This is a genomic window from Paenibacillus sp. FSL R7-0179 (assembly GCF_038002265.1).
Taxonomy (GTDB): domain Bacteria; phylum Bacillota; class Bacilli; order Paenibacillales; family Paenibacillaceae; genus Paenibacillus_AQ.
The window spans coordinates 997,914-1,055,584 of sequence record NZ_JBBOCC010000002.1; the positions used below are offsets into that span (position 1 = coordinate 997,914).

Sequence of the window (57,671 nt, forward strand, 5' to 3'; positions counted from 1 at the left end):
GCTGGGCACGACGCATGATGCTTCCGGACGAATTACCGGTTATGATCCCGCAGGTCCGCTGTCCATGGCAACGGCTGAGGAATCCACCGGGATTCTAGCCTGGCAGCTCTATACGGCGGGTGTCCCCTGGAATGAAGCGGTGACGAGCGTGAATGCCATCTCCAAGGAGGCCATGAATGAGCTTCGCCGCCGCCGTACGGCTGTGCCCATGCCGGGATTATTGCCATTTCTGGAGCAGTGTGCCGCCGCTTCCCTGAAGCTTGGCGTTGTAACCTCAGACAATCTGTCCGCTACCCGTGAGCATCTGGAATGGCTTGGCATCTCGGAATACTTCGGGGCAGTGGTTACCCGCGACCGGGTAAAATACGGCAAGCCTGCACCGGAGATGGCCGAGAAGGCCTGCCGGGAGCTCGGGCTGCTGCCCGAAGAGGCGGTTATTATCGGTGACAGCAATGCGGATATGCAGCTGGGCCGGGGGGCGGGACTGCGGCTTGCGGTTGGAATCTCACCGGACAGAAGGGCAGACCATCTGCTGGATGCGGATATTGTGGTATCCGGTTATCCCGCGCTACGCTTAACGATCTGAATGCATGACGAATAGGTACAGAGAGGACAGGTGTAGATCATGGAACAATTACAGCTACTGGCTTCCTGGATTCAAAAAAGCAAAAATATCGTCTTTTTCGGCGGTGCCGGAACATCGACGGAGAGCGGTATCCCGGACTTCCGTTCGGCAGCAGGTCTGTACCAGACCCAGCACAACTCTCCTTACCCGCCTGAGGTGATGCTTAGCCGCAGCTTTTTTATGTCCTCGCCGGACATTTTTTTTGATTTCTACCGCAGCAAGATGATTCATCCCGAAGCGAAGCCGAACGGGGCCCACCGGCTGCTTGCGGAGCTGGAGGAGAGCGGCAGGCTGAAGGCGGTCATTACACAAAATATAGACGGCCTTCATCAGATTGCCGGCAGCCGCAGGGTTCTGGAGCTGCACGGCTCTATCCACCGTAATCACTGCATGGGCTGCCAGCGCTATTACGGCCTGGAGGAATGGCTGGAGCAGGAAGGCTCTGTGCCGCGCTGTGAGGACTGCGGGGGCATCATCAAGCCGGATGTGGTGCTCTATGAGGAAGCGCTCGATCAAGAAGTGCTGATTGAAGCCGTGGATGCCATTGCAGCGGCGGATCTGCTGCTCATCGGCGGTACCTCGCTTACCGTTCAGCCTGCTGCAAGCCTGGTCACTTACTTCAGGGGGCAGCATACTGTATTGCTTAACGGTGAGCCTACACCATATGACGATCAGGCAGATCTGATTATTACAGAGCGGATCGGAGAAGTGCTGGGTAGAGTCCAGAGACTGCTGGGCTAATGCCCAGTCTTTTTTTGCAGAACAAGATTACTTACGAAGCCGTGTGTTTAAAGAAGAATATTCACACAAGAGTTATGAGAGGCAGGGATATAACATGGTATATGTGGCTAGTGATGAACGGTATGAAGGCATGCGTTACAACCGCACCGGCAGGTCCGGCCTCAAGCTTCCGGCCATCTCACTGGGCTTGTGGCATAATTTCGGCGGCATCGATGCCTATGAGAACGGCCGTGCAATGATTACCCGCGCTTTTGATCTCGGCGTGACCCATTTCGACCTGGCGAATAACTACGGGCCTCCGGCCGGATCGGCGGAAGAGCTGTTCGGCAAGGTGCTTGCCCGGGATCTCGCGCCGTACCGTGACGAGCTGGTAATCTCGACCAAGGCGGGATATACGATGTGGCCCGGCCCATACGGCGACTGGGGTTCACGTAAATATATCCTGTCAAGTCTGGACCAGAGCCTGAAGCGGCTGGGGCTGGACTATGTGGATATCTTCTATTCCCACCGCCCGGACCCGGACACACCTATGGAAGAAACGATGGGAGCGCTGGATCATGCGGTACGTTCAGGTAAGGCACTGTATATCGGCTTGTCCAACTACTCGGCGGAGCAGACCCGGCAGGCGATTGCCATTCTGAAGGAGCTGGGCACCCCGCTGCTGATTCACCAGCCGAGGTATTCCATGCTGGACCGCTGGATTGAAGGCGGGCTTCAGGAGGTGCTGGAGGAGCATGGGGTGGGCAGTATTGCCTTCACTCCGCTGGCACAGGGTCTGCTGACGAATAAATATCTGAACGGCATCCCTGAAGACTCGCGGGCAGCCGGGCCTTCAGCTGCGCTGAATGAGAGCCGGATTACGCCGGAGGTGCTGCGCAGAATCCATGCGCTGAACCAGATGGCGGTAGCGCGCGGCCAGAGTCTGGCCCAGTTTGCCCTGCTCTGGACGCTGCGCGGCGGCCGGGTCACCTCGGCGCTGATCGGCGCCAGCCGGGTCAGCCAGATCGAGGAGAATATCGCCGCGCTGTCCCATAGCGACTTCACGCAGGAAGAGCTGGACCGGATCGAAACGATCCTTAAGACAGAGGAGTGAAGCGTAAGACGTTCAGCCATAACTAACAACGCAAGCAGCCCGCTTCCTGTTCTGGAGACGGGCTGTTGGTTTAGTAGAGCATCAGCTTTATATTAGTGAAAATCGCTTTGGTCAATCGCTTACGGTGGGTTTGCAGTGCCCCGATTACCTTGCCTGCTCGTCGGCGATAGGTTTAAATGTATTTTGTACAACTAAAACGTCTGTTTTACTTCTTCTTCTCACCCTAGTTGTATTTCGTACAATTAAAATCCCTGCTTTCCCTGGTTTCCGCCCTTTGGGGCAGATTTAGTTGTACAGACTACAATTAGAAGAAGAAGGACTTCCGTTTCACTATTTCTAGTTGCACAGAATAAACTTATCTCTGTTTTTTCGCTACGAACGCAGCTTCATCCCTTACCGATATTGGGCTGATCCTTGATCCAGCACCCGTTACCGATTTCTGCTCTTACATTCAAGTAGTGGATTGTATTTCCTGCAATAGAAAACGCGTAGATGACCATAAAATGAGATTCTATTGTATTTCATACAGTAGAATGTTGTGTTTTGGGTGATAAAATGGCTTTTGTCAACATTCCATTGTACGGAATACAATAGATACTATTTCGAAGCCTTTTTTTCAGCATTCCATTGTACAAAATGCAGTTACTATCGTTCCAGCTTCTCGTTAAGGTCCGGTAATGGTCATATTCACCATATTAAATCTGATGTGCTGTACTAGTCAGTAGGGCTATTTCTCCCCAGGGTTCACTGTAGCCTGGCGGTAAGCGGTGGGAGATTGGCGGTAGAAGCGCTTAAACTGCCGGGAGAAATACAGGGCATCGGTCAGTCCGACTGATGCTGCTACCTGCTCCACGGACAGCTCGGGGCGTTCACGCAGCAGCTGGCGCGACTTCTCCACCCGCAGCTTGAGCAGGTAGGTGACCGGAGAGAGCCCCGTCTCCTGCTTGAAGATGCGGGAGAGATAAGCGCGGTTATACCCCAGACTGCCGCACATCTGTTCAATCGAGACCGGATGGGCATACTGAGAAGCCATGTAGTGAATCATCTGCTTCACCGTCCGCTTGATCTGTGATTCCGCACCCGGCAGCCGGGTGGAGGAGACCAGCAGCTCCGCTGCCTCCCCTGCGATGAGGTATAGATATCCCAGAGAGGTCAGGGCGGCGCTCTCCTTATTGGCATAGAAGGCGGACATCATCCCGGCAAGCGCTCCGGGAATTACGCTGCCGCCAGCGGTAGACAGCACCGGGGCGAGCGGCGTGAAGCCCGCCTGCTGCGCAAGCTGTCCGGCATCCCCGCCGGTGAAGGCAGCCCAGCGGTAGCGCCAGGGCTCCTGCTGATCCGAGATGTAGCTGACCAGCTGGCCCGGGTGGATCAGGAAGCAGTCTCCGGCTCCCAGCTCATACGTGTGCTGCTCTGTCCGGAAGACCCCGGAGCCTGATTCAATATAATGGAGCAGATAGTAATCGTAGATCTTGGGGCCCGCCTGATGCAGCGGGAGGGTCTGGCTCTCTCCCGCAAAGAGTACATGCAGCAGCTGCTCATCGTAATATACAGGATTTGATCCTACTGAATAGGTATGTTGCACGGCAAGCCGCCTTTCTGGAGCAGAACGCTTCCATAGCTAAGTGTATAGGGAGCGCCCGTTCACTTTTCTTCTTACCGAGTATAGTCTCTTCAGAGACGAAAGTCACATTTGTCCATATATTGCACACATGATTGCATTATCAGGGCAAGTCTGATTTTATTATAATGTAAGCATGAAGGACGCAAGCTATAATCCACAGTCCCAGCACAAGCAGCGAAAGGATGGAGTGTCAATAATGAGCATACAGGAACTGAACAGCACATTTATCAAAAAGTACGGGGAGAGCGGGGAAGCCGCGCGGGTATTCTACGCACCGGGCCGCGTGAATCTGATTGGAGAGCATCTGGATTACAACGGAGGTTATGTTTTCCCGGCAGCCCTGGACTTCGGAACCACCCTGATCGTGCGCCCGCGTACAGACGGCAAGGTTCAATTCGCATCCACGAATTTCCCTTATGAAGCTTCCATCGACTTCAGCGACATCGGCGCAGCCAAGACCGGCGAATGGGTGGACTATCCGGTCGGCGTAATGGTGGAGCTGGCTAAGAAGGGTCACCCGGTATCCGGGGGCTACGATCTTTTGTTCCATGGTGAGATTCCTAACGGCTCGGGCTTGTCCTCTTCCGCTTCGATCGAGGTAGTGACCGGCTTCGCCTTCCTGACGCTGCTTGGCGGTGACACCGATACGGTGGAGATCGCCCTGCTGTCCCAGCGCGCGGAGAACCAGTATGTCGGCGTGAACTCCGGGATCATGGACCAGTTCGCTGTGGCCAACGGCAAGCGCGACCAGGCCATCCTGCTCATGTGCGATACGCTGGAATACAGCCTCGTACCTTTCGTGACGGGCAGCTATAAGCTGGTCATCGGCAACACGAACAAGAAGCGCGGTCTGGTGGACTCGAAGTATAATGAGCGCCGCAGCCAATGTGAGGAGGCGCTCGCTATTCTGAAGCAGGAGGTTCCCTCCCTGTCCTATCTGGCTGAGGTGAAGCCTGAGCAGTTCGAGCTTCTGCAGGACAAAATTACGGATGAAACTGTAAAGCGCCGGGCCCGCCATGTAGTGGAGGAGAATCAGCGTGTGCTTGACTCGGTGGAGGTGCTGAAGAACAATGATCTGAAGCAGTTCGGCCTGTACATGAATGACTCCCATGTCTCCCTCCGCGACCTCTATGAAGTCAGCTGCGAGGAGCTGGACGTGATGGTGGAAGAAGCGCAGCGCATTCCGGGCACACTGGGCTCACGGATGACCGGCGCAGGATTCGGGGGATGTACAGTATCGCTGGTACATGAGGATGATGTGCAGCGGTTCATCACGGAAGTTGGAGAAGCCTACAAGAACAGAACCGGCCTGACCGGCGAATTCTATGTATGCGGCATCGGCAACGGCGTGGAAGAATTGAAAGGAGTGAAATAAGATGGCGATTCTGGTAACGGGCGGCGCAGGATACATCGGTTCACACACAGTAGCAGAGCTGCTGGACCGCGGGGAAGAGGTTGTGGTGATTGACAATCTGCTGACAGGGCACCGCGAGGCGCTACTGGGCGGCAAGCTGTATGAGGGCGACCTGCGCGACAAGGCGCTGCTGGCGAAGCTGTTCTCCGAGAATGAGATCGAAGCGGTAATTCACTTCGCAGCCAGCTCCCTGGTGGGCGAGAGCATGAAGGACCCGGTTAAATACTACGACAACAATGTTTATGGAACGCAGTGTCTTCTCGAAGCCATGCAGCAGGCCGGTGTGGATAAAATCGTCTTCTCCTCCACAGCCGCCACCTACGGCGAACCGGAAAAGGTGCCTATCGAAGAGACCGACCGCACGGAGCCTGCGAATGTCTACGGCGAGACCAAGCTGACCATGGAACGCATGATGGCCTGGTTCGACAAAGTGCTCGGCATCAAATACGTAGCGCTACGCTACTTCAATGCAGCAGGCGCACACGCCAGCGGCAAAATCGGTGAAGACCACCGTCCGGAGAGCCACCTGATTCCGCTGGTGCTCCAGGCTGCACTGAAGCAGCGCGAGAATATCGCAGTGTTCGGGGAAGACTACCCGACAGAGGACGGAACCTGCGTACGCGACTACATCCATGTCAGCGATCTGGCGGATGCGCATGTCCGTGCAGTCACTTATCTGCGCAGCGGCAGTGCGAGCAACATCTTCAACCTTGGCAACGGCCTGGGCTTCTCTGTGAAGCAGGTGATTGAGACCGCGAAGAAGGTGACTGGCCTGGACATTCCAGTTGTGGTTCAGGAGCGCCGCGCGGGAGATCCGGCAGTGCTCGTCGCTTCTTCTGACAAAGCCCGGAAGGTTCTGGGCTGGGACCCGCAGCATGCTGACCTTGAAGACATCATTCAGAGCGCCTGGAGCTGGCACTCCGCTAATCCGCAAGGGTATGGGGAGTAAGCAGCGGAGCTGATTATTGCCGAAGCTGAAATACACAGAATGCCAGAGCGCCGCATAAGGCACCATAGAAGGAGAAATGAAATGCAGAACGATAATAGTATGGCTGCTGCCGCTGAAAAGGCGCTGTATGCCATTGAACAGCTGGTTCTGTTTGCCGGACACACGGGACTGATCCAGCCCGCAGATGTGGATTACAGCCGCAATGAACTCCTGGACCAGTTCGGCTTCAGTGAGCCGTATCCCGGTGAGTTCACTGAAGCTCCGCTGGACAGCCCGCAGAGTCCGCTGGACCAGCTGATTGATTACGGGTTCAGTCTCGGGCTGATCCCGGAGAATACGGATACGTACCGCGACCTGCTGGATGCGAAGATTATGGGCCTGCTCATGGCCCGTCCGTCCGAGGTGAATGCGGAGTTCGCCGCGCTCCGGGCGGAGCAGGGCATTCAGGCGGCAACGGACCGCTTTTATAAGCTGAGCATTGATTCCAACTATATCCGTATGGACCGGGTAGCGAAGAATGTGTATTGGCTCCAGGAGTCACCGTACGGGGATATTGAGATGACGATCAACCTCTCCAAGCCGGAGAAAAGTCCGAAGGAAATCGCCATGGCCCGGCTGCTTCCGCCTCCGGTCTATCCGAAGTGCCAGCTCTGCCGCGAGAATGTCGGCTATGCCGGCCGGGTCAATCACCCGCCGCGTCAGAACCTGCGCGTGATCCCGCTCTCGATGAACAGCGAGAAGTGGTTCTTCCAGTACTCGCCTTATGTCTACTATAACGAGCACTGCATCGTGTTCCACCACGATCATGTGCCGATGAAGCTGACGAAGGATACGCTGAAGCGTCTGCTTAGCTTCACGGAAGCCTTCCCGCATTATTTCATCGGCTCGAATGCCGACCTGCCGATTGTCGGCGGCTCCATTCTGACGCATGACCACTTCCAAGGCGGACGGCATACGTTCCCTATCCAGAAGGCACCCAAAGAGGATACCTTCACACATGCCTCATATCCCGGTGTCAGCTTAAGCACCGTGAAGTGGCCGATGTCCGTGCTGCGGATGCATGCAGAAGATCCGGCGGTGCTGCTGGAGGCAGGCAACCATATCTACGAGTCTTGGAAGACGTATAGCGATCCGGCTGCCGACGTGCTGGCGTTCAGTGAAGAGGAGGGCGAGAGTGTTCCGCATAACACTGTTACCCCTATCGTGCGCCGCGCAGAGGACGGCGGCTATGAGATGGATCTGGTGCTGCGCAACAACCGGACCAGCGAGGAATATCCCGAAGGGATTTTCCACCCGCACCGGGAGATGCACCATATCAAGAAGGAGAACATCGGCCTGATTGAGGTGATGGGCCTGGCGATTCTGCCGGGACGGCTCAAGGAAGAGCTTGACGCCATCGCCGGCATACTGGCGGGCGACACGGCGCTTCTCGGAGATGTCCAGAGCCAGGGCCAGGAGCATCCGCTGGCGCTGCACACTGCCTGGATTACCGAACTGGTAAGCCGCTTCGGCACCTCCCTCAGCCGCGAAGCAGCGGTGAAGACCATCCAGAATGAGGTGGGTACGAAGTTCACTCACATTCTGGAGCATGCCGGAGTCTACAAACGCACGCCGGAAGGGCAGGCGGCCTTCCGCCGGTTCCTGAACAGCAGCGGCTTTAACTGAGACCGAACTTAAGTAATGTTTGCAAAATGTACTGTCCCTGCCGGATCCGGCGGGGGCATTTTTCATTGGGAAATGATGATATGCGCCTCGATTTGAATGCGCCAGGCAGGAGGACTATAATAGACAGGTGCTTCACATTCACATACTCATGGAGGTTTACCCATATGCGCAAGTTTGAATTTTATAACCCTACCAAGCTTATTTTCGGACAGGGGACATTGCAGGCACTCCGTACCGAGGTGCCGAAATACGGTAAGAACGTACTGCTGATGTACGGCGGCGGAAGTATTAAACGCAGCGGCCTGTACGATAACGTCATTGCCGAGCTGGCTGCGGTTGGTGCCGTAGTAACCGAGCTTGCGGGAGTGGAGCCGAATCCGCGTCTCTCAACGGTACATAAGGGTGTAGCGTTGTGCCGTGAGCATCACATTGACCTGATTCTTGCCGTCGGCGGCGGCAGCGTGCTGGATTGTGCCAAGGCTGTGGCGGTCGGAGCGAAATATGAAGGGGATATGTGGGACTTCGTAGAACGCAAGGCAGCTCCTCAAGGAGCGCTTCCGCTGGGAACCGTGCTGACGATGGCAGCTACCGGCTCGGAAATGAACAACGGCTCGGTGATCACCAACGAAGTGACCCAGGAGAAAATGGGCTGGGGCAGCATCCATGCCTATCCGGCCTTCTCGATCCTTGACCCGGAGAACACCTTCACCCTGCCGCGCGACCAGACGGTGTACGGTATGGTGGACATCATGTCCCATACGCTGGAGCATTATTTCCATACAGACAGCAATACGCCTTTGCAGGACGGCTTCCTGGAGAGTCTGCTTCGCACCGTGATTGAGACGGCTCCTAAGCTGATTGAGGATCTGAACAATTACGAGCTGCGCGAGACCATTATGTACTGCGGGACGATGGCGCTGAACGGAATGGTCAGCATGGGCTTTGCCGGTGACTGGGCTACGCACAACATTGAGCATGCCGTATCCGCTGTGTACGATATTCCCCACGGCGGTGGCCTGGCGATTCTCTTCCCGCAGTGGATGAGATATAACCTCAGCACGAATCCTGCCCGCTTCCGCCAGCTGGCAGTGAACGTGTTCGGTATCGACCCTTCAGGCAAGACCGATGAGCAGACCGGCCTCGAAGGCATTGAAGCGCTCCGCAGCTTCTGGGATTCCATTGGTGCTCCGAAGACGCTCGGTGATTACGATATCGACGACAGCGAAATTGGCAGTATGGCCGACAAGGCGGTCCGCTTCGGCCCGTTCGGCAACTTCCGCAAGCTGGAGCGTCAGGATGTTGTTGAAATTTATAAGATGGCTTTGTAAGTTAGCCTTCGATAGTACAGCCGCCTTCCATTTATGGGGGCGGCTTCTTTTATCTGTTAATTTTTCCGCTCCCGGCATACATTAATGAGAGCAATCTCCAACTTTGTGAAACCAAGGGCAGGTTTGTTGCGTTTAACCTAGTATGACAGTCCGGAAGTAATGACGGGAGGAGACTAACATGCAAACGCTGTATTTGGGCTGTTTGGTGCTGGGCATTCTTTTTGCTGTAGTCAGTGTAGTGGTAGGCGACCTGATTGGGAGTGCACTGGACGGGATTTTTGACATCGTATCCTTTGATTTCCTGAATCCTACCCTGTTGGCAGGAGGAATCACTGTATTTGGCGGAGCAGGCATGCTGCTTAATCGCTACAGCGGACTGGAAGATGGTGTGATTCTTGCCTTGTCCCTGCTGGTTGCGGCATTCATGGGCGTTGTTATGCATTTGGTTGTCGTGAAGCCCATGAGGAACAGCGAGATGTCGAACGGCTTCTCCATGAGTGAACTGCCGGGGAGAATCGGTGAGGTTACCGTCCCGGTCCCCGGCGTAGGCTACGGTGAGATTATGGTGAAGTTCGGTGCAGGCAACAGCCTGCATACGGCGGCCAGCTTCGAGCAGCGTGCACTGCCGGCTGGAATCAAGGTTGTTGTAGTTGAGGTACGTGAAGGTGTAGCGCTTGTGTCTGAATTCGAAGAGAGAAAAGGAGTGGACTTATGATGCTAGAAAATATTCCAGAATCCCTATTTATACCTGCGATAGTAATCGCTGTACTGCTTGTCCTCGGACTCGCCTTCTGGGCCCGTTACAAGACGGTTGGCCCGGATGAAGGCATGATCGTCACCGGTTCCTTCTTAGGCAACAATCATATATCGGATGACGGCTCCGGCCGCAAAATCAAAATCGTCCGCGGCGGCGGTGCGTTCATTCTCCCCGTCTTCCAGAAGGCGGAGTTCATGTCCCTGCTCTCCCATAAGCTCGATGTGACCACCCCGGAGGTCTATACGGAGCAAGGCGTGCCGGTCATTGCCGACGGGGTCGCCATCATCAAGGTAGGCAGCTCTACGGAAGATGTGGCAACGGCCGCCGAGCAGTTCATGGGCAAGCCGATTGAATCCCTGAAGAGTGAAGCGCAGGAAGTGCTGGAAGGACATCTGCGGGCGATCCTCGGTACGATGACCGTAGAAGAGGTCTACCGTAACCGCGACCGTTTCGCCCAGGAGGTTCAGGGCGTGGCCGCCCGTGACCTTAAGAAGATGGGACTCCAGATTGTCTCGTTCACCATCAAGGATGTACGCGATAAGCACGGATACCTGGAAGCGCTGGGTAAACCGCGGATTGCCGCAGTGAAGCGGGATGCGGAGATTGCCGAAGCGGAAGCTGTCCGCGATGCGCGGATTCAGAAGGCCAACGCCGAAGAACAGGGGCAGAAGGCAGAGCTGCTGCGTGATACCAACATTGCCGAAGCTTCGAAGGAGAACCAGCTCAAGGTCGCCGCGTTCAAGCGTGACCAGGATACTGCCAAGGCGGAAGCCGACCAGGCGTACCACATTCAGGAGGCGCGTGCCAAGCAGACTGTGGTGGAAGAGCAGATGAAGGTTGAGCTGGTCCGCAAGGAACGCGAAATCGATATCCAGGCTAAGGAAATTCAGGTACGAGAGAAGCAGTATGACGCCGAAGTGAAGAAGAAAGCGGAAGCAGACCGTTATGCAGTGGAGCAGGCGGCGGAAGCCGACAAGGCCAAGCGCATGCGTGAAGCAGACGCCCTGCAGTATAGCATCGAGAAGCAGGCACAGGCAACTTCCGAGCAGAAAAGGTTGGAAGGTCAGGCGGTTGCCGATGCTGAGCTGGCTAAGGGTAAAGCGGAAGCAGAGGTTATCCGCCTGCGGGGTCTTGCCGAAGCGGAAGCCAAACAGAAGCTGGCAGAAGCCTTCGAGAAATTCGGCGAAGCTGCCGTACTCGATATTATTGTCAAAATGCTGCCGGATCTGGCAGGACGGATCGCCGAGCCGCTGGCATCTATCGATAAGCTTACCGTTGTAGATACCGGTAACGGCGAAGGCGCCGCCCGGGTCAGCAATTATGTTACCCAACTGATGGCGACAGCCCCTGAGATGCTGAAGAGCGTCTCCGGCATTGACGTCGAGTCCCTGATCAAAGGATTGACTTCGGGCAAGTCGGGACAGAAGGATGCTGTCAGACACACAGCAGCACCCCTCTCCACTGTGGTAACCAGACCGGCCCCGTCTGCGCCGGTTACTCCCGCGCAACCGGCGGAACCTTCAGAACACCCTGAAGGATAAGAGCAAGTCACCAAGGTATGGCAGGCAGCAGTAACCGCCGGCCATACCTTTTTTATAATGAGCTGCGCAGCAGAGATTCCTTATCTTTGGCGCTGAAACGGAGGCACAGGCATGGAGCTTATACTGGATAATATACGCAAGAGCTTTGACGGCAGGGAGGTGCTGAAGGGGATCGACTTTACCTTTGAGCAGGGCAAAATATACGGCTTGCTAGGCCGCAACGGCGCGGGAAAGACCTCGTTGTTCAACTGCCTGAGCGGGGAGATCCAAATGGATAGCGGAGGGGCTTTTCTGCGCAGAAATGAGGTGAGTCTTCCGCTGCTTGAGGAGGAGATCGGCTACGTATTCTCCTTGCCGATTCTGCCTGACTTCCTGACCGGTTATGAGTTTGTGAAGTTCTACATGGACATCAATAAGGGGAAGATACAAGCGGAGCGGACCATCGAGGAGTATTTCGATATCATCCGTTTCGAGGAGGCGGACAGGCACCGTCTGATCAAGGGCTACTCCCACGGGATGAAGAACAAAATTCAGATGCTGTGCTTTATCATTTCCCGCCCCCCGCTGATCCTGCTCGATGAGCCTTTAACCTCGTTCGACGTGGTAGTGGCGCTGGAGATTAAGAAGCTGCTGCGGGAGATGAAGCGGGATCATATCATTATTTTCTCCACGCATATTCTGCAGCTGGCGGCCGATCTCTGCGATGAGCTGGTGATTCTGAATAACGGCACGCTGCGCGAGATTCCGGCGGAGACCCTGCACAGTCCGGAATTTGAAGAGCAGATTATTGCGCTGTTGAAGGATGAGGATCATGATTAGGACGCTGAAGGCGATTCTGGAAGTGCGTGGGATGTCGGGCGCCAACCGGCTGATGTTCTATATCCGTAAGCTCCCGGTGCTGGGCAAGCTGATCCCGGCCACGGTCTATTCGGAGACCACGCTGAAGCGGACCCTATCTGTTATCGTGCATATTTTGAAGGTCCTTATGGCCTTTGTGACGAAGTTCGCTTATCTGGGCATAATGATCTTTCTTCCGGTGAAGCTGATAGGACAAGATATATCCTTAACCCTGCCAGTGCAATACCAGCTCTATTTGCAGATGCTGTTGTGTATTAGCTTCTTCACCGCCGGGGTTTCCAGCGCGGTTATTCTGGAGCCGAAGCGGGATAAATACATATTCGTGAAGCTGATGAGGCTGCCGGCTGAGCGATATATGCGGACCACACTTACGCTGCGCGGGATCAGCTTTCTGGTTACTTATATTCCGGCGATGCTGGTCTTCGGGAGTCTTCTCGGTGCTCCGCTGTGGCATGGGGCGGTTCTTACACTGCTGCTGACGTTCTGGCGTACGGCTTGCGAGGCGCTGCATCTGCGGGTGTTTGACCGCTACGGCATTGTGATTGTCAAAAAAACAAGCTGGATCTGGACTGCCATCGGCGCTGGCTATCTGCTGGCCTATCTTCCGCTGCTCCCGGGGTTTGCGGTAGTAGAGAGCCGAATGCTGTTCAATCTGCCTGTGGTACTAAGCGTATTGGTGCTGGGGACCTTAAGCGCGGTCTATATCGCCCGTTATAAGGACTATACGAATGCCGTCGATGCCGTCACCAAAATCGATGATCCGCTGCTCGACATGGGCCGGATGATGAAAGAAGCAAGGGTGAAGGATGTGGCTACCCAAGATCAACACTACTCGGCAGAACAACTGAATCATGGCCAGTTCGAGGGGAAAAGCGGGTACGCCTACCTGAATGCAATCTTTTTCTCGCGTCACCGGCGGCTGATCACCAGTCCGATAGTGCGCAGGCTGGTGATCATTGGCTCGCTCTTTGTAGCAGCGTTGCTGACGATGCTGTTGTCCCAGAACGCTTTTACCAAGCTGACTCATTATCTGATCACCGCATTGCCGACCTTCCTGATCATCATGAACTATACCTCCATTGGCGAACGCCTCTGCAAGGCGATGTTCTACAACTGTGATCTCAGCCTGCTGCGCTACGGATTCTACCGTGAACAATCGGCGATTCTAAGCAACTTCCGCATCCGGCTGCTGCGTATCAGTATGCTTAATCTGATCCCGGCTGCCGCGATCTGCCTGGCGGTGAACCTGCTGCTGCTGCTGTCAACGGAGAGCTGGGGCGCGGGGGATGCTGTACTCTTTTGCGTGACGATTGTGGCGCTGTCCCTGTTCTTCTCGGTGCATCATCTGTTCATGTACTATATCTTTCAGCCCTATAGCACAGAGCTCAATGTGAAAAATCCGTTCTTCACGATTGTGAATAGTGTGGTGCTCGGGGTAGGATTCATCGCGATGCAGTTCAAGAGTGAGCCTGGTATGTTTGCCGTGATCGTAGCGCTCTCCGCTGTGGTGTATATGCTGGCTGCGCTGATTATGGTATACAGGTTCTCAGGCCGGACGTTTCGGGTCAAATGAAGAGAGACTGCGGGCGGCTTGCGGCACACTTCTAATTTGAGATTCTTGATGTTATGATAGGAGCTTAAGGCAACGAATCACACACGAGTGAACCATGTATCGTGCTGCTGGAATAGATCAGGATTCAGAAGTAAAAGAGGTGTCGCAAGTGAGCAGCATTACCGTGGGCAAGGTGCTTAATAATAACGTGATCATTGCCGAGCATCCCCAGTATGCCGAGGTTGTGGTGATCGGCAAGGGGATCGGCTTCAACCGCAAAACGCGGGACCGGATCAACCTGTCCTCCGTAGAGAAAATGTTTATCCTGCGAAGCCAGGAGGAGCAGGAGCAATACAAGCAGCTGGTACCGCAGGTAGACGAGAAGCTGATTGAGGTGGTCCAGGAGATTGTGCTGCATATTATGCAGAGCAGCCGCCAGACGCTGAATGAGCATATCCATATTGCTCTTACCGACCATATTTCCTTCGCGATCCGCAGAAGCGAGCAGCATATGGCTATTCATAATCCGTTTCTGTACGAGACCCGGGAGATTTATCCGGACGAATACAGTCTGGCGGAATATGCGGTGGAGCGGATCAATGAGGCGATGAAGGTGACGCTGCCGCCGGATGAGATCGGCTTCGTGGCTCTGCATATTGTCAGTGCGCTTAGCAACCGCCATATCTCCGAGGTGAAGCAGCATTCCCAGCTGATCGGGGATATGGTGGGGCTGGTGGAGGATAACCTGGAATACCGCATTCCGCGGGATTCGCTGGATTATTCAAGGCTGGTGACCCATTTGCGGTTCGTTCTGGAACGTCTGCGCCGGGGAGAGACTGTGCGCGAGACCTCGTCCCTGGATGGACTCATGAAGCGGGAGTACCCCGAGATGTACATGCTTGCCTGGAAGCTCACGAAGGTGATTGAGCAGCGGGTGCGCATTCCGGTATATCCGGCCGAGGTCAGCTATCTGACGATTCATCTGCAGCGTATCGCCCAGAAGAAGGAAGATGAGGCTGAGCTGGAGCCGCCGGAGATCCTTTAGCGATTTTAGGGGTTGCAACTTCAAATCAATGATGCTACAATGATCCCTGTTATGAAACAGAAGCAGAATACAAACGTGTAACTGATACGATCAGGCATGAGTGATTTACAGTATTATGGTTGTCCAGCCCCATCTCGGGGTACTCTAACGTTAGCGTTAGCCGGGCAATCTGCGTACTGTATTGCTCATGCCTTTTTTGGCTTCTGTTGACAGAAACTAAGGATTAGGAAGTGACCCGAATGTTTAAAAAATTATTTGGCGTTCTGCAGAGAGTCGGTAAGGCGCTTATGCTGCCGGTTGCCATTCTGCCTGCGGCGGGCCTGCTGCTTGGAATCGGGAATATGCTGGTTAACCCGGACTTCCTGCAATATGTCCCTGCATTGGAGAACCATACTGTTCAGGCGATAGCCACCGTACTTATGAACTCCGGGCAAATCGTATTTGATAACCTCTCTCTGCTCTTTGCAGTCGGCGTAGCCATCGGGCTGGCCGGAGGAGAAGGTGTAGCCGGGCTTGCAGCGATTATCGGCTTCCTGGTAATGAACGTAACCATGGGTACGGTAGTAGGTGTTAATGCTTATGTGCTGACCTGGAAGGATTTCTCGTATTCCAGCGTGCTGGGGATACCTACCTTGCAGACTGGGGTGTTCGGTGGTATCCTGGTCGGGATACTGGCTGCGTCGATGTACAAAAGGTTCTTCCGTATAGAATTGCCGTCGTACTTAGGCTTCTTCGCGGGTAAACGGTTCGTACCGATTATGACGGCAGTGACCTCTCTGATCCTTGGTCTTGCGCTCACGATTGTGTGGCCGCCGATCCAGCACGGTCTGAACTATGTGTCACAGAGTATGATTAATACCAACCTGACGCTGTCGGCCTTTATCTTCGGGGTCATCGAGCGTTCTCTGATTCCGTTCGGCCTGCACCATATCTTCTATTCACCGTTCTGGTATGAATTCGGAAGCTATATTGACAAGGCAGGCGATCTGGTCCGCGGTGACCAGCGGATCTTCATGCAGCAGCTTCGTGACGGCGTAGAGTTCACAGCGGGTACATTTACAACCGGTAAATATCCGTTCATGATGTTCGGCCTTCCGGCAGCGGCTCTTGCAATCTACCATGAGTCGAAGCCTGAGAACAGACGGATTGTCGGAAGCTTGATGATCTCAGCTGCGCTGACCTCGTTCCTGACGGGGATCACCGAGCCGCTGGAATTCTCCTTCCTGTTCGTGGCTCCGCTGCTGTTCGCCGTCCATGCTGTATTCGCAGGACTCTCCTTCATGACCATGCATCTCTTGAATGTCAAAATCGGTATGACCTTCTCCGGCGGGTTCATCGACTATGTGCTGTTCGGCGTCATTCCGAACCGTACCGCCTGGTGGCTGGTTATCCCGGTAGGTCTGGTATTGGCCGTAATTTATTACTTCGGGTTCCGCTTCGTCATCCGTAAGTTCAACCTGAAGACGCCTGGCCGTGAGGATGCCTCCGAGGATGAGGATGAAGCAAGCTTGGAGAGTGTGTCCAAGACTGGCGACGATCTTCCGCGCAATATTCTGTCCGCCCTGGGCGGCAAAGAGAACATCACCCATCTGGATGCTTGCATCACGCGTCTGCGGGTTGAAGTGAAGGACAAAGCAGGCGTAGACAAGAACCGTCTGAAGAAGCTTGGTGCTTCTGGTGTTCTTGAAGTGGGTAACAACGTACAAGCGATCTTCGGCACACGTTCGGACACGATCAAGTCACAGATTCAGGATGTCATGAACGGAAGAACACCGGCTGCAGCCCCTGCGGCTCCGAAGCCGGAGCTTGAACAACAGGCCGGCGAGCAGGGTGATGCTATTATCCCTGAGGATATCGTATCCCCGGTAAACGGCGAGCTGATGGATATTACAGAGGTTCCCGATGCGGTCTTCTCCCAGAAAATGACCGGTGACGGCTTCGCCTTCCTCTCAGAGGACGGTAAGATTGCTTCGCCGGTATACGGCAAGGTATTCAACGTGTTCCCAAGTAAGCATGCCATTGGCATCATGTCAGACGGCGGCAAGGAAGTCCTTGTGCATATCGGGGTCAACACCGTTAAGCTTAAGGGCCAGGGCTTCACGGTTCTGGTGGAGGAAGGCGATCTGGTAGCTGCCGGACAGCCGATTATGGAAGTGGATCTGGAGTATGTGAAGGCGAATGCACCTTCTGTCATCTCTCCAGTTATTTTCTCCAACCTGCCGGAAGGCTCCTCCGTGACCTTGAAAAAGCCGGGCAGAGTTGTCATCGGCGACAAGGATATCATCACCATTCAGTAAAATGTGCAATGGCGAAGCGCTTCCATTATAATGAAGGGGAGCGCAAGCCTTCACTATAATTCACCATCCCAAATTAACAGAAAGCGAGTTGGATTATATTATGCAAACAACTTTCAGAATTATTGACGAAGACGGAATTCACGCACGCCCGGCAACAGCGCTGGTAAATACAGCTACAAAATTCAAAGGCACTGAAGCTTTTGCAGAAGCTAAAGGCAAAAAAGTTACCCTTAAATCCATCCTGGGCGTTCTGTCCCTGGGCCTTGAAGCAGGAGATACCCTGACCCTTATTACTGAAGGCAGTGAAGAAGCAGAAGCACTGAACGCGCTGCAGGAGGTTATGGTTAAAGAAGGGCTGGGAGAAGTTCATGAATAAGATTTCAGGAATCGCGGCTTCCGCAGGTATTGCAGTAGCCCGTGCCTTTATCCTGGAACACCCGGACTATACCATTACCAAAACAGCGGTCACAGATGTGGACGCTGAGCTTGCGAAGCTGCAGGATGCCCTGGACAAATCCAGAGGCGAACTTCAGACCATCAAAGAGCGTACCTTGGCTGAGCTTGGCGAGAAGAAGGCGGAGATTTTCGAATCCCATCTGCTGATCCTTGATGACCCTGAGCTCATTACCCCTGTAATGGACAAAATCCGTGAGGAATCGGTAAATGCGGACTACGCGCTGAATGAAGTAGCTAATCAATTCGTGGAAATGTTCCAGAACATGAAGAGCGCATACCTGCAGGAACGTGCAGCGGATATGCGTGACGTAACCAAACGTGTGCTGAACCACCTGCTTGGCATTCACTATGTGAGCCCGGCTGAGATTAGTGAAGAGGTTATCGTTATTGCCCTGGATCTGACCCCATCGGATACAGCACAGCTGAACCGCAACTTCGTCAAAGGCTTCACCACCAACATTGGCGGACGGACTTCCCATTCGGCCATTATGGCCCGTTCTCTGGAGATTCCGGCGGTTGTGGGAACGAAGAATGTGATGTCGCTGGTTAAAGCAGGCGATCTGGTCATCGTGGATGGTCTGAGCGGCGATGTGCTGATCAACCCTTCGGAAGCTGAGGTTGCCGAGTATAGAGCGAAGCAGGAAGCTTACGATCTTCAGATTGCTGAATGGAAAAAGCTCCGCGACGAGCCGACGGTATCTGCCGACGGCAAGCATGTAGAGCTGGCAGCCAACATCGGGACTCCGAATGATGTGACTGGCGTTATTGAGAACGGCGGCGAAGGTGTAGGTCTGTACCGCACTGAGTTCCTCTATATGGGCCGCGATAAGCTGCCTTCCGAAGAGATCCAGTATAATGCTTACAAGACCGTGCTTGAGAATATGCAAGGCAAGCCGGTTGTAGTGCGTACGCTGGATATCGGCGGAGATAAGGAGCTGCCTTATCTGGAGCTGCCGAAGGAAATGAACCCGTTCCTCGGCTACCGTGCGATCCGCCTCTGTCTCGACCGTCAGGATATCTTCCGCACCCAGCTGCGTGCCTTGCTCAGAGCAAGTGCCCACGGCGACCTGCGTATTATGTTCCCGATGATCGCTACACTTGGTGAATTCCGTGCAGCCCGTGATTTGTTGCTGGAAGAGAAGGCCAAGCTGCGTGAAGAAGGCAAAGAAGTATCGGACAGCATCCAGCTGGGCATCATGGTAGAGATTCCTTCAACGGCAGTTCTGGCGGATCAGTTCGCCAAGGAAGTGGATTTCTTCAGTATCGGAACCAACGACCTTATCCAATATACAATGGCTGCGGACCGTATGAATGAACAGGTATCCTACCTGTATCAGCCATACAACCCGGCGATTCTGCGGCTGGTCAAAATCGTCATCGATGCTGCACACGCCGAAGGCAAATGGACCGGGATGTGCGGAGAAATGGCGGGGGATGCCACGGCTATTCCTCTCCTGCTCGGTCTTGGGCTCGATGAATTCAGCATGAGTGCCACCTCCATTCTGCCGGCACGCAGCCAGATCTCGAAGCTGTCTGCGGCCGACATGAAGGAAATGGCTGCCCAGGCCCTGCAGCTCGGCACAGCCGAGGAAGTAGCAGCACTGGTGCAATCGCGCGTGAATTAATTCTTTACTCAAGCATTGGTTATAACTCCAACTACTTTCCGGCCCCCTTTACAGGGGGCCTTTTTTTCGTGATGTGATTTGAATTTCAGCAAATCTGGAACCGCCCGCCCGGGCGTTATTTTATATAATGAGTCCATTACTTTCGGAGGGTGGAACCATTTTGCAGAGATTCGGTGCTTCACAGATTTATTTGTTCCATGTGTTTATGTTGTCGCTTGCGGCCAGTACGATATTTACAACCTACAGTATTTATTATGTAGTTGACCTTAAGCTGAATCCGCTTCAGCTGGTGCTGATTGGAACGGTGCTGGAGATAACGGTGCTTGTGTTCGAGGGGATTACCGGAGTGGTCGCTGATACCTATAGCCGCAAGCTGTCCGTCATCATTGCTGTGTTCGTTGTGGGGAGTGCTTTTGTCCTGGAAGGGAGCATTGTCTGGATCATGCACCCGGCTTCTCTGTTGCCTGCCTTCGGCTGGCTGCTGATCTCCCAGATGCTGTACGGGATCGGCTGGACCTTCCTGAGCGGAGCGGATACCGCATGGATCGTGGACGAGCTTGGTGAAGAGCAGACGGGAAGAATCTTCATGCGCTCCAAAATATTCGGCTTAAGCGCTTCCCTGCTGGGCATTGCGGTCAGCGTAGGATTATCCCATGTTGCGTCTAATCTTCCTTTTCTGGCGGGTGGAGTCATCTATTTCGTCCTGGGGTTCATCTTGATCCGGTACATGAAGGAGACGGGGTTCGTACGCCGGAAGCGTGAGCCGCACTCCTCCGCTATCCGTGAGATGGGCAAGACCTGGGTCAGCGGCGCCTCTATCCTGAGGCATCATCCGCTGCTCCTGCTGCTGACGGTTGTAACTTTATTTAGCGGTGCTGCGTCTGAAGGATATGACCGTCTGTGGCCAGTCTTTCTTATGAATGAGGTCGGGTTCCCGGAGACTGGTATCTCAATGGCGGCTGGCTTTGGGCTGATCAGTGCGGCGACTACTCTGCTGGGTGTGCTGGCTGTGTACATAGCCGGGAAAGTCATTAATTTGCATAAGGAACGTCAAGTAGCGGCCGCGTTGTTCCTTCTGACATCCGTCCGTGCCGGCTGCTTTATCATGGTGGCACTTGCGCCTAATTTCTACTGGGCTATCGGGGCAGTACTGCTCCTGGGGGTGGTCGGTTCGGTCAGCGACCCGATCTATACCACCTGGCTGAACACGAAGCTGCCATCCCGGAACCGGGCTACGCTCTTGTCGATGATCAGCCAGTCCGATGCCCTGGGCCAGAGCGCAGGCGGTCCGGTTGTAGGGTATATCGGCAGCCGGATCTCTATCAGAGCTTCGCTGCTGTCGGCGGGCTTCCTACTGGTACCTGTCATTGCGTTATACGGCAGGGTGCTGCGGAAGCGGTCCTGATGTTTTGGATTATTTTACAATTGTCAAGGAGCCGCTGGACAAGTATACTTTCGGTTAACTAGCACCTATAATTTAAATAGCTTAAATCCCCGGCTATCCATGCCGATATAGGATATATCCGGTGACACAATTCACCCTTAACCCAGACCTGTGAACATACTGTTACATATTATATAAAGAACCCTATGTAGCAATTCCGGCGTCATCCGCTTGCAGAGCTGTGCAAGTACAAAGTATTAGTTAAGGAGAATGTGGACATAGCTTGATAGTAATAGAATGATAGTTATCCGGAAGTATTACGGATGAGCGTAGGGATGGTGAATAACAATGAGCAGCAAATATATACAAGCAGAACAAGAAATCGATACCTATCAAGGCAATGACCTCGGGTTGACCTACACAGCGGAATATTGTGTATTCAAAGTCTGGGCGCCAACAGCCTTCACAGTGTCGCTCGTATTATATGCAACAGGCGGAAACGGGCTGACTCCGCAGACCGCTGATTTCAAGGACAGCGGCAAAATTCTCAGTATGGAGCGCGCTGAGGGCGGGGTGTGGACGATCCAGGTTCCCGGTAACCTCAAGGGAAAATATTATATGTACCGCGCCGTATTTGCCGACGGGTCGATTAATGAAGCGGCCGATCCTTATGCAGTAGCTGTGTCGGCCAATGGAACGCGGACAGCCATCGTGGATTTATCCGAGACAAACCCGGACGGCTGGGAGAACGATGCTTCTCCGGTGCTGCCGCATCCGGCAGATGCTGTAATCTATGAGCTGCATGTCCGTGATTTCTCATCAGACCCTGGCTCCTGTCTGACGTATAAGGGGAAATTCAAGGCCTTCACCGAGACCGGCCTGCGGGATGAGGCAGGTCATCTGCTGGGCATTGATCATCTGGCTGAGCTGGGCATCACGCATGTTCATCTGCTGCCGGTGTTCGACTACCAGACGGTAGATGAGCTGGGCAAGCCAGGGGAAGAGCCTGCGTCCTCCATCTTCACAGACTATAACTGGGGCTACGATCCCCAGCACTATAATGTGCCGGAAGGCTCCTATAGCACAGACCCGGCTAACCCCCTTAGCCGTATCCGGGAATTCAAGGAGCTAGTCCAGGCACTGCACAGCCGCGGTATCTCGGTGATTATGGATGTAGTCTACAATCATACCTATGGCTTCCAGAAGGGACCCTTCCAGCCGCTGGTGCCGGACTACTACTACCGTCATGATCAGAGCGGCCGGCTCTCTAACGGCTCAGGCGTCGGCAATGAGCTGGCTACAGAACGGCCGATGGTCCGCAAGTATATCAAGGATTCCCTGTCCTACTGGGCTAAGGAGTACCATATTGACGGGTTCCGTTTCGATCTGATGGGGCTGATGGACAGCGTGACCATGCGCGAGATTACCGAGGAGCTGCGGCTGGAGATTAATCCGGCGCTGCTGATCTATGGTGAGCCGTGGACAGGCGGCGACTCGCCGCTTGCCGCCAAGACGCTGAAGGGCGTGCAGCGCGGCAAAGGCTACGCTGTCTTCAACGACAACTTCCGCGCGGCCATCAAGGGAGACAGTGACGGCTGGGGCAAAGGCTTCGTGACCGGGGAATACGGCAAAGAAGGCGCGATCGCGTCCGGGGTGAGCGGGGCGATTCATGAATTCACCGATGCGCCCACAGAGACCGTGAACTATGTAACCGCACATGATAATCTCAACCTGTGGGACAAAATTCTGGCTACCCGGGGACTGCGCGGGGAAGCCGGACTGCCGGAGCTTGAAGGCGGCAAGCTGCGGGGCGGCGGGGATCTCAAGGCCGCAGTAGAGCAGGCGAATCCGTATGTGGGAGTAGATCCCGAGAATGTGCTGGATAATGAGACGGTACGCCGTTCGTTGCTGGCTAACGGAATCATTCTGACCTCGCAGGGAATTCCGTTCCTCCATGCCGGGGATGAGCTGCTCCGCAGCAAATACGGAGATCATAACAGCTACCGCAGCCCGGACTGCATCAATGCGATCCGCTGGGAGAACAAGAGCAAATTCATTGCAGTCTTTCAATATTACAAAGGTCTGATTGAGCTGCGCCGGACACATCCGGCCTTCCGCCTGCACGGGCGTCAGGAGATTGAACGCAGTCTGGAGTTCCTGCGCTGTGACAGCGGAGTCGTTGCTTACAGACTGAAGGATCACGCTGGCGGAGATACATGGAATAATATCGTGGTGATCTATAATGCCAATATGGAACCGGTCACCCAGTGCCTCCCGGAGACCTCCGGCTGCTGGAACATCGTAGTTGATCATACCCATGCCGGACCGGAGGCCTTCCGGCAGACGGATAACGGCAGTATAGAGGTCGCAGGACTGTCGATGATGGTACTCTATGATAAATACGGGGAGCCTGAGCCGAGATCGAAGATTGTAGAAGTTCATTATGACCGCCCGGACGGCGATTACCGGGGCTGGAATCTCTGGGTGTGGGGTACAGGCATTCAGGATGGGCAACGGGACTTCCAGCACATGGAGGAGGGGCATGCCGTAGCACGGATTGAAGTGCTGCCGGGGACCTCAAGGGTAGGCTACATCCTCCGGCTGAATGACTGGGAGGAGAAGGACGGCACCGCTGACCGCTTCATCGACTGCTCGGGCAGCGGGGAGCAGGTCATCAAGGTGACCGTCCGGGAGCGTAGTCCAGAGCATAGGACAGAGCTGGCTGATCCGCTGCACCAGACCAGCTGAAGTAGTATAAGAGCTGATTAGCTCCATCCCCTGGGGGAGGGGGCTAATCAGCTCTTTTTGGCTGTTTAAGAAATTATGATTTTCTTCTATTTATAGAGAAATCCTGCAAGAAATGCAACAAATTCTCTATACAAGCGGCTGGTGAGAGAAGGCATCAGCATCCTTCACCCGTAGGGGATGATTTTGTACATTAAAGTAGCCCTGCTATAGGGATTTAACATCTGCTGGTGCTAGTTCCGTTGATCACTGTACTTCTTATCCACATGCTCACTGTACAGGTTAGCCTCATTGCCGCCATGGTTCTTGGAGCGGTACATCGCAAGATCGGCGGCACGGAGCAGCTCATTGATGCTGCTGCCGTGCTGCGGGTACAGAGCCACGCCAATGCTGGCAGAGGTGTGGAAGCTGGAGCCCTGGTTGACGGACCAGGATTTGTTGAACAGCTGGAGCAGACGGTTCAGCAGCTCGTCCAGCATTTGCGGGCTGCTGAACCGGTGCAGCACCACGGCGAATTCATCCCCGCCGATCCGGAAGGCCTGGCCGGAGCCCTTCACAGTCTGCTGCAGCTCCCGGGAGAGCAGCTGCAGGAATTCATCTCCGGCCAGATGGCCGAGCGTATCATTCAACTGCTTGAACCGGTCGCAGTCCAGCAGCGCCACAGCGATTTCCTGCCGGCGGTCCTCGGGCTGGTTGATCAGGTTCTCCATGTACATTTTGAAATGGGCACGGTTGGGAATCGCCGTCAGATGATCATAGAAGGCCAGCTTGTGCAGCCGCTCCTCATATTGCTTGCGCTGGGTAATCTCACGCGAGACCAGCATGAACTGTGCCGGGAAATTACGGCTGCCCGCAATCGGGGTAACCTTGGTCTCCAGCCATACCCAATGACCTTCGGCCGAACGCATGCGCAGCTCGGATATTCTCGGTGAAGACTGCACCACGCTCTTGAGCTTGGCCCAGGAGATCTCGGCTTCACGGATATAGTTGGAGAGCGGTGCTCCTTTGCTTGGCACATAGCCCAGTGCAGCTGCATGGGAAGGCGAGGCATACAGGATCAGACCGTTCGGATCTGTCAGCACAATGAAGTCGGACATCGTCTCACCAATCAGCTGGTAGAGCGATTGCTCGTCCTGCATTTCGTTCTGCAGGGAGATCAGCCTGCGGCTGAGATAGATGATAACCAGAACAAGCAGGAACAGGAATACGGAGTAGACGGCGAACAGGGAGCTTTTGAGATTATTGAACTCTGTCATTACCTGGCTTGCATAGGTATCAATCTTGTCCTCTGCCTGATTCAGACCTTCACGTACTTCATTCAGCTCCGTATGTATGGCGAGGGAAGAATAGGAAGCAGGATTCCAGCTGCTCTGAACCCGCTGCGAGATCAGCTCACGGCCGTTATCTCTCCATGCGGTAAGCGTAGTTCCGAAGTGATCCAGCTCATTCCTCAGCTCGTCCAGCAGCAGCTCGCTCTGCTTCATTCCATTGAACGGGCTCTTCACCGCATCCAGATTGTAGCGGGCGGTATTGACACGCTGCAGCGCCTGGGCATTATTGTCCTCGAATTCCTGCGACAGTGTACTGCGCTGCGCACTGGTCAGCGTCCCGCCGACTGTGGTCTGAAGCGCTAGGGCTGCCTGATACAGATCGCGGTCGGCATTCAGAATGAGCTCGGAATTCTGGTAGACATCACTGTATAAGGAATCGGATAATTTGTTCATCGTATGATTCAGAATCAGCAGGGAGGCCACACTGATCCCAACCAGAAGAACGGTGATGGACGTGAATAATATAATCAGTCTGCGTGTACTTGTGTTTTCCGAAAAAACGGCCACTGTCATCCTCTCCCCGCACAGAACTTTTGCAAATCTCATGGGTGTAGCTTTGGTGCATGCGAAACTTATCCTTATGCGGAATATGGCTTCATGCAGGCATGTAAGAGAGTATACGTTAGCGAGTCCTAGAGAGCAGGGGAAGAAAGAGGCAATAGACAGAATAACTTCCGGTTAGATCGCGGTTTCTTTTCACCAGTATATAGGACATCCCTTAAGCAGAGCAATCGCTGAAAAAATAATAAGCCCCGTCAGCCTCCACTGCGGATGCACAGGCCGTAAAGCAGACCCTGGAGCCGGAGTGGAAACAGTGGAGACATATCCGTTACAGCCGATACCAAGAACTAGTATGTATACTTAACTACTATGTAAAGATATTCTGACCTTTGAGTCCTATTACCCACTTTTACTGCAAACGATACCCCTGTGGTATCAATTGTGCATTAAAAATATAACAGAAAAATCCGCCAGCCCAGGGATCTGAGACTGGCGGATGGAACAGCAGATTATAAACTGCAGGGTATAGGAGGATGCTACTCGTTGCGCAATGCATAGATAGGGCGCATTCTTGCAGCCTTGCTTGCAGGAATCATTCCGAAGACGACACCGATAATCAAGGAGAAGGAAAAGGAGATCAGCACCATATTCCAGGAGTGTGCCACATTCAAGGCGGTATAATGACCGACAGCCCAGCTGGCACCAAGTCCCAGTGCGACTCCGATCAGCCCCCCGGTTCCGCTTAAGACTACGGATTCGATCATGAACTGCATCATAATGTTCTTTTTTTTGGCACCGATGGCCTTGCGGATGCCGATCTCTCTGGTTCGCTCATTGACCGAGACGATCATAATGTTCATAATCCCTATCCCGCCTACAAATAACGAAATACCGGCGATACCGCCAAGGGCCATGGACAGAGTGGAGCTGGTCTCATTCACCGTTTCCAGCATCTGCCGCGAATCAAAGACAGAGTAAGCATTCTCGGCTGCACTGAATTTGGCAGTAAGGCTGGCCTCCAGCTTGGCTTTGACCTCATCCACATTGTCATTGGAAGTGGTGGTGAGCGTAATGGAGCGGACTCCCTTGCTCTGCAGGAACCGTTCGGCTGTAGAGATGGGGATCAGCAGCTTCTCGTCGCTTGAACCGATGCTGGTGGAGCCTTTACTCTCCAGCAGCCCGACGATTTTGAAGCTGCTTCCGTTGATCTGTACCTTTTGGCCTACAGGATTATCTGTACCGAATAGATCCTCCGCTGTATCTGATCCGATTAACGCAACCTTCTGCCGGTATTCTGTATCCATCTCAAGCAGGAATCTTCCGGATTGCACATGGAAATCCTGGACCTCTTCGTACGCAGGTGTAATGCCTTCTACGGATACGGAAACGTTCTCGGTACTGTGCTTGGCGGTTACGTTCCCGGAGATGATCGGGGATACATTATCCACCCCCTCAATCTCACCCAGCGCCAAGGCCTCCTCGTAGGTTAGCGAAGTGGTGGCACCGCGGCCCATAATGTTGACGGTCAGCTGGTTGGTTCCCAGGGAGCTTAGGGATTCTGTAATCTGTGAGGTAGTGCCCTGACCCACAGCGACAAGTGCAATGACGGAGGAGACCCCGATAATGATGCCCAGCATGGTAAGAAAGGCTCTTATTTTGCTGCTGAGGATACTTTTGAAGGCCATTTTCATACTCTGGTACAGCATCATGAGTGCATCACCTTCCGATCCTCTACAAGATCCCCGTCCTGAATCCGGATCACCCGTTTGGCCTGCTCGGCAATCTCCAGGTCATGCGTGATCAGAATAATGGTATGCCCCTGCCCGTTAAGCTCCTTAATCATCTGCAGAACCTCCTTGCCTGTCTTGGAGTCCAGTGCTCCAGTTGGTTCGTCGGCAAGAAGAATAGGAGGGGTTCCGGCAAGCGCGCGGGCAATGGCCACACGCTGCTGCTGGCCTCCGGACAGCTCGGAGGGACGGTGATTCATTCTGCTCTCCAGGCCTACCCGGACCAGGGCATTGCAGGCAATTTCTCTGCGCTCCCTATGGGACATTCCACGGTAGATCAAGGGCAGCTCCACATTCTCTACCGCTGATAATTTCGGCAGCAGATTGAAGTTCTGAAAGATGAAGCCGATCTTCTCGTTGCGGATCTGGGCCATCTTGTTGTCAGACAGCCTGCGGATCTCCTGGCCGTCCAGGAAATAATCGCCTTCATTGGCGACATCCAGGCAGCCCAGCATGTTCATCAGGGTGGACTTGCCAGACCCTGACGGGCCGATGATCGCCACGAATTCACCGTGATGAATGGTGAAGCTCAGGCTCTTCAGAACTGTCATCGATTCTCCGGCCATCGTGAAGCTGTGCTGCATATTCTCAACCCGGATCAGCGGTTCTGGTGAGGTCATCGTCCGCCACCGCCCCCGGAGAAACCGCCCCTGCTGCCCCCGCTCCCGCCGGGAAAGCCTCCGCTCCCTCCGGTCATTCCTCCGCCGCCGAAGCCGCCCATACCACCCATACCACCCATACCACCCATGCCGCCTTGCTGCGGGGAGGTGGTATTGCCTGAGGAAATCACGGTGGGGAGGATCACTTCATCCCCTTCGCTTAAGCCGCTGACGATTTCGATGCTGCTCTCATTGTGGATACCGGTCTCCACAGCCACCCGCTGCGTGCCGGTGGCATTGCCCGAAGCACTACGGCTTCCGGTAGCCCTGCCGGAGAACCCGGCGCCGGCCGGAAATTCACCGCCGGGAAACGCTCCGCCCCGGGCTTCTCCGCCGCCCTGAGGGTATCCGCCGCCTTGACCGCTTCCGCGGGCAGCTCTGCCGCCGGTTTGGCCTTCTTCTCCTTCCGGCCGGCTTTCGCCTTGACCGCCGGGAGCCTGTCCGTCAGCCGCGCCACTCTCAGCAGACTTGGAGCCAGCCGCATCTCTGTCCGCCCTGCCGGATTCTTCATTGCCGGTACCCGGCACATTGACGAAGGATTTCCCGTTTATCTTCGTTACAGCTTCGATGGGAACGGTCAGAATATCCTTCTTCTCTTCAATCGTAACCGCTACCTCCGCAGACATGCCGATAAGCACACCCTCCGGGTTATTTAATCCTACAGTGACGTTGAACAGGGAGACACCATTAGAGGAGGTCCCTTCTTTGGCGATATCAATAACTTTACCGGTAAAAGACTTATCCTCAAGAGCATCCAGTGTAATGGTGGAGGCTTGATTGAGCTTGATTTTGGGAATATCCAGCTCGTCTACCTGAACGGTTACGCTTAGGTTCACGTAGTCGGTCATGGTGAACAGCTCTGTACCATTCTGGGCCTGTTCACCGGCCGTAATATTCACGGCAGTGATCGTTCCATCGATGGGAGCGGTCAGCGGATCAGGCGGAGCCATATCTTCATGGATGTCAGCGATGGAATCCTGCTGGTCTGCGATATCGCTTTTGGCCTTATCGATGGCCTTTTTTGCCGATTCCAGCTCTTCCTCTGTCGCGTTATTCATAGCCAGCGTCTTGTAGCTCTCCTGTTTATTCTCAAGCTCTGTCTTGAGATTCTCCAGTGACTTCGTGGCTTCCTTCAGCTTATCATCCAGATCGGCTGCGGCAAATGTGATCAGCACATCGCCCTTTTTAACGACATCGCCTTTCTTAACCCTGACCGTATCGACCTTCCCGGCTTCTTTGGTGCGGATGCTCTCGCTGTTGATCGCCGATACTGCACCTGAACCTGAGACACCCACCAGGATATCTCCCTTACTGGCAACTGCCGTATTCAGCGGAGCGGCATTGATCTGCTGATTCTGATCGGGCCAGAGCCGATAGCCCGCAATCCCTGCAATAGCAACGAGGACTATGGCTGAAGCGATAATGATGATCTTCTTTTTGTTCATTTTACGGCTCCTTCAGTGGAAGATGTGGCTGCTTTGGCGGTAACCTCAAGGGAATAGGCCTGGCTGGCGAGCTCCGTCCGCATCCCCTGGAATTCATCATAGAATTTAAGGGCGTAGGTGCCGGAGGTGAGATTTTTGAACAGGACGCTGGTAAGTGTTGTGGAATAAGAGTTGTTTGTTCCCAGGGTCAAGTCGGTTCCGAGCGTCAGAGTTTTCTCATGAGACTGTCCATAAGGATCGATAACCTGAAGGATGAGCTTATGCTGGAAAGCGCCTGTCTGGTAGGTAGTATCCTGATTGAGATTATAATTGAACGTCACAGCAATGCTGGTTGCGCCCTTGGTGAGTTCCCCTGTAGAGCTGGTAACTGCCAGTGTATAAGGGAAAAGCGGAACAGAAGCCAGATTGGTCAGAGGTGTAACCTCTGCCGGTGTCAGTGTCAGCGCTGCCGTATTGACGTATCCCGTCGCAGCCGTTCCTGCGGCAGTCAGCTTGCCGTCCGCAATCGCCTGGCTGATATACAGCTGAAGATCTGTAGTGTCCAGAGCGGACGGAACTTTTGCCCAGAAGGTAACCAGTGTTTTGCCTTCAGGGCCGGTAGGCAGCTCAGATTGGTTCACGGTTGCTTCAAAATATTGCCCGTCAGCAGTCCTGAACTGTGCGTACAGACGGGCCAGATTGGCCTGCCGGACTTCGTCGCTGTTCATTTCCACTTCGCTGTACACCAGGTTCGAGCCGGTTCCTGTATACAGGAGGGTGGAACGTTCCTTTACGGTGGCTTGCTTGCCGGTGGCCTTAATCTTGAAGGCTTCCCCTGCAGCCAGCGGAGCTACACTCTTAACGGCACTGTCGCTTGTGCTGAGAGAGAGGAACTGCGACACTTCTGTACCCTTGGTCTCCTGGAGGATGAGCTTGACTTGTCTGAAATCCAAGGTGTATGGAATATGGCCTTGAACAGATATCTGTGTGCTGGCACCAGGGGCAAGGACTGAAGAGCTGTTGCCCGTATAAGTCTGTGAAGAGGAAGTGAGATCCATCTGATCCACCAGGAGTATTCCGGTAAAAGCAGGCAAAGTAATGGTCTTGGACGTTGCATTGCGTATCGTTAGTACAGCCTGCACCAGATCCTCGCTGCCCCAAGGCAGACGCAGCAGGGAGTCCAGAGAGACAGCGAAGGTACCGTAGGTATTGGTTACGCTGGTCTCGGCGGCGAGATGAATCTGGCTCTCCGGCGTATAAGGGATGCGGAAATAAGCCACAGGCAGTGTTACCTTATCCGCGCTGGCTGCAGGAGCAATCATGCGCAGCTCCAGCGAATTCTGAGCCAGCTCCAGCGGAACGCTGGAGCTCAGCTCAATCAGCTTGTCTTCCAGCGGCTTCAGGGTCAGGCTGCTCAAGGCTGTGGACGTCACCGGGAAGCTATAGCCTTCCGCCGACTGGACGTTAAGCTCATAAGCAGGCAAAGTAACCGCTGTGCTGCCGGTATTCTTCACCCGGAGCTGATAGCTCCACACACCGTTCCCGTTATCCGCATGCACAGCTGCCTTCAGCAGCTGCATGTCCACGATATTGCTGTCGATGGAGACCTTTTTGGTATAGCCCGCCGCTACAGTGAAATCTGCGGTTACCGCAGCCGGAAGTGCGTAGGAAGAGACAGGCAGGTACAGCTTGAGTCCTTCATCCAGCTTGGCGATCTGCAGCGTCATCTTGCTGAGATTCATGTAGGAGGGGATCTCGGTCATATAATAGAGCGTCTTCTTCTCCTGAGGCTGAAGCTTGAATTGGGAGCTGCTGTCATCCAGTGTAAGTGTAAAGACAGAGCCGCCTGAGGATTTCAGGTACAAGGTATAGCCCGGGTCTGTAAGCACTTTGGTACCCAGATTGGTTAGGCTAAGCCCAGCCTTGGCATAGACTTTGCCGTTATATTTGTAGATTTGCACGGACTCGGCTTTGGTGGCGGCTGGAATGCCGCCAAGTTCCACCTTCCGTGTCTCCCCTGTAAGCGAGGACAGAGAATAATTGGCTGGGACCGTGAACGTGCCTATACGCTGTTCATAATTAGCGGCGCTGAAATTCCAGCCGTATATGTTGATTTTAAGTCCTTTGACGGAGGCGGCAGTTCCAATATTCGCATAGTATGTAAGGCTGGTGCTTTGCTTTGCGGGGATTTTCTTGACTGTACTGTCTGCGCTGACCGGTATTCCCTTGATGACGCTGCCGCCTGCAGTTACAATTTTGGAGAAATAGTCCGCCAGATTGACGCTGCTGCCGGCAGTATTGGTGTAGGTAAGTGTGTAGGTGAGAATATTACCGCCGGTTTGGCTCTGAATTCCTACATGGCTCAGCTTCACCTGAAGCGTGGTACCGAGCTTGAGCACACTTAGACTGTTAAGTGTGGAGACTTCTGTGACCGTACTTGCTGCTGAGGCAGCCGTTGAACCGGATGAAGCAGCATAGGCCGTAGTTCCCGGGCTTCCTGCGGTTTGACTTGCGGCAAATGTGCTGAGCAGCAGCAGAACAAATGCTTTTTTTCGTGTAAGCATGTAATTTCCTCCTTGAATGATCTCATAAGGCAAAATATCAACCTTGACTGAATGCCCGCTGAAAAAAAGCCGTCAAACCGCGCTGAAGCTTAAAGGAAGCTTAAAAGAAGATAAAAAATAAGCGGAATTTGCGCGGCTTGTCAAACGGGCTGTTTTTGCATATAATAGATGGGCATATAATCCGCATACATGCAATGATGGAGAAGAGTACGCAGTGCCTGGCTTACAGGGAGGAAGCGCCGCAGATTGAGAGCGTTTCTAAGAGAGCAGAGCTGCCGAAGTTCACTCCGGAGCAGTTCCCTGAATGTGCTTCAAGGCTTCCTTGGAGAGCGCTAGTAGGGGGGACCGGCCGCAGACCGTTATTTCTGTATAAAGTGAGACAGGTCTTTGCCGCTCCGAAAGAGGGAATATTGCTCTTAAGGGAAGCGTACGGCCGTCTAACAAGGGTGGTACCACGGTCTTTTCGTCCCTTTACCGGGAGGAAAGGCCTTTTTTTGTTGAACAATACGAGATTTGAGGGGGCAGTACAAGCCATGAAAGACAAATTGGAAGCACTGAAGGCCGAGGCACTGACGAAGCTGCAGGCGGTAAACGATCCGCAGATTCTGAATGACCTGCGCGTCAAATACCTTGGCAAAAAAGGCGAGCTGACAGAGGTTCTGCGCGGTATGGGCGGACTAAGCGCGGAAGAGCGTCCGGTGATCGGCCAGGTGGCGAATCTGGTGCGCAGCGCCATTGAAGAGGTGATCGGCGCCAAGCAGGAGCTGTTCCAGCACCAGGAGACTCAGAACCGCCTCAATGCAGAGAAGGTCGATGTAACCCTGCCGGGCCGCGGCATGCCGCAGGGCGGGATTCATCCGCTTAGCCGGGTGATTCAGGAGATCGAGGATATTTTCATCGGCATGGGCTACAAGGTGGCGGAAGGACCGGAAGTGGAGACCGATTATTACAACTTCGAGGCGCTTAATCTTCCGAAGAACCATCCGGCCCGCGATATGCAGGACTCCTTCTATATTACGGAAGACATTCTGATGCGCACACAGACCTCGCCGGTCCAGATCCGTACCATGCAGGCGATGAACGGGGAGACTCCGGTCAAGGTCATCTGTCCGGGCAAGGTGTTCCGCCGTGACGACGACGATGCGACCCACTCCTTCCAGTTCCATCAGATCGAAGGTCTGGTGATCGGACGCAATATCCGCATGAGCGACCTGAAGGGGACCCTGCAGCAGTTCATGAAGGAGATGTTCGGTCCTAGCGCGGGCATCCGGCTGCGCCCAAGCTTCTTCCCGTTCACAGAGCCTAGCGTTGAGGTGGATGTAAGCTGCTTCAAATGCGGCGGCGAAGGCTGCCGGCTCTGCAAGCAGAGCGGCTGGCTGGAGATTCTCGGCGCGGGTATGGTACACCCGAATGTGCTGCGGATGGGCGGCTACGACCCTGAGGTCTACAGCGGCTTCGCGTTCGGCATGGGCGCTGAGCGGATTGCGATGCTGAAGTACGGCATCGATGACATCCGTTATTTCTACACGAATGATATGGGCTTTGTGAAGCAGTTCAAGGGTATTTAAGGATTTGGCGGGTGTGCGCTGGGGCGTGTTGGACGGATATTGTTAAGCCGGAGGGATGACGGCAGTGCTACTTAAATGACTGCGATTGAAGGACCGGAGGGGAATTTTGGAACTGGAGGAGCGATAGCGACCGCCTTTGTCTGCGGATTTCAACCGTATTAACGGGATGAATTCAAGAAATCTGCAGACAACAGCGGCCGGAAGTCCAAAACTTCTCTGGAGGAACACTGCAATGCAGAATTTTTTTGCGCGAAGTTGACGTGGGCTTGTTTATATCCGCTTCCGCACCCCGGCACAACCGGCATGGAGAGCAATACATCTGAAACAAAAAGGAAGTGTGCGATTATGAAAGTATCAACCGCCTGGCTGGCCGATTATATATCGCTGGAAGGGGTGACCGCAGATGAATTAGCGGACAAAATCACCACCGCCGGCATCGAGATTGACGGAGTAGAACGCCGCAACAAAGGGATTTCCGGGATTGTGACCGGCTACGTGAAATCCAAAGAAAAGCACCCCGACGCCGATAAGCTGAATATCTGCATCGTCGATGCCGGGCAGGGCGAGGATCTGCAGATCGTCTGCGGAGCGAAGAATGTCGCAGCGGGCCAGAAGGTTCCGGTCGCGCTGGTGGGCGCCAAGCTGCCTGGCCTGGAGATCAAAAAAGCCAAGCTGCGCGGCGTGCTGTCGCAGGGGATGATCTGCTCGGCCAAAGAGCTGGGCCTGAACGACAAGCTGCTGCCCAAAGAGCTGCAGGAGGGCATTCTGGTGCTGCCGGAGCAGACCGAGGTGGGCAAGGATATTCTCAACGTGCTCGGACTGAATGACGAAATCCTTGATTTCGATTTGACACCGAACCGTTCCGACTGTCTGAGCATGATTGGTGCCGCTTATGAGGTAAGCGCGGTGCTGGGCCGTGAGCTGAAGCTGGCTGATCCGGCGGCAGAGCTCGTGGAAACGGGCGGCAAGGCTGCGGACTCCATTACGGTTACGATTGAGGACGAGGCGTTCTGCAGCCATTATGCCGTGCGTTATATTGCCGGAGTGAAAACCGCGCCGTCCCCGCTGTGGATTCAGAACCGCCTGATGGCGGCCGGGGTACGTCCGATTAATAATATCGTGGATATCACCAACTACGTGATGCTGGAATACGGACAGCCGCTGCATGCATTTGACGGCGGGCAGCTCCAGGGCGGAACCATCGGTGTACGGTTTGCCCGTGAAGGGGAACGACTGGTAACCCTTGACGGCCAAGAGCGCAAGCTTGAGCCGCAGATGCTGGTCATTGCCGACGGTTCAGGCGCAATTGGCCTGGCAGGAGTGATGGGCGGACTGTCAACAGAGGTTACCGCAGACACTGTTAATATCGTACTGGAATCAGCCAAATTTGATGGCGGAACGGTACGCAAGACCTCGCGTCAGCTCGGTCTGCGTTCAGAAGCGTCCCAACGGTTCGAGAAGGAAGTCGACCCGAATGCAGTCATCCCTGCGCTTAACCGCGCGGCTGCACTGATTGCCCGGTATGCCGGAGGAACGGTGCATGAAGGGATTGTCCAGGCCGGAAGTATCGCTGGTCAGGAGAAAGTGCTGCAATTATCGCTGGAGAAGCTGAACCGCTACCTCGGGACAGATCTGTCATTGCTGGAAGTGAAAACCCTGTTCGGACGTCTGCATTTCAAGTGCGGTGATGCGGCTCAGGGAATCGTCGAGGTCGAGGTGCCGACACGGCGCGGAGACATTACGCAGGATGTGGATCTGATTGAAGAGATCGCCCGCTTATACGGCTATGACAACATTCCGACCACCCTGATCGAAGGCACAACAACACCGGGTGCGCTTACCAGACAGCAGTCCCTGCGCCGCGAGCTGCGCCGTTTGCTCTCACTGGGCGGATATCAGGAGGTTATGGGCTATTCCTTCATCCAGCCGGAGCAGAGCAAGCTCTTCCCTATGCTGGCGGAAGGCAAGCAGTCTGTGAAGCTGGCGATGCCGATGAGCGAGGAGCGCAGCGTGCTGCGTACCAGCCTGCTGCCGCAGCTGTTGGAGATTGCCCTCTACAACACGAACCGCCGCCAAGGCGATCTGGCGTTGTTCGAAATTGGCAATGTGTTCTTCACCGAAGAAGAAGTACTTACCCGCCAGCCGAGCGAGCTGCCGGTGCTGGGGCTGCTGCTGAGCGGTACGCGTGCAGCCAAGCAGTGGAACGTGGCTGCTGAGCCGGTGGATTTCTTCGACCTCAAGGGGGCGCTGGAGACTGTATTTGCGCATCTGGGTCTTACGGATCGCGTAGTCTACGAAGGGGACGCGCCTGAAGGCTATCATCCGGGACGCTCTGCTTCCATCTATCTGCTTCAGGCAGAGGGCCGCGTGAAGATCGGTTCGATGGGGCAGCTTCATCCCGAGCTGCAGCGCCGGATGGATCTGGAGGATACCTACGTATCCGAAGTCCTGCTCCAGCCGCTCTATGATGCGGCGCGCGCCCAATTGCAGTATAGCGAGCTTCACCGCTTCCCGGGCATGGAACGGGACATTGCGGTGGTAGTGGATGAGGCAGTACCGGCAGGCGACCTGATCGCGGCGATCCGTGAGCACGGAGGTACTCTGCTGCAAAATGTGCAGGTATTTGATATCTACACAGGAGGCAAGATGGAGGCGGGTAAGAAGAGCGTTGCCCTGTCGCTCTTGTACCGCCACACCGAGCATACGCTGACTGACGAAGAGGTTGTGGAAGTGCATGATAAAGTGGTCTCTGCGCTTGAACAAACTTTTGGTGCAGAATTAAGAAAATAGCAGGAATTGTGCAAAGCCGCAGCGAATCCATTTAGAAACAGAGATTCGCTGCGGCTTTTCTGTACCCATCTGAAGTGCGGAGGAACATGCAAATAAATGCAATGGACGCGTGCTTTTGCCAAAGGTCAGGAAATCACGCTACAATAGGAGTAAGAGCAAAGAAACCAACTTAGAATCCGCACACATACAAAGGAGGGCACAACTGTGGCTATGGACCGGACCCGTGTCGCCGTGGAGATATACGGAACTTCCTACAAGCTTGTCGGAAGCAGCACAGAATATATGAAACAGGTCGCCCGTCATGTCGATGAGCATATGCGTGCAATATCGAAATCACATTCCAGACTGGATACGCCGCGGATTGCGGTGCTTACAGCTGTACATATGGCAGAGCAGGCAATCCAGGTTCAGGATTTCAAGAATGAGCTGAATATGCTGACCGGTGAACGCACTGAGCTTCGCGTGGAGGTGTCACGCCTTCAGGAAGCGCAGCGTGAACAGCAGGAAGAATATGAGAAGCTGGAAGCCGCTGCGAAGGAAGAGGCTGCGCGGCTGGTTGCCGCCGCCGAAGAAGAACGCTCCAGGCATCTGGAGCAGCAGGAGCAGGAGAGGCAGCTGCATGCCCAGCTGCTGGAGGAAGAGAAGCAGGCTGCGGCCGCTGCCCGCGAGCAGCTGGTGCAGGAGCTGAAGGCGCGCGAGGATGAGCTGAAGGCGCTGCGTGAGGGTCATGAAGAGGAGCAGGCTGCAAGCCGCGAGGCAGCGCGTCAGGAGCTGCAAGCCGCAGAAGCCATCCGGCTGCAGCAGCTGGAAGAGCTGAAGTCTGCCCATCTGCAGGAACTGGAGCAGCTGCGCGAGACGCTGACCCTCGAGAAGACAGAGACGTTGTCTGCCTTGGAGCAGGAGCTGCACGAGACGCGGGAGACGATGGGCAGCGAGATCGTGGAGATCCGCTCCGCGCTTAGCAAGGAGCTGGCTGATACCAAGGCTGCGCTCACAAGTGAGCTTACCGGGGAACGGGAAGCGCTTGAGAAGGAGCTGGCCAAGAACAAGGAGCTGCGGCAGTCCCAGGGGACGCAGGAGCACCGGCACAAGCAGCAGCTTCAGGAGCTGGAGAAGCAGCTTGGTGAGCTGCGCGGCGGAACCGGGCAGCTCCAGTCCCGGCTGCGGGCGGCGGAGGCCGGGCTGAAGGGCGAACGCGATGCACGGCTGACGCTGCTGGCGCAGTACGAAGCTGTGCTGAAGCGGGAGGAGCAGCTTGGCGAGGAGCTTAAGCTTGCCGCTGAGCAAGGAGAGCAGCAGAGCGCGGCGCTGGAGGAAGTGCGCAAGCAGGCTGCGGCTTCGCAGAGCAAGGCGGAAGCGCTCCGCAGTGAGCTGCGGGACGCAGAGGACAAGCTAAGCGTTGCATTGAAAGAGCTGCACACGGCGAACGAGCTTGGCACCCTGCTGAACGAAGAGGTGGAAGGGCTGCGCCAGCAGGTTGTAACTGCGCAGAGCGAGGCGGAAACGCTCCGCAGCGAGCTGCGGGACACAGAAGGCAAGCTAAGCGCTGCGTTGGAGGAACTGCACACGGCGAGCGAGCTCGGCACCCTGTTGAACGAAGAGCTGGATGAGCTGCATAAGCAAGTTGCGGCATCGCAGAGCGAGGCAGAGGAGATTCGCAGCGAATTGCGGGACGCAGAGGGCAAACTAAGCGAAGCGCAGGAGGAGCTGCACACCGCTAAGGAGCTGGGCAATCAGCTGAACGATGAGCTGGAAGGGCTGCGCCAGCGTTATGAGCTGACACAGGAAGAAGCGGCAGCACTGCGCACATCGCTGCAGGAGACGGCAGATCAGCTCAGCCGGACGCAGGTGGAATTCGACCGTACGGCAGAGGAAGCGGCGTCCTGGCAGGAGCGTGCGAACAAGCACATGGAGGATATCAGCGAGCTGGAGATGAACCTTCTGGAAGAAGGGGAGAAGTCGGCAGCATTGCAGCGCGAAGTGGAGACTCTTCGCGGACAGGCAGACGGCATGGTTCAGCAGCTTGATCAGGAAGCGCGGCTGCGTGCCGAAGCGGAACAGGAGCTTGCCGCTCAGCAGAGGGCGGCTGAAGCAGCCCTTAAGGAACTGGCTGCGCTTCGCGGCCGTTACGAGGAGCTGATCGCCCAGTACGATGAGATTCTGCAGGACGGGGAGCAGCTGAAGGAACGCTGCGAGCTGCTGGAAGCCGAAGGCGAGGAAGCTGCGCGGCGTCTGGAAGAGCTGTATGAGGCAGGCCGTGAAGCTGCGGCTACGGCGGCGGAGCAGCAGGAAGCCCTCCGCGAGACCCGGGAGTATGAAGCTACCTGGAAGCAGAGATATGAGGAGCTTCAGCAGCGCGAGCAGCAGTGGAACGAGCAGGAAGCACAGCTGCGGGAGGAGATAGAGATCTGGCAGCAGGAAGCCGGGGAAGCCGAGGCCCAGGCGGAATCAGTCAGCCGCTCGCGCACCGAGGCGGCGCAGCGGCTGGATGAGATCGGCGAGAGCTATGAGCTGGTCCAAGGCCAGCTGCGGCTGGTTCAGGCGCAGTTCGAGCTGCAGCAGGGGGAGCTGGAGAAGCTATCTCAGGAGCATCGTAGCCTGCAGGCGGAATATGCCAAGCTACAGAGTGAATATAATGAATGGATTCAACTGATCGAACAGGACAGTTGAATGGCGGATGCATCACAGGAAGAGCTGTTATAAGCAGGAATGCTTAGAACGGCTTTTTCTGCTGTGCAGGGACGGGAGACGGCTTCCTCCTTAAGGGGACTGCACGGGAGGGCTGCTGCTCTAAAGTTGGCTGAAGTGAAGTAATGGATAGAAGTAATTTCAAATGGAAGGAAAGTTGGCGATGGGAAGGGTTGAGTGGAGAAGATAGCTAGGCTACCATCTTGCACTAAATACAACATTCGTACCTCTGAAGCAGCAAATTGAGGGAAATCCTGCCTAGAATGCAACATCTCAATGCCAATGACCCGCTCCACCAGTAACATTCCTGCATAATGTGCAACATTTGGCGTTCTCAAGCTGCAATCCGTTAGAAATCCTGCAAAAGGTGCAACTTCGGCGTTCTCAGGTCACATTGAAGAGCACAAGTGCTTTTGACATAATAAGTATTGCAACCGGTTACAACCCGGGGTAGGATGTTGGGTGAGGTGAACGGGATGGATAAGAAATGGGTCAGCGGCGCTGGGGTTGTTGTGCTGTTTATACTGCTGTCATATTTGTTTATAGGCTTCGCACATCATTCTGCCCGGATGGGAAATATCGTTAAGGAATTAAGCGGCCAGCCGGTTCAGGACAAGCCCGGATATCATATTGTGCTGATCGAGCAGGAACGGTACCACCCGTACTGGGAGATGGTCGAGAAGGGGGCGGCGGAGGCTGCAGCAAAGTACGGGATAGAGATCGAATTCACGGGACCGGTGCGCAATAACATGGAGGAGCAGATCAGTCTGCTGGAAAAAGCGATTGCCGCCCAGGCGGATGCGATCATCGTGCAGGGGCTCAACGACGAGAAGTTCACGCCGGTGATTGATAAGGCCGTGAACCGTGGGATTCCTGTGATCACGATTGACACGGATGCTCCGGCCAGCCGGAGACTGGCCTATGTGGGGACTGACAATGTAGCTGCCGGAGAGGCACTGGGGCGCATGGTTGTGAAGACGACCGGCGGAAAAGGCAAAATAGGCGTCATCATCGGCAGCGAGCTGGCCAAGAACCAGCTTCAGCGTCTGGACGGGCTGAAGAACATCGTAAAGGACTACAGCGGCATGGAGATTGTCGATGTGCGCAGCTCCAATATCTCGCATATGGAAGCCATCCAGCAGGCGGCGGATATGCTGCGGTATCATCCGGAGATCGATGTGATGGTCGGCACCAGTTCAACGGATGCGCTCGGGGTTCTGCAGGCATCGAGGAGCCTGAAGCGCGGGCCGCTGACCATCATCGGCTTCGATAACCAGGCGGAGACGCTGGATGCCATCAGCCGGGGAGCGATCACAGCGACTGTCGCACAACAACCCTACCTGATGGGGAATATGGCGGTAAGGCTGCTCCATGAGCATTTTAATGGTGCTGAGTTACAGCCCCGGTACTATACCGGTGTGAAGGTGCTGGATAAGACCAATGTGCAGGAGGGAGAGAGCCTATGAGTATCCGCCTGAAGCTGCTGATCTGCATTCCGCTGCTGGTGCTGCTGATGAGCTCGGTCTCCTTCGTATTGTTTCAGAGCGGGAAGAATGTGCAGGAGAGCTACCACCTGATGATGAACCGGATCATGCTGTATAAGGAGGTATCCTATGAGGTCGGCGAGAATATGCGCTCCTTGAACCGCTTCATTATGCAGGTGGATACAGAGAGCTTCCCGGAGGTGGAGAAGCATCTCAGTGCAGTACTGGAGCTGCGCAGCAGGCTCGACGGAATGGCAACCATCGGGGGCAGCGGCCTTCCGCTGATGAATTACAGCCACCTTATTGATACGTTTGTGGAGCAGGCGGGCCAGATGATCACGGAGATTGACGGCCAGGATGCCAATTCGCTGGCAGGGGCCTATATCGAGGCGGAGCAGACCCAGCGGTTCATCCGCGAGGAGGCCCAGGAGCTGGTCGATCTGGAGCTGGACCAATATAAGCCGATCTACGCGGAGATTATGTCCACGACAGCGAAGCTGAACCGGATGGGCAGCCTGCTGGTGATTGCTGCGGCGCTGCTTAGCATCTGTATGGCGGTCTGGCTGTCCAGCAGCATTACCGGACCGATCCGCCGCCTGGTGGCAACGGCCAAGCAAATCTCGAAGGGACGGATGGATACCAAGGCGCCGGAGAGCGTGAACAACGATGAGATCAGCATCCTGTGCCGTGCTTTTAACGGGATGATCGATAATATCCAGGAGCTGATGAAGGAGAGCATCAAGAGTGCAGAGAAGGACCGGCTGGTCAAGGAGCTGGAGCTGAAAATGCTGCAGAGTCAGATCAATCCGCATTTCCTGTTCAATACACTGAATTCTATCGCCAAGCTTGCGTATCTGGAAGGGGCGGCGAGAACCAGCGATCTGACCGTGTCTGTCTCGCGTCTGCTCCGCTATAATCTGCAAAAGCTGGACCAGGCCGTTCCGCTGCGCGAGGAGGTCGAGCATGTGAACGAGTATATCAACATTCAGCGGGCCCGCTTCCGGGACCGGATTGCTTTTGAGATGGAGATTGATGAGGCGGCGATGGACGGGATGGTGCCGTGTCTGACGCTGCAGCCGATCTTCGAGAATGCCTTCGTTCACGGTCTGGAGCAGATGGAGGAGGGGGCTATACTTACGCTATCGATCCGCTACCGCAGCGGGCAGGTGGAGATTGTGATCAGCGATAACGGAGCGGGCATGAGCCGCGAGACGGTAGCCCGGCTGATGGGCTCGACTCAGCAGGAGGCGCCGCATTCCAGCGGCAAGGGCCAGTCTACCGGGCTTGGGACACATAATGTTTTTAAAAGACTGCATTTATTCTTCGACGGCCAGCAGCTCATCGAGATCAACAGCAGTGAAGGGCAGGGAACGGCTGTGCTGTTCCGGCTGCCCTTCCGGACCTCGGCCTAGAGGCATTCACCTGAAGTGAAGGGGGAAAAGATAACGATGTACAAGCTGCTGATCGCAGATGATGAAGCGCTGGAGCGGGAGGGGCTGGAGCTGATGATCCGGCATCTGATCCCGGACACGTTCGAATTCCTGCATGCCGGGAACGGACGGAAGGCGATTCAGCTGGCGGAGGAGCACCGGCCGGATATGATTTTTATGGATATTAAGATGCCTGGTATCCAGGGGCTGGAGGCGGTGCGGCAGATCCGGGAGAAGCTTCCGGCGGCGCAGATTGTGATGATTACGGCCCATGACTACTTCGCGTATGCCAAGGAGGGGCTGCTGCTGGGCGTGCGCGACTATCTGCTGAAGCCGGCCCGGCGGGAAGAGGTGGCGGAGGTGCTGAGGAAGCTGATGGCGGTCATTGAGGAGGAGCGGAGGCGCAGGAATGAACAGCTGGAGCTGCAGGAGAAGCTGGCCCACCTGCTGCCGCTGGCCGAGAATGAGCTGACCCTGATACTGATGCTGGAGCATGTGCAGGATCTGGAGCCGGAGCAGCTGGCCGGGCTGCTGGAGCTGCACTTCAGCAAGGGCTACGCGATGGTCCTGTCCTTCCCCCGGCACGGGGAGACCGGCTGGGAGTCGTTCCGGCAGTCCAAGAGGGAGATCTATGAGGCGCTCAAGCACTTTGCCAAAACAGGACTAGGCTGCCTCGCCGGACCGCTGGCCGGGCATCAGCTGGCGCTGTTCATTCCCTTGCCGCCGGGGAGGACCGGATATTCCCAGCGGGTCAGCTCGCTGGACTGGGGGGAGCGGCTCCGCACCTATGCCGGGGAGCGCTTCGGCCTGCCGCTTGGCATCGGTATCGGCTCGATCCGCGAAGGCTGGGACGGGCTTAGCCGCTCTTACCGCGAAGCCGTCCGGGTATGTGCGGATCACCTGCATTCATCCGGTGTGCATCATTACGATGATATGATTCAGAGCTCAGGGCAGACGGCGGTCTCACTGGATGAAGAGAAGAAGCTGCTTACCGCCTTGCTCCAGCGCAGCAAGCAGGAGGCTGCCCAGCGCTTCAGCCTGCTGTATGACTCCTTCGAGCAGGGAGGGGAGCAGCCGCTGTCCGCTGTGCGGGGGGAGGTAACCGGCCTGCTGCTGTTCCTGGCCAGAGGCGTGCACTCCACGGCCGGCGCGGAGCTGCTGGCTTCGCTGAACGCAGCGGAAGATCCGCGCGCTCTGCGGTTAAGCGCGGAGTCCTGGCTGGAGCGGCTGATCGATGGCCTCGAAGAGGAGCAGGAGCATCACCGGTCCCATGTGCATCAGCGGGCGCTTCTCTATATCAGCCAGAAGTATAAAGAGGATATCTCCATGGAGCAGACGGCTGAATACGTGAACCTGAGCCCGCATTACTTCAGCAAATTGTTCCGGCAGCATGAGGGGGAGACCTTCATCGACTACATCACTCGGCTGCGGATCAATGAAGCGAAACGACTGATCGCTGAGGATCAGCTGAACTTGAAGGAAATCTGCTATGAAGTAGGCTATAAAGACCCGAATTATTTCAGCAGGGTCTTCAAAAAGGCTGCGGGGATGACGCCAAGCGAATTCCGCCAGCAGCAGTAGAAATCCGGTCCTTGCTGAGTGAGCAAGGACTTTTTTGTGCTGTTGCCCCCGATTATCCTATGAAAGCCGGGGCGGAGAATTACATTACAGCAGGCAAGACCAAGAATGCGGGTGGAAGGCAAATAAGTGCAGGGAATCGCTGCTCCCGGGGCTATTTTTCCATGCTACACTTTTTTTGTAAGCGTAATCAAATATAGGGCTGACGAAAAGGGGCGTAGCAATCGTGAGAAAATACGGAAGAGCCATTTCCCTCGGGCTGGCGGCAATGGTGCTGGCTGCATCGATGGCGGGCTGCGGTGTGGTCTCAAGCGGTGACAATGAGAAGAAGGAGTCTGCAGGAGCGGCCAAGGACGGGGACAAAATTGTCATCGGCATGTCCATGGATACCTTGAAGGAGGAGCGCTGGCAGAAGGACCGGGATATTTTCACAGCAAAGGTACAGGAGCTTGGCGGTGAAGTGAAGGTACTGGCCGCGAACGGGGATGATGCTACCCAGCTAAGTCAGGCGGAGCAGCTGATCTCCCAGGGTGTGGATGTGCTCGTGGTCATTGCCCATAATGCGGAGGCTACGGCTCCCATCGTGGATAAGGCCCATAAGGAAGGCATCAAGGTCATTGCCTATGACCGGCTGATTAACAATTCCGAGGTGGATTATTACATCTCCTTCGATAATGTGCGTGTCGGTGAATTCCAGGCTCAGGCGGTCATCGACAAGGCTCCCAAGGGCAATATCGTCTACATCGGCGGCGCGGATACCGATAACAATGCCCACATGTTCAAGGAAGGCGCGATGAATATTCTGAAGCCGCTGGCAGACAAGGGTGATATCAAAATCGTCTACGACCAGTTCTCCAAGGACTGGAAGCCCGAGGAAGCTCTGAAGAACATGGAGAATGCGCTGACCGCGAACAATAACGATGTACAGGGCGTGGTAGCGGCGAACGACGGGACAGCGGGCGGCTCGATCCAGGCGCTTACGGCGCAGGGCATGGCGGGCAAAATTCCGGTATCCGGCCAGGATGCGGACCTCGCCGCTGTACAGCGCATCGCCGAAGGCACGCAGCTGATGACGGTCTACAAGCCGATCAACGCGATTGCCACGAAGGCGGCGGAAATGGCGGTGGCGGCTGCCAAGGGCGAGGCTATTTCGACAGATAAGACTGTTAACAACGGTAAAATTGATGTTCCATCCGTGCTGCTTGATCCGATTGCCGTCAATAAGGATAACCTGGATGTGCTGATCAAGGACGGATTCCACAAGCTGGAGGATGTGTACAAGAACGTTCCTAAGGACCAGTGGCCGAAACAATAAGGGCAGCCTGTACGGCAAGCAGATGCGGCGCCAGTGGCGAACCCGCATCTGCTTGCTGCTTGAGGGCGGGAAGGAGGAACGGCAGGCATGGATGTACTTGAAATGGTAGAGATCAGCAAGAGCTTCCCCGGCGTGAAGGCGCTGGACCATGTGAACTTCAAGGTGAAGCAAGGGGAGATTCACGCTTTATGCGGGGAGAACGGCGCAGGCAAATCCACGCTGATGAAGGTGCTGAGCGGACTGTATCCTGCGGGGACCTATGAAGGCGAGATCCGTATCGGCGGGGAGAAGAAGGCATTCCACCAAATTACTGATGCCGAGCAGGCCGGGATTGCGATTATTCATCAGGAGCTGGCGCTCGTGAAGGAGATGACGGTCGGCGAGAATATTTTCCTTGGGGCAGAGCCGGTGAAGCGCGGGGCGATTCAGTGGAATGAGCTGTATCATCAGGCTTCGCAGTGGCTGAAGAAGGTCGGGCTGAACCTGTCGCCGGATACGAAGATCGGCAATCTGGGCATCGGCCAGCAGCAGCTCGTGGAGATCGCCAAGGCGCTCTCCAAGCATACCCGGATTCTCATTCTGGATGAACCGACAGCGGCGCTGACGGAGAGCGAGGTGTCCATCCTGATGGGCATCCTGAATCAGCTGCGGCGCGAAGGAGTGACCTGTGTCTATATCTCCCACAAAATGCCCGAGGTGTTCGCGCTGGCCGATTCCATCACTGTGCTGCGGGACGGGAAGACGGTGGCAACCCTGAACCGCCAGGAGACGAACGACGATCAGGTGGTGTCGCTGATGGTCGGCCGTGAGCTGACGGAGCGCTATCCGCGCGTCCCGCATTCACCCGGGGACAAGGTGCTAGAGGTCGCAGACTACAATGTCTGGCACCCGGAGAAGCGTCAGCAGAAGGTGCTCCGGGATATTGGCTTCACGCTCCGTCAAGGAGAGATTCTGGGCATTGCCGGGCTGATGGGGGCCGGACGGACAGAGCTGGTCAGCAGCCTGTTCGGCGCGTATGGCGGAAGAAGGGAAGGCACAGTGCTGATCGAAGGCAAGGCGGTCAAGATCCGTTCGGTTGCCGGAGCGATCAAGGCCGGGATTGCTCTGGTCACCGAAGACCGCAAGCGCCAGGGGCTGGTGATGGGGATGGACGTCAAGCGCAATACGACGCTGGCCACACTCGGCAAGGTCTCAAGGCTCGGAGTGATCAATGAGAATGAGGAGATCAAATGGTCCGAGCAATACGTGAAGGATCTGAAGACGAAGACAGCTTCGCTGGAGACACTCGTCGGTACTCTCTCCGGGGGCAATCAGCAAAAGGTGGTTATCGGCAAATGGCTGATGACGGGTCCCAAGATTCTGATTATGGACGAACCCACCCGGGGCATCGATGTCGGGGCAAAGTACGAAATTTATAACCTGATGAACAAGCTGGTAGAACAGGGAGTAGCCATTATTATGATCTCCTCCGAGCTTCCCGAGGTACTGGGGATGAGTGACCGGATTCTGGTGATGTGCGAAGGACAACTGGTACGGGAATATGACTGGCGCGAAGCAACGCAGGAGAAGATTATGCTGGCCGCCACAGGAGGCAAATAGAGATGCAGCTGCAAAAAGAGCTTAAGGAACCTGAAGCGGTTCCGGCCGCCGGAGGATCGCGCTTGCGTACCCTGTTCGGCAAAATGGATATGCGTGCCTATACGATGATTGGCGCATTAATTCTGATCTGGGTGTTGTTCGGTGTGCTGAATCCGACCTTCCTGACCTCGCGGAACCTGTCCAATCTGTTCACGCAGATGTCGGTGACTTCTATTCTGGCCATCGGCATGGTGCTGGTTATCGTGGCGGGCCATATCGATCTGTCCGTCGGATCCATCGTCGGCTTGACCGGCGGGATGGCGGCGATTCTCAGCAATTGGCTGGAGCTGCCCGCAATTGTGGTCATTCTCGGTACCGTGACCGCCGGTGCGGTGCTGGGTCTGCTTCAGGGCTGGTTGGTCGCCTATAAAATGATCCCCGCCTTCATCGTCACCCTGGGCGGGATGATGGTGTTCCGGGGGGTGCTGATGGGCGTGACAGAATCGATGACCATTCCGGTGTCCGATCCGGTGCTGGCGCTGCTCGGCAATGCCTATTTTGCCTCAGGCTTCGGCATTATTCTGGGCGTACTCGCGGTGGTCCTGCTGCTCTGGAGCGCATTCACGAAGCGCCGCTCGCGCAAAAAATACGGGTTCGCCGTGGCCCCGCTGGGCATGGACATCTTCAAGGTAGCAGGGCTGTCGCTACTAGTGGTTGTCTTCGTAGCCTTGATGAACAATTACAAAGGAATTCCGTTCCCGATCATCTTCGTCATTGTGCTGGCGGCCATCTTCTACTTCCTGTCCACCAAGACGACCTTCGGCCGTCATATCTACGCCATAGGTGGCAATATCGAGGCTGCGCGGCTCTCGGGCATCAACATCAAACGAAAGACGATGCTGGTCTTCATCCTCAGCGGCCTGCTCGGCTCCATCGCCGCCATCGTGCTGACCTCCCGCCTGGCCTCGGCGACCATTACCGCAGGCAATATGGCCGAGATGGACGCCATTGCCGCCTGTGTGATCGGCGGTACCTCGCTGATGGGCGGAGCCGGAACGGTCATTGGCGCGCTCATCGGGGCGCTGGTTATGACCTCGCTCGATAACGGCATGTCGCTGATGGGACTGGAATCGTTCTGGCAGTATGTAGTCAAAGGCTCAATCCTGGTCATCGCCGTCTGGCTGGACATTTCAGGCCGCAGCAAGGGTGTGAAGTAAGAGTAATTAACAGGAATAAACCGGCCGGGACATCGTCCTTGCCGGTTTATTTGTTGTAGTAGAAAACTATAGTATGTGACTGCGAAAAACCGAACACAATGTGCCAGTGCGGAGGTGAGTGGGCCGGATGTATGCGAAAAACCGAACACAATGTTCACGTTCGAGGGTGAGTAGGCCAGATGTATGCGGAAAACCGAATATAATATACCAGTGCACCTGAATTCCTCGGATGAGCGACAAATGAGTCAATGAGGAGCACAAGTGCACCTGAATTCCTCAGATGAGGGCCAAACAAGCCCAACGAGGAGCACAAGTGCACCTGAATTCCTCGGATGAGGGCCAAACGAGCCAATGAGGTGTACTAGTGCACCTGAATTCCTTGGATGAGGGCCAAACGAGCCAATGAGCTGCACTAGTGCTGCACAATTGCCCCTGAGTCACTGGAAAGTTGACCAACTGAGCAAATGAAGGAAATGAAAGGGATAAATCCCTCTGATTCCGCCGAAAGTGGACGGACGGATCAAATGAAAGGGATAAATCCCTTTCATTCTGCCGAAAGTGGACGGACGGATCAAATGAAAGGGATAAATCCCTCTGATTCCGCCGAATGCGGGCGGACGGATCAAATGAAAGGGATAAATCCCTCTGAATCCGCCGAATGCGGGCGGACGGATCAAATGAAAGGGATAAATCCCTTTCATTCTACCGAAAGTGGGCGGACGGATCAAATGAAAGGGATAAATCCCTCTGATTCCGCCGAATGCGGGCGGACGGATCAAATGAAAGGGATAAATCCCTCTGATTCCGCCGGACGCCGCTTACTCCACAATAATCTTGGCAGTCATTCCACTATGACCGGAGCCGCACATGATGGCACAGGTCATCTCGAAGGTTCCGGCTTCCTCGGGAAGGACCACCTCAGAGGAATTCTTGGCGTCCAGGCGCAGCTTCATCTCCGGGATCAGTATGCCGTGATTGCCGCTCTCATTTTCGAAGATGATCTTGACAGGGACGCCCTTCTTCAAATGGTATTCCGGCTGGTCAAAGCTATAGTTGGTCGCCGTAATGACGAGTTCTTCCTCCGCCGTCAGATTGCTCCCGGCAGCAGCATTGTTAGCGCTGTCAGAATTGCTGCTGTTCCCTCCGCAGGCCGTTAGCAGAAGCGCAAATATAATAGAACACAGAATAGCAGACTTCCTGATCATATCCATCCTCCTCATCTACTTGGGCAGCTGACCTTAGCATAGCCTAAATTGGTCAAGTTGTCTTGATCAATCTATGAACAAAGACTTCAACCGCTGCCGTTACCGTCGCTGCAAACTTTGTCGAATTTTGCAAAAATATGATGCAAAAGAGTTTAAAATTAATTATAATTAAGCTTAATATAATTAAAGCTTCATATTATTCGGCTAGAAGCAGGGGAGTCAGATCATTATAGATTACGCATTGCAAAGTGCTGAGAGATGGCACCGGAGAATACTGTACGGATACTGGATCATCGTACTCTGTCTGCTGCTAGCCCAGTTCCTGTATATGCTGTACTCCCGTTCTGATGAGATTCAGACGATATTCAGTCCCGGCAAGGGGCATCTATTCTTAGTCTGCAATGTGATGATTATCCTGACTATGGCTTCTGCAGAGGTCTGGCTGCGCCGCTCGCTCCGTTATCATAAGCAGTCGGTTGTGGTCTGCAGCTTCATGGTTTCCTATCTGATGTATTTTGTGCTGGAGCCTTATGTAGACGGTGCGCAGATGACGCTGATGATGCCGATTATGCTGGCCCTCATCTATTTCGACCAGCGGCTGCTGTATTCGCTTGGGGCATTCAGTATTGCATTCTACGCAGGGGTCTACTTTGGGCTTGAGCGTCCGCTGCTTGGCAAACCGCTGCTGGAGTTTGTGCTGGTGGAGTGTGTGTATGTTGTCTTTGCCCTGACGGCGCAGGCAGTGATTCTCCGCGGCCGCGAGACGCGCGATTATCTGGAGCAGCTCACCAAGTCGGAGCAGGAGCTGATGGTGGAGCGGGCGATTTCGGACAAGCTGCTGAAAATAGATGCGCTTACCGGCCTGTATAACCACAAGACGTTCCATGAATACCTGGATTCGCTGCTGGAGCAGTGTGAGAGCAACGGACTGAGGCTGCAGCTGGCGTTAATGGACATCGATAATTTCAAGCAGGTCAATGACAGATATGGACACTGGGTGGGCGATCTTGTGCTCAAAGAGGTGGCGGCCAAGATGGGCAGCCTGATCGGGTTGAATGACTTCGCGGCAAGGTATGGCGGGGAAGAATTCGCAGTGATTTTTACGGATAAAAGCTTGCAGGAAGCCTATGCTGCCGTCGAGCAAATGCGTATCAGCATTGCTGCCATGTGCCATCCGTATGCCGGGAACAAACCCATTACGGTCAGCATCGGACTGTGTCACTACCAGCTTGGAGACGGCAAGGAGCTGCTGTTCCGCAAGACAGACGATTCGCTGTATACGGCCAAGCGCAGCGGGAAAAATGCAGTAGTGACCTCTGTGGTCTCTTCCGTTAAAGGGCATAAACTTACAGAAAACCCCCAAATTCCGATATAGACCGGGACTGGGGGTTTCACTTTCTGCACGTGCCTTGGGCCGTTATTTGCCTGCTTCAAACGGAGTGGAGACCGGCAGGAAGAGGTCGATGATCCCGATGACCAGTGCGGCAAGCAGGGCACCAAGCACCGAGACACTGACTCCGCTGACGACAAACTGGGCAATCCAGATGACCAGGGCGCTGACCAGGAAGCCGACGATACCGCGTCCGAAGGGCGTTGTTTTTTTGCCGAAAATACCTTCAACGACCCAGCCGAGCAGAGCGATCACCAGAGCAAGCATGAATGCGCTCCAGAATCCCCCGACCGTGAACTGCGGAACAATCCAGCCGACCACCATCAGCACGATTGCTGCGACTATGAACCGTACTACATGACCTAAGAATCTCAATGAACTAACCTCCTTTGGCGTTCGCTTAAGGATATGTGCGTTGTTATTGTGGCCCGAAGCCGGTTTTCTATGCCCAGAAATCATACCCAAATAGCGAAAATGGGCTAAATTAGGTATAATGGTTCCATCTATGAAGGGAGCTGTGACAGTAATTGGACGACAAAATTTTGCATACGCTTGAATATCGCAAGATTTTAAATAAATTGATGCAGTATACGCAGACGCCGATGGGACGGCTGACCGCCGAGCTCCTGAAGCCTTCCGGTGATTTCGAAGGGGTGAAGAAGCTCCTGCAGGCTACGGATGAGGCGGTAAATGTTGACCGGTTGAAGGGAATTCCTTCATTCGGCGGCGTGACCGATATCCGGCCTGCGCTGAAGCGTGCATCAATTGGCGGAATGCTGGGTACGGCAGAGCTGCTTGCGGTAGGTAACACGATTGGCGGGGCCCGCAGGGTGAAGCGGTTCATTCATGCCATGCATGACGATGAGAGCGTTCCTACCCTCTTTGCACAGAGTGATCTGCTGTCGGAGCAGAAGCCTGTTGAAGATGCCATCCGCATGTGTATTGACGAGAACGCCGATGTAATGGATTCGGCGAGCACGGAGCTTGCCGCCCTCCGCCGCGAGCTGCGCGGGGGAGAGACACGTATCCGTGAGAAGCTGGATTCGATGATCCGCTCGTCTTCGGTCTCGAAGATGCTCCAGGATCAGCTTGTGACGATCCGTGGTGACCGGTTCGTCATTCCGGTCAAGGCTGAGTACCGGGCCCACTTCGGCGGTATTGTGCACGACCAGTCGGGCTCAGGGGCAACACTGTTCATTGAGCCGGAATCCATTGTGGCGATGAATAACAAGCTGCGGGAGACGCGGCTGCGCGAAGAACGCGAGATCGAGATCATCCTGCACCGGCTCACTGCGCTGGTCGGTGATATTGCCGAGGAGATGGCGTATGATATCGACATTCTCGGCGGGCTGGACTTCATCTTCGCCAAAGCGCGTCTGGCACGCGACCTGAAGGCTACCCAGCCGCGGATGAATGACCGCGGATACCTGCGCCTGCGCAAGGGCCGCCATCCGCTCATTCCGGCGGAGCAGGTTGTGCCGCTGGATGTGGAGCTGGGTAATGATTACCGCTCCATCATCGTGACCGGACCGAATACGGGCGGGAAGACCGTGACCCTGAAGACGATTGGCCTGCTCAGCCTGATGGCGATGTCGGGTCTCTTCATACCGGCCGAGGAAGGCAGCCAGCTGTGTGTCTTCGATGCGATCTACGGCGATATTGGCGATGAGCAGAGCATTGAGCAGAGCCTCAGTACCTTCTCCAGCCATATGACGAATATTATATCCATTCTCAAGCGGATGACACCGAAGAGCCTGATACTGCTCGATGAGGTCGGTGCAGGAACAGATCCGGCCGAAGGCTCCGCACTGGCGATAGCAATTCTGGAGAATATTCACCGGACGGAATCCCGGATGGTTGCCACTACACATTATAGTGAACTCAAGGCATACGCTTATGAACGGGCAGGCGTTATTAATGCCAGCATGGAATTCGATGTGCAGAGCCTGAGTCCTACTTACCGGCTGCTGGTCGGTGTTCCTGGACGAAGCAATGCGTTCGCCATTGCTGAACGCCTCGGGATGCCAAGTGCGATCCTTGAGCATGCGCGCGGTGAAGTGAAGGAAGAAGATATGCGTGTTGAGCATATGATTGCCTCCCTTGAGGAGAACCGGCTTACCGCAGAGAACGAACGCATACGGGCGGAAGAGATCCGCCGCGAAGCGGAGGAATTCCGCAAGCGGCAGCAGCAGGAGCTGGAGAAGCTGGAGGGCTCACGCGACAAGCGTCTCGAGAAGGCAGAGAAGGATGCCAGCGAACTTCTGGCCAAGGCACGGAAGGAAGCCGAGGAGATTATCGTTGGCCTCCGCCGCCTGGCGCTGGAGGAAGGCGCATCCGTCAAGGAGCATAAGCTGATTGAAGCCCGCCGCCGGCTGGATGAAGCTGAGCCTGCACCGCGCAAGAAGGCTGTGCCGCGCAGCACGGTCAAGGCGCCGCGCAAGATTCAGCCGGGGGATGAAGTTAAGGTAGCGAATGTGAATCAGAAGGGCCTTGTGGTTGAGCTGAGCGGTACCAAGGAGGCTGTTGTTCAGTTCGGCATCATGAAGATGAAGGTCAATCTGAGTGATCTGGAATTCCTGGCCTCCGCACCGGATGCTCCTCCGCCGGCTCTGCGCAGGGCGACAACGGTCAAGCGTACACGCGATGAGAATATCCGTAATGAGCTTGATTTGCGCGGTGCGAACCTGGAGGAAGCCATCATGGAGACCGACCGCTTCATCGACGAAGCTTTTCTCGGCAATCTGGGGCAGATCTCCATTATCCACGGCAAGGGGACGGGAGTCCTGCGGACAGGAATTCAGGAATATCTCCGCAAGCATAAGCATGTCAAAAGCTATCGGCTCGGGAACTATAATGAAGGCGGCGCGGGTGTGACGGTAGCTGAACTGGAGTAGCGCCCATAGTCCGGCAGGGAAGAGGGAAAAGTGTGCAGGATAATATTGATCTTTTGCTGGAACATCCGCTGGGGGCGCTGCTAGGCTACTTCACTGTCGCCATATTGGGGCTGGTCGTCTTTCTGTCCTTCTTTGAAATGGTGACGAAATACAACTGCTGGGAAGAAATCCGCAAGGGGAATGTAGCCGTAGCTATGGCAACCGGAGGCAAAATCTTCGGAATCTGCAACATCTTACGCTTCAGCATTGAAGCAGGGGCATCGATCTATGAGACGATGAAATGGTCTCTTGTAGGCTTTTTGCTGCTGCTTCTGGCTTACTTCCTGTTCGAGTTTTTTACTCCGGTCTTTTCAATTGATGAAGAGATTGCTGCGGATAACCGGGCCGTAGGACTGACAGCCATGCTGCTCTCCATATCCTTGTCCTATGTTATCGGCGCGGCCATATTCTGAATTAGGGGGCAGGGAGATGAAGCTGCTGATTCGGATTCTGTTTATTTCAGCCCTGGCTTTTGTAGCAGCCGGCATTATATATTTAACGGTGAATTGAACCGAATGTGAGTAAGCGAAGGAGATTATACAGATGGAGACAACAGTTTGCCCATGGTGCCACACCGAGATTGTATGGGATGAGGAGTTTGGACCCGAGGATACCTGTCCTCATTGCAATAACGAGCTTAGCGGTTACCGCACAGTAACGATAGGTGCAGAGGATCTTGAGGATGACGAGCCGGTTGCGGAGGAAGCTTCCGGGGAGGAAGAGATTAGCGATGATAATTTGTGGGATGACGACGACAAGGATAGCGTGGTGCCTGTATGGGGTACGCTGGGCCAGTTCGGCGATGACTATGATCTGAAGCGTTATGAGGACAAGGTCTCCGCAATTCTGGCTGCCCAGCTGGAAGCGCCGGAATGTCCGCAATGCCATGAGCTGATGCTTCACTCCGGTACGCAGCAGGTGGACGGGTTCACCCCGGCAACGCCGGAAGCGCTTAGCGGCGCAGCCGTGCTGAAGCCTCCTTTCGCGCTGAATCTGTACGTCTGCCCTTCCTGCTTCCATGTACAGCATAGTCTGGCACAGGAAGACCGCATCCAGCTTGTCCGCAATCTCAGCACCGCAGGCGAATAAAGATCGGATTCATGCTTTCCCTGCCATCTGGACATGTTATGGATAGATGAAGTGTCCAAGGATGAGCAGGGAGGCTAAGCATGAGAGATTCAGAACGGGGACAGGCGGCGCTGCTGCTAGCTGTAGGCGGGCTATACCTTCTGGCTACAGTGCTTGCAGGGACGTTCCTCAACGTATATCTGTGGAAAAGCCGGCAGAACTTCGCCATGATCGGCTGGTTCACCGTGGCCCAGCAGCTTGCCATAGGTCTCAGCTTTTGGCTGGGCGGCAAGTGGGTGAAAGAGCATAACAAAATGAATGCCCTGCGGCTGGGAATTGCCGTATCGGGCTTTTTTTATTTGCTGGTGCTGTGGCTGCAAGGAGAGGCAGTGCATTTCATTTGGCCGCTGGGCGGGGTCCTCGGGCTATCCATCGGGCTGTATTGGCTGGCGTTCAATATTGTGTTCTTCGAGATTACGGACGCTGCAAACCGCGATTTCTATAACGGGTGGATGGGTCTGCTGGGTTCCCTGACGGGAATAGCCGGCCCCTGGGTGTCCGGCTGGATGATCTCCCGCTGGCAAGGCGGACAAGGCTACCGCATGGTATTCATACTGTCGCTCTCTATCTATGGGGTGGCTGCTGTGCTCAGCTTCGGGCTGCGCAAACGGCCGCGCGGCGAAGCCTATCTCTGGCTGGAGTCCTGGCGCGAGCTTGCGCGCAGGCGCAGTCCTTGGCGGCCAGTTGCGGCGGCGCTAGTGTTCCAGGGCATCCGGGAAGGCGTATTCTCCTTCCTGATCGGTCTGCTCGTCTACATTGCAGCACAGGAGGAGAGCAAGCTGGGGCAGTTCGCCCTGCTGACCTCGGCCGTCTCTCTGATCAGTTATTATGCGGCCGGCAGATGGTTTAAGCCCCGTGCCCGCCTCGGCGGTATGCTGGCAGGCAGTCTGCTGCTCATCGCCTTCCTTCTTCCGCTGCTGTGGAAGGTGAACTTTACCACCCTCCTAATCATGGGAATCGGGACCTCACTCTGCCTTCCGCTCTACATGCTGCCGATGCTGTCCACCAGCTTCGACCTTATGGGAGTGTCCGAGGAGAGCGCCGGCAAACGTGTGGAATGGGTAGTGCTGAGGGAGCTTAGCCTGATGAGCGGCCGCCTCCTCGGCCTGCTGATCTTCATCGCCGTACTGTCACTGGACCAGTCCCCGCAGACCCTAACTCTGCTCATGCTGCTGTTGGGTGCCGCGCCGCTGGGAAGTTGGGTGGTGGTGCGGAGGGTGCTGGGTTTAAACGTTCACAGAAATAACAATATTATATGATTCAAATATAGGGTATTATTGCCAAGGTAAGTACAGATTGGATTTGAAGTGAATTCAAAATGATTTCGCATGAATTTAACCATTAGAACTAAAAAGGCAAACCTGTACGAAAGTCAGGGACGCAAAGCCACGGGCCTTACCACAGGGCGGGAGATACCCACCCTGTGAATGGCAGCCGGGCCGCTCTTTCCGGTGGTTTTTTTGCGCCCTTTTTTTGATTGAAGTGTTAAATGAGCGGAGGTCTTTTATGACAAATAGGAAAAGCTTTATATGTAAGGTACTGTGTTTTATCATTCTGGCTCAATTTCTTGCACCTTTTGTAGAATTCTCAGGGATGAAGATTTCCGCACAGGACAGTATTCTCAGGATTCGGTTTCAGCCCGAAGATGCTCCTGTACAGGACGGAGAGCTTGCAGATTCCGGAGCCGTTTTTAGCGTCAAAAACCAATACTCCTACGGCTGGAATATGGATCATACCGATGCAACAGTCGCAAGAGATACATACGATGACTCCGGCATAAGCAGCCTGACACGAATCCATCCGGATGGAAAGTGGGAAATTGCACTAGACAATGGGACTTATGAAGTCTCAGTAACCGTAGGTGACTCTGTATATAGCAGCAACAACTCGCTTTCAGTTGAGAATATCAAAGTGATGGAGGGACTCACTCTTGAAGCAGGGCAGCATAGAACGGTTAAGAAGAAGGTTGCTGTCGAAGATGGAAGACTGACGTTAAGTCAAATCCATGCTGCCGGAATTGAGACGGCTCTCAATAGCATAGAACTTTCATTGGTTAATACATACACTCCCGCCTTGATCCCGCCTCAAATCCGCCTGCCTTTTGAACCCAATAAGGTTGCTGGTGACAAAGTTCTTCTATCGGGAAGCATGACCAACATACACAACGCTCCGCCTTTTATCAGGGTGAACGGCCTGCAGGCAGAAATCTCCCGCCATATCCGCGAACAAATAGAATCTATTGAACAACAAATACAGCAGGTTAGCCAACATGCAGTGGCAATAGTAAATTCGGACATTGAAGCTATACAAAGCTCTATCCGCTCCAGCGGCAAGAAGCCTGCAATTATTGCAGTCGGACAATTGAATTTAGAATCAAGCGTGACGTTCGGAAGCGCAGAACAGCCTGTCATTCTAATCGTCGACGGCATGAATACGAACCGGAATCTGAATGTAACGGTGTACGGGTCGTTAATCCTCCGTGGAGGATTAAATGCCAATACAGCGTTGGATGTTAATGTTATCAACCCTGCACCAGATGAGAATCTAGGTAACCTATGGGTACAAGGGACTGTGCATTTAAATAATAATTCCAATGTACATGTAGATAATGAATTGTTTGCAGGTTCTTTGGTCTATAACAATGGCTCGCTCGATCTATCCGCGAAACGGATAGTAGTACAAGGCAATATGAATATCAATACTATGGTAACTATGAATGTAGACGAAGAAATGTCTATTGGAGAAGTAGTGTCCAATAATTCAAAAGCAGAGCTGAATGTAACCAAGGGTGATCTGTTCGTCCGGGACAATGTCAGTGTGAATAATCATCTGAATATCACCACGGGCGGATTATTTGCAGTAGGCGGTAATGTCATCTCGAACCAAAGACCTATAATACATACGGGAAATGAGCATGCTGGACGTACATTGTTGAAGTATGTTCTATCGGGCCTTAAGGCCGAGTATTACAGCGGCAATGATTTTACGGGCAAGAAGGCCGTGAAGGTGGATGAATCTATTTCTTTGGCTGGCCAACCTGTTCTGGGTGTGCCGGGAATAGCAGACCAGCATTTCTCAGTAAGATGGACAGGGCAAATTCAACCTAACTATACAGATCAATATACCTTTTCCGCCAGAACGTCAGGTGGAGTCAGACTCTGGGTGAATGATCAGCTTCTGGTGGATGCCTGGACAACGAAGCAGCATGTGGAGCAAGGCACCATCCAGCTTGAAGCCGGTAAAAAATATGACCTGAAGATGGAATACGCTAATGATATGGGCAACCCTCAGGCCAGCTTATTGTGGGAGAGCGAGCAACAGACTCGTGAAGTGGTTCCCTCTGTATCTTTAAGACCTTTTTCTATACCTGCAGTAAATGCGAGTGCAACAGACACATCGATT

Annotated in this window: 40 protein-coding genes, 1 riboswitch and 1 other annotated feature (2 of these 42 cut by a window edge); of the genes, 32 read left to right on the top strand and 8 right to left on the bottom strand. The window is 54.7% G+C overall.

Features of this window, described 5'->3' with window-relative positions:
• The 3 genes from MKX63_RS20940 to mgrA form a co-directional block, all read left to right on the top strand.
• Nucleotides 1-586, top strand: partial view of an HAD family hydrolase gene (locus MKX63_RS20940; RefSeq protein ID WP_341019772.1) — the 3' portion only. The gene continues 185 nt to the left of window position 1, outside the view; only the last 586 of its 771 coding nucleotides appear in the window; its start codon lies off the left edge, out of view; its stop codon occupies nt 584-586.
• 39 nt (nt 587-625) lie between these two features.
• Entirely contained in the window at nt 626-1,366 is a 741-nt protein-coding gene (locus tag MKX63_RS20945; protein WP_341019774.1) for an NAD-dependent protein deacylase, read from the top strand.
• Nucleotides 1,367-1,460: 94 nt separating this feature from the next.
• The gene (gene mgrA / locus MKX63_RS20950; protein WP_341019776.1) at nt 1,461-2,459 is read left to right on the top strand and encodes an L-glyceraldehyde 3-phosphate reductase; all 999 of its coding nucleotides are present in this window, start codon (nt 1,461-1,463) and stop codon (nt 2,457-2,459) included.
• Nucleotides 2,460-3,186: 727 nt separating this feature from the next.
• Here mgrA and MKX63_RS20955 read toward each other — a convergent pair.
• Entirely contained in the window at nt 3,187-4,044 is an 858-nt protein-coding gene (locus MKX63_RS20955; protein WP_341019778.1) for an AraC family transcriptional regulator, read from the bottom strand.
• A 235-nt stretch (nt 4,045-4,279) separates the two neighbouring features.
• On the opposite strand from MKX63_RS20955, the gene MKX63_RS20960 reads away from it, so the two are divergent.
• The 14 genes from MKX63_RS20960 to pulA all read left to right on the top strand — a co-directional run bounded on the left by MKX63_RS20960 (nt 4,280) and on the right by pulA (nt 23,702).
• Complete coding sequence (locus MKX63_RS20960; RefSeq protein WP_036696660.1) at nt 4,280-5,458, top strand: galactokinase; 1,179 nt, start codon at nt 4,280-4,282, stop codon at nt 5,456-5,458.
• A 1-nt stretch (nt 5,459) separates the two neighbouring features.
• Entirely contained in the window at nt 5,460-6,446 is a 987-nt protein-coding gene (galE, locus tag MKX63_RS20965) for a UDP-glucose 4-epimerase GalE (RefSeq protein WP_341019779.1), read from the top strand.
• Between the two features lie 81 nt (nt 6,447-6,527).
• Nucleotides 6,528-8,111 (top strand): UDP-glucose--hexose-1-phosphate uridylyltransferase, encoded by a 1,584-nt coding sequence (locus MKX63_RS20970; RefSeq protein ID WP_341019781.1) that lies wholly within the window; start codon nt 6,528-6,530, stop codon nt 8,109-8,111.
• Nucleotides 8,112-8,275: 164 nt separating this feature from the next.
• Nucleotides 8,276-9,439: an iron-containing alcohol dehydrogenase gene (locus tag MKX63_RS20975; protein ID WP_341019782.1), complete on the top strand. Its 1,164-nt coding sequence runs from the start codon at nt 8,276-8,278 to the stop codon at nt 9,437-9,439.
• Nucleotides 9,440-9,617: 178 nt separating this feature from the next.
• Entirely contained in the window at nt 9,618-10,154 is a 537-nt protein-coding gene (locus tag MKX63_RS20980) for a protease (protein WP_341019783.1), read from the top strand.
• Entirely contained in the window at nt 10,154-11,737 is a 1,584-nt protein-coding gene (locus tag MKX63_RS20985; protein ID WP_341023169.1) for a flotillin family protein, read from the top strand. The genes MKX63_RS20980 and MKX63_RS20985 overlap by 1 nt, the downstream gene beginning before the upstream one ends.
• A gap of 111 nt (nt 11,738-11,848) precedes the next feature.
• Nucleotides 11,849-12,556: an ABC transporter ATP-binding protein gene (locus MKX63_RS20990; RefSeq protein WP_341019784.1), complete on the top strand. Its 708-nt coding sequence runs from the start codon at nt 11,849-11,851 to the stop codon at nt 12,554-12,556.
• Entirely contained in the window at nt 12,549-14,168 is a 1,620-nt protein-coding gene (locus tag MKX63_RS20995) for a hypothetical protein (protein WP_341019785.1), read from the top strand. The genes MKX63_RS20990 and MKX63_RS20995 overlap by 8 nt, the downstream gene beginning before the upstream one ends.
• Before the next feature lie 148 nt (nt 14,169-14,316).
• The gene (gene glcT / locus MKX63_RS21000; RefSeq protein ID WP_341019788.1) at nt 14,317-15,192 is read left to right on the top strand and encodes a glucose PTS transporter transcription antiterminator GlcT; all 876 of its coding nucleotides are present in this window, start codon (nt 14,317-14,319) and stop codon (nt 15,190-15,192) included.
• A gap of 239 nt (nt 15,193-15,431) precedes the next feature.
• A complete protein-coding gene (ptsG, locus tag MKX63_RS21005) occupies nt 15,432-17,489 on the top strand; it encodes a glucose-specific PTS transporter subunit IIBC (protein WP_341019789.1) in 2,058 nt (685 codons plus the stop codon).
• A gap of 100 nt (nt 17,490-17,589) precedes the next feature.
• Complete coding sequence (locus tag MKX63_RS21010) at nt 17,590-17,865, top strand: HPr family phosphocarrier protein (RefSeq protein ID WP_036696683.1); 276 nt, start codon at nt 17,590-17,592, stop codon at nt 17,863-17,865.
• Nucleotides 17,858-19,570, top strand: a complete 1,713-nt coding sequence (gene ptsP, locus MKX63_RS21015; protein ID WP_341019790.1) for a phosphoenolpyruvate--protein phosphotransferase — start codon at nt 17,858-17,860, stop codon at nt 19,568-19,570. The genes MKX63_RS21010 and ptsP overlap by 8 nt, the downstream gene beginning before the upstream one ends.
• 160 nt (nt 19,571-19,730) lie before the next feature.
• Nucleotides 19,731-20,975, top strand: coding sequence for an MFS transporter (locus tag MKX63_RS21020; RefSeq protein WP_341019792.1), 1,245 nt, complete (start codon nt 19,731-19,733; stop codon nt 20,973-20,975).
• 327 nt (nt 20,976-21,302) lie between these two features.
• Nucleotides 21,303-23,702 carry a type I pullulanase gene (gene pulA, locus MKX63_RS21025; protein WP_341019793.1) on the top strand — a complete coding sequence of 800 codons (2,400 nt, stop codon included), beginning with the start codon at nt 21,303-21,305 and terminating at the stop codon, nt 23,700-23,702.
• 230 nt (nt 23,703-23,932) lie between these two features.
• Here the strand turns inward: pulA and MKX63_RS21030 are convergent, their stop codons facing one another.
• From MKX63_RS21030 to MKX63_RS21050, 5 genes are all read right to left on the bottom strand, one after another.
• Nucleotides 23,933-25,537, bottom strand: a complete 1,605-nt coding sequence (locus tag MKX63_RS21030) for a sensor domain-containing diguanylate cyclase (protein ID WP_341019795.1) — start codon at nt 25,535-25,537, stop codon at nt 23,933-23,935.
• Between the two features lie 530 nt (nt 25,538-26,067).
• On the bottom strand, nt 26,068-27,240 hold the full coding sequence (locus MKX63_RS21035; RefSeq protein ID WP_341019797.1) for an ABC transporter permease: 1,173 nt from the start codon (nt 27,238-27,240) through the stop codon (nt 26,068-26,070).
• Complete coding sequence (locus MKX63_RS21040) at nt 27,237-27,938, bottom strand: ABC transporter ATP-binding protein (protein ID WP_341019798.1); 702 nt, start codon at nt 27,936-27,938, stop codon at nt 27,237-27,239. Before MKX63_RS21040 ends, MKX63_RS21035 begins: the two co-directional genes overlap by 4 nt.
• On the bottom strand, nt 27,935-29,422 hold the full coding sequence (locus MKX63_RS21045; RefSeq protein ID WP_341019800.1) for an efflux RND transporter periplasmic adaptor subunit: 1,488 nt from the start codon (nt 29,420-29,422) through the stop codon (nt 27,935-27,937). Before MKX63_RS21045 ends, MKX63_RS21040 begins: the two co-directional genes overlap by 4 nt.
• Nucleotides 29,419-31,965, bottom strand: coding sequence for a hypothetical protein (locus MKX63_RS21050; RefSeq protein WP_341019802.1), 2,547 nt, complete (start codon nt 31,963-31,965; stop codon nt 29,419-29,421). Before MKX63_RS21050 ends, MKX63_RS21045 begins: the two co-directional genes overlap by 4 nt.
• A gap of 185 nt (nt 31,966-32,150) precedes the next feature.
• Nucleotides 32,151-32,439 (top strand) — a binding site (T-box leader).
• Between the two features lie 59 nt (nt 32,440-32,498).
• Between MKX63_RS21050 and pheS the strand changes: the two genes are divergently transcribed.
• From pheS to MKX63_RS21095, 9 genes are all read left to right on the top strand, one after another.
• The gene (pheS, locus tag MKX63_RS21055; protein WP_341019803.1) at nt 32,499-33,533 is read left to right on the top strand and encodes a phenylalanine--tRNA ligase subunit alpha; all 1,035 of its coding nucleotides are present in this window, start codon (nt 32,499-32,501) and stop codon (nt 33,531-33,533) included.
• A 345-nt stretch (nt 33,534-33,878) separates the two neighbouring features.
• Complete coding sequence (gene pheT, locus MKX63_RS21060) at nt 33,879-36,323, top strand: phenylalanine--tRNA ligase subunit beta (RefSeq protein ID WP_341019804.1); 2,445 nt, start codon at nt 33,879-33,881, stop codon at nt 36,321-36,323.
• Between the two features lie 204 nt (nt 36,324-36,527).
• Nucleotides 36,528-38,993, top strand: a complete 2,466-nt coding sequence (locus MKX63_RS21065) for a hypothetical protein (protein ID WP_341019806.1) — start codon at nt 36,528-36,530, stop codon at nt 38,991-38,993.
• Nucleotides 38,994-39,487: 494 nt separating this feature from the next.
• Complete coding sequence (locus tag MKX63_RS21070) at nt 39,488-40,477, top strand: sugar-binding protein (RefSeq protein WP_341019808.1); 990 nt, start codon at nt 39,488-39,490, stop codon at nt 40,475-40,477.
• Entirely contained in the window at nt 40,474-41,907 is a 1,434-nt protein-coding gene (locus MKX63_RS21075) for a sensor histidine kinase (RefSeq protein ID WP_341019809.1), read from the top strand. The genes MKX63_RS21070 and MKX63_RS21075 overlap by 4 nt, the downstream gene beginning before the upstream one ends.
• A gap of 36 nt (nt 41,908-41,943) precedes the next feature.
• Nucleotides 41,944-43,506: a helix-turn-helix domain-containing protein gene (locus tag MKX63_RS21080; protein WP_341019810.1), complete on the top strand. Its 1,563-nt coding sequence runs from the start codon at nt 41,944-41,946 to the stop codon at nt 43,504-43,506.
• Nucleotides 43,507-43,771: 265 nt separating this feature from the next.
• Nucleotides 43,772-44,818: a D-xylose ABC transporter substrate-binding protein gene (xylF, locus tag MKX63_RS21085; RefSeq protein ID WP_445323561.1), complete on the top strand. Its 1,047-nt coding sequence runs from the start codon at nt 43,772-43,774 to the stop codon at nt 44,816-44,818.
• 87 nt (nt 44,819-44,905) lie between these two features.
• Nucleotides 44,906-46,417: a xylose ABC transporter ATP-binding protein gene (locus MKX63_RS21090; protein ID WP_341019811.1), complete on the top strand. Its 1,512-nt coding sequence runs from the start codon at nt 44,906-44,908 to the stop codon at nt 46,415-46,417.
• Nucleotides 46,418-46,419: 2 nt separating this feature from the next.
• Nucleotides 46,420-47,613 carry a sugar ABC transporter permease gene (locus tag MKX63_RS21095; protein ID WP_341019812.1) on the top strand — a complete coding sequence of 398 codons (1,194 nt, stop codon included), beginning with the start codon at nt 46,420-46,422 and terminating at the stop codon, nt 47,611-47,613.
• 818 nt (nt 47,614-48,431) lie between these two features.
• Here MKX63_RS21095 and MKX63_RS21100 read toward each other — a convergent pair.
• Complete coding sequence (locus MKX63_RS21100) at nt 48,432-48,818, bottom strand: cupredoxin domain-containing protein (protein ID WP_341019815.1); 387 nt, start codon at nt 48,816-48,818, stop codon at nt 48,432-48,434.
• Nucleotides 48,819-49,059: 241 nt separating this feature from the next.
• Between MKX63_RS21100 and MKX63_RS21105 the strand changes: the two genes are divergently transcribed.
• Nucleotides 49,060-50,193: a GGDEF domain-containing protein gene (locus MKX63_RS21105; protein ID WP_341019816.1), complete on the top strand. Its 1,134-nt coding sequence runs from the start codon at nt 49,060-49,062 to the stop codon at nt 50,191-50,193.
• A gap of 42 nt (nt 50,194-50,235) precedes the next feature.
• Here the strand turns inward: MKX63_RS21105 and MKX63_RS21110 are convergent, their stop codons facing one another.
• Complete coding sequence (locus MKX63_RS21110; protein ID WP_341019817.1) at nt 50,236-50,583, bottom strand: phage holin family protein; 348 nt, start codon at nt 50,581-50,583, stop codon at nt 50,236-50,238.
• 152 nt (nt 50,584-50,735) lie between these two features.
• Between MKX63_RS21110 and MKX63_RS21115 the strand changes: the two genes are divergently transcribed.
• The 5 genes from MKX63_RS21115 to MKX63_RS21135 form a co-directional block, all read left to right on the top strand.
• Nucleotides 50,736-53,102 carry an endonuclease MutS2 gene (locus tag MKX63_RS21115; RefSeq protein WP_341019818.1) on the top strand — a complete coding sequence of 789 codons (2,367 nt, stop codon included), beginning with the start codon at nt 50,736-50,738 and terminating at the stop codon, nt 53,100-53,102.
• Nucleotides 53,103-53,134: 32 nt separating this feature from the next.
• Nucleotides 53,135-53,554: a DUF350 domain-containing protein gene (locus MKX63_RS21120; protein ID WP_340755540.1), complete on the top strand. Its 420-nt coding sequence runs from the start codon at nt 53,135-53,137 to the stop codon at nt 53,552-53,554.
• A gap of 130 nt (nt 53,555-53,684) precedes the next feature.
• Nucleotides 53,685-54,230, top strand: a complete 546-nt coding sequence (locus tag MKX63_RS21125; protein ID WP_341019820.1) for a hypothetical protein — start codon at nt 53,685-53,687, stop codon at nt 54,228-54,230.
• An 80-nt stretch (nt 54,231-54,310) separates the two neighbouring features.
• On the top strand, nt 54,311-55,528 hold the full coding sequence (locus MKX63_RS21130; RefSeq protein WP_341019822.1) for an MFS transporter: 1,218 nt from the start codon (nt 54,311-54,313) through the stop codon (nt 55,526-55,528).
• Between the two features lie 85 nt (nt 55,529-55,613).
• A riboswitch (cyclic di-GMP riboswitch) is annotated at nt 55,614-55,716 on the top strand.
• Between the two features lie 701 nt (nt 55,717-56,417).
• On the top strand, nt 56,418-57,671 hold the start of the coding sequence (locus tag MKX63_RS21135) for a fibronectin type III domain-containing protein (protein ID WP_341019823.1). It continues 2,223 nt past the right edge of the window; the window shows 1,254 of its 3,477 coding nt (coding positions 1-1,254); its start codon is at nt 56,418-56,420; its stop codon lies beyond the right edge, outside the window.

What these genes read in the sequence shown, in the direction of transcription:
- MKX63_RS20945 (WP_341019774.1), top strand. Translation starts at nt 626, where the DNA reads ATGGAACAATTACAGCTACTGGCTTCCTGGATTCAAAAAAGCAAAAAT.
- mgrA (WP_341019776.1), top strand. Translation starts at nt 1,461, where the DNA reads ATGGTATATGTGGCTAGTGATGAACGGTATGAAGGCATGCGTTACAAC.
- MKX63_RS20960 (WP_036696660.1), top strand. Translation starts at nt 4,280, where the DNA reads ATGAGCATACAGGAACTGAACAGCACATTTATCAAAAAGTACGGGGAG.
- galE (WP_341019779.1), top strand. Translation starts at nt 5,460, where the DNA reads ATGGCGATTCTGGTAACGGGCGGCGCAGGATACATCGGTTCACACACA.
- MKX63_RS20970 (WP_341019781.1), top strand. Translation starts at nt 6,528, where the DNA reads ATGCAGAACGATAATAGTATGGCTGCTGCCGCTGAAAAGGCGCTGTAT.
- MKX63_RS20975 (WP_341019782.1), top strand. Translation starts at nt 8,276, where the DNA reads ATGCGCAAGTTTGAATTTTATAACCCTACCAAGCTTATTTTCGGACAG.
- MKX63_RS20980 (WP_341019783.1), top strand. Translation starts at nt 9,618, where the DNA reads ATGCAAACGCTGTATTTGGGCTGTTTGGTGCTGGGCATTCTTTTTGCT.
- MKX63_RS20985 (WP_341023169.1), top strand. Translation starts at nt 10,154, where the DNA reads ATGCTAGAAAATATTCCAGAATCCCTATTTATACCTGCGATAGTAATC.
- MKX63_RS20990 (WP_341019784.1), top strand. Translation starts at nt 11,849, where the DNA reads ATGGAGCTTATACTGGATAATATACGCAAGAGCTTTGACGGCAGGGAG.
- MKX63_RS20995 (WP_341019785.1), top strand. Translation starts at nt 12,549, where the DNA reads ATGATTAGGACGCTGAAGGCGATTCTGGAAGTGCGTGGGATGTCGGGC.
- ptsG (WP_341019789.1), top strand. Translation starts at nt 15,432, where the DNA reads ATGTTTAAAAAATTATTTGGCGTTCTGCAGAGAGTCGGTAAGGCGCTT.
- MKX63_RS21010 (WP_036696683.1), top strand. Translation starts at nt 17,590, where the DNA reads ATGCAAACAACTTTCAGAATTATTGACGAAGACGGAATTCACGCACGC.
- ptsP (WP_341019790.1), top strand. Translation starts at nt 17,858, where the DNA reads ATGAATAAGATTTCAGGAATCGCGGCTTCCGCAGGTATTGCAGTAGCC.
- pulA (WP_341019793.1), top strand. Translation starts at nt 21,303, where the DNA reads ATGAGCAGCAAATATATACAAGCAGAACAAGAAATCGATACCTATCAA.
- MKX63_RS21035 (WP_341019797.1), bottom strand. Translation starts at nt 27,240, where the DNA reads ATGATGCTGTACCAGAGTATGAAAATGGCCTTCAAAAGTATCCTCAGC.
- MKX63_RS21040 (WP_341019798.1), bottom strand. Translation starts at nt 27,938, where the DNA reads ATGACCTCACCAGAACCGCTGATCCGGGTTGAGAATATGCAGCACAGC.
- MKX63_RS21045 (WP_341019800.1), bottom strand. Translation starts at nt 29,422, where the DNA reads ATGAACAAAAAGAAGATCATCATTATCGCTTCAGCCATAGTCCTCGTT.
- MKX63_RS21050 (WP_341019802.1), bottom strand. Translation starts at nt 31,965, where the DNA reads ATGCTTACACGAAAAAAAGCATTTGTTCTGCTGCTGCTCAGCACATTT.
- pheS (WP_341019803.1), top strand. Translation starts at nt 32,499, where the DNA reads ATGAAAGACAAATTGGAAGCACTGAAGGCCGAGGCACTGACGAAGCTG.
- pheT (WP_341019804.1), top strand. Translation starts at nt 33,879, where the DNA reads ATGAAAGTATCAACCGCCTGGCTGGCCGATTATATATCGCTGGAAGGG.
- MKX63_RS21070 (WP_341019808.1), top strand. Translation starts at nt 39,488, where the DNA reads ATGGATAAGAAATGGGTCAGCGGCGCTGGGGTTGTTGTGCTGTTTATA.
- MKX63_RS21075 (WP_341019809.1), top strand. Translation starts at nt 40,474, where the DNA reads ATGAGTATCCGCCTGAAGCTGCTGATCTGCATTCCGCTGCTGGTGCTG.
- MKX63_RS21080 (WP_341019810.1), top strand. Translation starts at nt 41,944, where the DNA reads ATGTACAAGCTGCTGATCGCAGATGATGAAGCGCTGGAGCGGGAGGGG.
- xylF (WP_445323561.1), top strand. Translation starts at nt 43,772, where the DNA reads ATGGTGCTGGCTGCATCGATGGCGGGCTGCGGTGTGGTCTCAAGCGGT.
- MKX63_RS21090 (WP_341019811.1), top strand. Translation starts at nt 44,906, where the DNA reads ATGGATGTACTTGAAATGGTAGAGATCAGCAAGAGCTTCCCCGGCGTG.
- MKX63_RS21095 (WP_341019812.1), top strand. Translation starts at nt 46,420, where the DNA reads ATGCAGCTGCAAAAAGAGCTTAAGGAACCTGAAGCGGTTCCGGCCGCC.
- MKX63_RS21100 (WP_341019815.1), bottom strand. Translation starts at nt 48,818, where the DNA reads ATGATCAGGAAGTCTGCTATTCTGTGTTCTATTATATTTGCGCTTCTG.
- MKX63_RS21125 (WP_341019820.1), top strand. Translation starts at nt 53,685, where the DNA reads ATGGAGACAACAGTTTGCCCATGGTGCCACACCGAGATTGTATGGGAT.
- MKX63_RS21130 (WP_341019822.1), top strand. Translation starts at nt 54,311, where the DNA reads ATGAGAGATTCAGAACGGGGACAGGCGGCGCTGCTGCTAGCTGTAGGC.